The 57,671-nt window shown below is 43.6% G+C and carries 54 protein-coding genes and 1 other RNA gene (1 of these 55 only partly in view); 15 read left to right on the top strand and 40 right to left on the bottom strand.

All coding sequences use genetic code 11. The features are described 5' to 3' along the window. Positions 1-28 precede the first annotated feature (28 nt). Genes METVE_RS0106800 through METVE_RS0106790 form a run of 3 tightly spaced genes read right to left on the bottom strand, consistent with a single transcriptional unit; the run spans position 29 to position 2,230 of the window. Positions 29-568: a superoxide dismutase family protein gene (locus METVE_RS0106800; protein WP_020167709.1), complete on the bottom strand. Its 540-nt coding sequence runs from the start codon at positions 566-568 to the stop codon at positions 29-31. Between the two features lie 41 nt (positions 569-609). Then, on the bottom strand, positions 610-1,647 hold the full coding sequence (locus METVE_RS0106795; RefSeq protein ID WP_232415553.1) for a Gfo/Idh/MocA family protein: 1,038 nt from the start codon (positions 1,645-1,647) through the stop codon (positions 610-612). A gap of 10 nt (positions 1,648-1,657) precedes the next feature. After that, positions 1,658-2,230, bottom strand: a complete 573-nt coding sequence (locus METVE_RS0106790) for a thioredoxin family protein (RefSeq protein ID WP_020167707.1) — start codon at positions 2,228-2,230, stop codon at positions 1,658-1,660. Positions 2,231-2,285: 55 nt separating this feature from the next. Between METVE_RS0106790 and METVE_RS0106785 the strand changes: the two genes are divergently transcribed. From METVE_RS0106785 to slmA, 5 genes are all read left to right on the top strand, one after another. Next, the gene (locus METVE_RS0106785; RefSeq protein WP_020167706.1) at positions 2,286-3,020 is read left to right on the top strand and encodes a 16S rRNA (uracil(1498)-N(3))-methyltransferase; all 735 of its coding nucleotides are present in this window, start codon (positions 2,286-2,288) and stop codon (positions 3,018-3,020) included. A gap of 72 nt (positions 3,021-3,092) precedes the next feature. Beyond that, positions 3,093-4,730: an amino-acid N-acetyltransferase gene (gene argA / locus METVE_RS0106780; protein WP_020167705.1), complete on the top strand. Its 1,638-nt coding sequence runs from the start codon at positions 3,093-3,095 to the stop codon at positions 4,728-4,730. A 143-nt stretch (positions 4,731-4,873) separates the two neighbouring features. Further along, complete coding sequence (argB, locus tag METVE_RS0106775) at positions 4,874-5,773, top strand: acetylglutamate kinase (RefSeq protein ID WP_020167704.1); 900 nt, start codon at positions 4,874-4,876, stop codon at positions 5,771-5,773. Between the two features lie 164 nt (positions 5,774-5,937). After that, the gene (locus tag METVE_RS0106770) at positions 5,938-6,567 is read left to right on the top strand and encodes a pyrimidine 5'-nucleotidase (protein WP_020167703.1); all 630 of its coding nucleotides are present in this window, start codon (positions 5,938-5,940) and stop codon (positions 6,565-6,567) included. 37 nt (positions 6,568-6,604) lie between these two features. Then, positions 6,605-7,171: a nucleoid occlusion factor SlmA gene (slmA, locus tag METVE_RS0106765; RefSeq protein WP_020167702.1), complete on the top strand. Its 567-nt coding sequence runs from the start codon at positions 6,605-6,607 to the stop codon at positions 7,169-7,171. Between the two features lie 146 nt (positions 7,172-7,317). Here slmA and METVE_RS0106760 read toward each other — a convergent pair whose 3' ends face one another. The 24 genes from METVE_RS0106760 to rsmI form a co-directional block, all read right to left on the bottom strand. Beyond that, the gene (locus METVE_RS0106760; protein WP_020167701.1) at positions 7,318-7,881 is read right to left on the bottom strand and encodes a hypothetical protein; all 564 of its coding nucleotides are present in this window, start codon (positions 7,879-7,881) and stop codon (positions 7,318-7,320) included. A gap of 187 nt (positions 7,882-8,068) precedes the next feature. Further along, a complete protein-coding gene (locus METVE_RS0106755; protein ID WP_026362047.1) occupies positions 8,069-9,292 on the bottom strand; it encodes a multifunctional CCA addition/repair protein in 1,224 nt (407 codons plus the stop codon). A 64-nt stretch (positions 9,293-9,356) separates the two neighbouring features. Then, positions 9,357-10,322 (bottom strand): complex I NDUFA9 subunit family protein, encoded by a 966-nt coding sequence (locus METVE_RS0106750; RefSeq protein WP_020167699.1) that lies wholly within the window; start codon positions 10,320-10,322, stop codon positions 9,357-9,359. A gap of 38 nt (positions 10,323-10,360) precedes the next feature. After that, positions 10,361-12,439 carry a lytic transglycosylase domain-containing protein gene (locus METVE_RS0106745; protein ID WP_020167698.1) on the bottom strand — a complete coding sequence of 693 codons (2,079 nt, stop codon included), beginning with the start codon at positions 12,437-12,439 and terminating at the stop codon, positions 10,361-10,363. A 272-nt stretch (positions 12,440-12,711) separates the two neighbouring features. Then, a complete protein-coding gene (lpxC, locus tag METVE_RS0106740) occupies positions 12,712-13,650 on the bottom strand; it encodes a UDP-3-O-acyl-N-acetylglucosamine deacetylase (RefSeq protein WP_020167697.1) in 939 nt (312 codons plus the stop codon). 118 nt (positions 13,651-13,768) lie between these two features. After that, positions 13,769-14,932: a cell division protein FtsZ gene (gene ftsZ / locus METVE_RS0106735; RefSeq protein ID WP_020167696.1), complete on the bottom strand. Its 1,164-nt coding sequence runs from the start codon at positions 14,930-14,932 to the stop codon at positions 13,769-13,771. A 132-nt stretch (positions 14,933-15,064) separates the two neighbouring features. Then, on the bottom strand, positions 15,065-16,303 hold the full coding sequence (gene ftsA, locus METVE_RS0106730) for a cell division protein FtsA (RefSeq protein ID WP_020167695.1): 1,239 nt from the start codon (positions 16,301-16,303) through the stop codon (positions 15,065-15,067). 59 nt (positions 16,304-16,362) lie between these two features. Then, positions 16,363-17,184 (bottom strand): cell division protein FtsQ/DivIB, encoded by an 822-nt coding sequence (locus METVE_RS0106725; protein ID WP_020167694.1) that lies wholly within the window; start codon positions 17,182-17,184, stop codon positions 16,363-16,365. Continuing rightward, positions 17,174-18,103: a D-alanine--D-alanine ligase gene (locus METVE_RS0106720; protein ID WP_020167693.1), complete on the bottom strand. Its 930-nt coding sequence runs from the start codon at positions 18,101-18,103 to the stop codon at positions 17,174-17,176. The genes METVE_RS0106725 and METVE_RS0106720 overlap by 11 nt, the downstream gene beginning before the upstream one ends. Next, positions 18,096-18,989, bottom strand: coding sequence for a UDP-N-acetylmuramate dehydrogenase (gene murB, locus METVE_RS0106715; protein ID WP_020167692.1), 894 nt, complete (start codon positions 18,987-18,989; stop codon positions 18,096-18,098). The genes METVE_RS0106720 and murB overlap by 8 nt, the downstream gene beginning before the upstream one ends. Then, positions 18,989-20,422, bottom strand: coding sequence for a UDP-N-acetylmuramate--L-alanine ligase (murC, locus tag METVE_RS0106710; RefSeq protein WP_020167691.1), 1,434 nt, complete (start codon positions 20,420-20,422; stop codon positions 18,989-18,991). The genes murB and murC overlap by 1 nt, the downstream gene beginning before the upstream one ends. Further along, the gene (murG, locus tag METVE_RS0106705; RefSeq protein WP_020167690.1) at positions 20,419-21,513 is read right to left on the bottom strand and encodes an undecaprenyldiphospho-muramoylpentapeptide beta-N-acetylglucosaminyltransferase; all 1,095 of its coding nucleotides are present in this window, start codon (positions 21,511-21,513) and stop codon (positions 20,419-20,421) included. The genes murC and murG overlap by 4 nt, the downstream gene beginning before the upstream one ends. After that, positions 21,510-22,676 carry a putative lipid II flippase FtsW gene (gene ftsW / locus METVE_RS0106700; protein WP_232415421.1) on the bottom strand — a complete coding sequence of 389 codons (1,167 nt, stop codon included), beginning with the start codon at positions 22,674-22,676 and terminating at the stop codon, positions 21,510-21,512. Before ftsW ends, murG begins: the two co-directional genes overlap by 4 nt. After that, positions 22,670-24,070, bottom strand: a complete 1,401-nt coding sequence (murD, locus tag METVE_RS0106695; RefSeq protein WP_020167688.1) for a UDP-N-acetylmuramoyl-L-alanine--D-glutamate ligase — start codon at positions 24,068-24,070, stop codon at positions 22,670-22,672. Before murD ends, ftsW begins: the two co-directional genes overlap by 7 nt. Then, positions 24,067-25,170, bottom strand: coding sequence for a phospho-N-acetylmuramoyl-pentapeptide-transferase (gene mraY, locus METVE_RS0106690; RefSeq protein ID WP_020167687.1), 1,104 nt, complete (start codon positions 25,168-25,170; stop codon positions 24,067-24,069). The genes murD and mraY overlap by 4 nt, the downstream gene beginning before the upstream one ends. Then, positions 25,161-26,597, bottom strand: coding sequence for a UDP-N-acetylmuramoyl-tripeptide--D-alanyl-D-alanine ligase (locus METVE_RS0106685; protein WP_020167686.1), 1,437 nt, complete (start codon positions 26,595-26,597; stop codon positions 25,161-25,163). The genes mraY and METVE_RS0106685 overlap by 10 nt, the downstream gene beginning before the upstream one ends. Continuing rightward, positions 26,594-28,045: a UDP-N-acetylmuramoyl-L-alanyl-D-glutamate--2,6-diaminopimelate ligase gene (locus METVE_RS0106680; protein ID WP_020167685.1), complete on the bottom strand. Its 1,452-nt coding sequence runs from the start codon at positions 28,043-28,045 to the stop codon at positions 26,594-26,596. The genes METVE_RS0106685 and METVE_RS0106680 overlap by 4 nt, the downstream gene beginning before the upstream one ends. Continuing rightward, positions 28,042-29,769: a peptidoglycan D,D-transpeptidase FtsI family protein gene (locus METVE_RS0106675; RefSeq protein ID WP_020167684.1), complete on the bottom strand. Its 1,728-nt coding sequence runs from the start codon at positions 29,767-29,769 to the stop codon at positions 28,042-28,044. Before METVE_RS0106675 ends, METVE_RS0106680 begins: the two co-directional genes overlap by 4 nt. Positions 29,770-29,811: 42 nt before the next feature. Further along, positions 29,812-30,099: a cell division protein FtsL gene (gene ftsL / locus METVE_RS0106670; protein ID WP_020167683.1), complete on the bottom strand. Its 288-nt coding sequence runs from the start codon at positions 30,097-30,099 to the stop codon at positions 29,812-29,814. A gap of 18 nt (positions 30,100-30,117) precedes the next feature. Continuing rightward, positions 30,118-31,149, bottom strand: a complete 1,032-nt coding sequence (rsmH, locus tag METVE_RS0106665) for a 16S rRNA (cytosine(1402)-N(4))-methyltransferase RsmH (RefSeq protein WP_020167682.1) — start codon at positions 31,147-31,149, stop codon at positions 30,118-30,120. Next, entirely contained in the window at positions 31,146-31,592 is a 447-nt protein-coding gene (gene mraZ, locus METVE_RS0106660; protein ID WP_020167681.1) for a division/cell wall cluster transcriptional repressor MraZ, read from the bottom strand. The genes rsmH and mraZ overlap by 4 nt, the downstream gene beginning before the upstream one ends. 327 nt (positions 31,593-31,919) lie before the next feature. Further along, positions 31,920-32,286, bottom strand: an RNA gene (gene rnpB, locus METVE_RS12650) — RNase P RNA component class A. Positions 32,287-32,331: 45 nt separating this feature from the next. Then, positions 32,332-33,390, bottom strand: a complete 1,059-nt coding sequence (pyrC, locus tag METVE_RS0106655; RefSeq protein ID WP_020167680.1) for a dihydroorotase — start codon at positions 33,388-33,390, stop codon at positions 32,332-32,334. A gap of 49 nt (positions 33,391-33,439) precedes the next feature. After that, positions 33,440-34,297 (bottom strand): 16S rRNA (cytidine(1402)-2'-O)-methyltransferase, encoded by an 858-nt coding sequence (gene rsmI, locus METVE_RS0106650; RefSeq protein WP_020167679.1) that lies wholly within the window; start codon positions 34,295-34,297, stop codon positions 33,440-33,442. Positions 34,298-34,415: 118 nt separating this feature from the next. On the opposite strand from rsmI, the gene METVE_RS0106645 reads away from it, so the two are divergent. The 3 genes from METVE_RS0106645 to METVE_RS0106630 all read left to right on the top strand — a co-directional run bounded on the left by METVE_RS0106645 (position 34,416) and on the right by METVE_RS0106630 (position 35,733). Further along, positions 34,416-34,769: a YraN family protein gene (locus METVE_RS0106645; protein ID WP_020167678.1), complete on the top strand. Its 354-nt coding sequence runs from the start codon at positions 34,416-34,418 to the stop codon at positions 34,767-34,769. A 63-nt stretch (positions 34,770-34,832) separates the two neighbouring features. Next, a complete protein-coding gene (locus METVE_RS0106635) occupies positions 34,833-35,417 on the top strand; it encodes a BON domain-containing protein (protein ID WP_020167677.1) in 585 nt (194 codons plus the stop codon). A gap of 16 nt (positions 35,418-35,433) precedes the next feature. Beyond that, positions 35,434-35,733, top strand: coding sequence for a DUF3579 domain-containing protein (locus tag METVE_RS0106630; RefSeq protein WP_020167676.1), 300 nt, complete (start codon positions 35,434-35,436; stop codon positions 35,731-35,733). A gap of 66 nt (positions 35,734-35,799) precedes the next feature. Here METVE_RS0106630 and METVE_RS0106625 read toward each other — a convergent pair whose 3' ends face one another. Continuing rightward, positions 35,800-36,321 carry a TlpA disulfide reductase family protein gene (locus METVE_RS0106625; RefSeq protein ID WP_020167675.1) on the bottom strand — a complete coding sequence of 174 codons (522 nt, stop codon included), beginning with the start codon at positions 36,319-36,321 and terminating at the stop codon, positions 35,800-35,802. A gap of 229 nt (positions 36,322-36,550) precedes the next feature. Here METVE_RS0106625 and METVE_RS0106620 point away from each other — a divergent pair, with 229 nt between their 5' ends. The 5 genes from METVE_RS0106620 (at position 36,551) to METVE_RS0106595 (ending at position 42,219) form a co-directional block, all read left to right on the top strand. Beyond that, a complete protein-coding gene (locus METVE_RS0106620) occupies positions 36,551-38,107 on the top strand; it encodes a hypothetical protein (RefSeq protein WP_020167674.1) in 1,557 nt (518 codons plus the stop codon). 218 nt (positions 38,108-38,325) lie between these two features. Continuing rightward, positions 38,326-38,652 (top strand): thioredoxin TrxA, encoded by a 327-nt coding sequence (gene trxA, locus METVE_RS0106615; protein WP_020167673.1) that lies wholly within the window; start codon positions 38,326-38,328, stop codon positions 38,650-38,652. A 118-nt stretch (positions 38,653-38,770) separates the two neighbouring features. Then, on the top strand, positions 38,771-40,030 hold the full coding sequence (rho, locus tag METVE_RS0106610) for a transcription termination factor Rho (RefSeq protein WP_020167672.1): 1,260 nt from the start codon (positions 38,771-38,773) through the stop codon (positions 40,028-40,030). A gap of 136 nt (positions 40,031-40,166) precedes the next feature. Then, complete coding sequence (locus METVE_RS0106605; protein WP_020167671.1) at positions 40,167-40,409, top strand: type B 50S ribosomal protein L31; 243 nt, start codon at positions 40,167-40,169, stop codon at positions 40,407-40,409. Between the two features lie 157 nt (positions 40,410-40,566). Further along, positions 40,567-42,219: an ArnT family glycosyltransferase gene (locus METVE_RS0106595; protein WP_020167670.1), complete on the top strand. Its 1,653-nt coding sequence runs from the start codon at positions 40,567-40,569 to the stop codon at positions 42,217-42,219. Between the two features lie 81 nt (positions 42,220-42,300). Here METVE_RS0106595 and modC read toward each other — a convergent pair whose 3' ends face one another. The 12 genes from modC to METVE_RS0106535 all read right to left on the bottom strand — a co-directional run bounded on the left by modC (position 42,301) and on the right by METVE_RS0106535 (position 55,640). Then, positions 42,301-43,374: a molybdenum ABC transporter ATP-binding protein gene (modC, locus tag METVE_RS0106590; protein WP_020167669.1), complete on the bottom strand. Its 1,074-nt coding sequence runs from the start codon at positions 43,372-43,374 to the stop codon at positions 42,301-42,303. Beyond that, positions 43,367-44,095, bottom strand: a complete 729-nt coding sequence (gene modB / locus METVE_RS0106585; RefSeq protein WP_020167668.1) for a molybdate ABC transporter permease subunit — start codon at positions 44,093-44,095, stop codon at positions 43,367-43,369. The genes modC and modB overlap by 8 nt, the downstream gene beginning before the upstream one ends. Positions 44,096-44,187: 92 nt before the next feature. After that, entirely contained in the window at positions 44,188-44,409 is a 222-nt protein-coding gene (locus METVE_RS0106580; protein ID WP_020167667.1) for a formate dehydrogenase subunit delta, read from the bottom strand. Positions 44,410-44,434: 25 nt separating this feature from the next. Continuing rightward, a complete protein-coding gene (gene fdhD, locus METVE_RS0106575; protein ID WP_020167666.1) occupies positions 44,435-45,313 on the bottom strand; it encodes a formate dehydrogenase accessory sulfurtransferase FdhD in 879 nt (292 codons plus the stop codon). A 24-nt stretch (positions 45,314-45,337) separates the two neighbouring features. After that, positions 45,338-48,256 carry a formate dehydrogenase subunit alpha gene (fdhF, locus tag METVE_RS0106570; RefSeq protein ID WP_026362043.1) on the bottom strand — a complete coding sequence of 973 codons (2,919 nt, stop codon included), beginning with the start codon at positions 48,254-48,256 and terminating at the stop codon, positions 45,338-45,340. A gap of 21 nt (positions 48,257-48,277) precedes the next feature. After that, positions 48,278-49,912 carry a formate dehydrogenase beta subunit gene (locus METVE_RS0106565; RefSeq protein ID WP_020167664.1) on the bottom strand — a complete coding sequence of 545 codons (1,635 nt, stop codon included), beginning with the start codon at positions 49,910-49,912 and terminating at the stop codon, positions 48,278-48,280. Further along, complete coding sequence (locus METVE_RS0106560) at positions 49,912-50,427, bottom strand: formate dehydrogenase subunit gamma (protein WP_020167663.1); 516 nt, start codon at positions 50,425-50,427, stop codon at positions 49,912-49,914. The genes METVE_RS0106565 and METVE_RS0106560 overlap by 1 nt, the downstream gene beginning before the upstream one ends. A gap of 197 nt (positions 50,428-50,624) precedes the next feature. After that, a complete protein-coding gene (locus METVE_RS0106555) occupies positions 50,625-51,686 on the bottom strand; it encodes a sulfate/molybdate ABC transporter ATP-binding protein (protein WP_020167662.1) in 1,062 nt (353 codons plus the stop codon). Positions 51,687-51,777: 91 nt separating this feature from the next. After that, positions 51,778-52,686, bottom strand: coding sequence for a sulfate ABC transporter permease subunit CysW (gene cysW, locus METVE_RS0106550; RefSeq protein ID WP_020167661.1), 909 nt, complete (start codon positions 52,684-52,686; stop codon positions 51,778-51,780). A gap of 57 nt (positions 52,687-52,743) precedes the next feature. Further along, positions 52,744-53,571 (bottom strand): sulfate ABC transporter permease subunit CysT, encoded by an 828-nt coding sequence (gene cysT / locus METVE_RS0106545; protein ID WP_020167660.1) that lies wholly within the window; start codon positions 53,569-53,571, stop codon positions 52,744-52,746. Between the two features lie 112 nt (positions 53,572-53,683). Then, a complete protein-coding gene (locus METVE_RS0106540) occupies positions 53,684-54,559 on the bottom strand; it encodes an EAL domain-containing protein (protein ID WP_020167659.1) in 876 nt (291 codons plus the stop codon). An 85-nt stretch (positions 54,560-54,644) separates the two neighbouring features. Next, positions 54,645-55,640 carry a sulfate ABC transporter substrate-binding protein gene (locus METVE_RS0106535; RefSeq protein WP_020167658.1) on the bottom strand — a complete coding sequence of 332 codons (996 nt, stop codon included), beginning with the start codon at positions 55,638-55,640 and terminating at the stop codon, positions 54,645-54,647. 435 nt (positions 55,641-56,075) lie between these two features. Between METVE_RS0106535 and epsC the strand changes: the two genes are divergently transcribed. Together epsC and METVE_RS0106525 are read left to right on the top strand one after the other, a co-directional pair. Further along, a complete protein-coding gene (epsC, locus tag METVE_RS0106530; RefSeq protein WP_020167657.1) occupies positions 56,076-57,113 on the top strand; it encodes a serine O-acetyltransferase EpsC in 1,038 nt (345 codons plus the stop codon). Positions 57,114-57,135: 22 nt separating this feature from the next. Continuing rightward, positions 57,136-57,671, top strand: partial view of a family 2A encapsulin nanocompartment shell protein gene (locus METVE_RS0106525; RefSeq protein ID WP_020167656.1) — the 5' portion only. 382 nt of this gene lie beyond the right edge of the window; only the first 536 of its 918 coding nucleotides appear in the window; it begins with the start codon at positions 57,136-57,138; its stop codon lies off the right edge, out of view.

Here is a 57,671-nt window from a genome sequence, read left to right as displayed (position 1 = left end):
TATATATTCATCAACATTTCAACTGGATTTACTTGATAATACCGCAACCAATACGCGGTCCAGCATTGCCAACCGGTTGCGATTTATAATCATCCGCATCACGATGAATTATCAATGGTAAACCAACAATATCGTATTTACCTTCCGTTAAAGTCACTGTATCCAATGTTTGCTGTAATTTAGCTACGCCATTTGCGTTGGCTTTAAGGTTAAACATCGCACCTGCATGACGTTGATCTTGGCCAGGATAACCATGCGCGTGATTATCAGGATTAAAATGTCCGCCCGCTTTGGTGCCGTCACCTGAGCAATCAGCCACTGCATGCACATGAAAACCGTGCTCAGAATTCGGTTCAAGGCCACTGATATTGGCATTCACCAACACCTTGTCCCCAATTTGCGTAAAGTTAACTGTGCCATGTGGCTTAAAATCGCCTGCGGCAGAAGTTGGCTCAATGGTTGCACTAGCCGTGTGCTTATTTGTTGGCAGGTTCTGACAAGCAGACAATAACAGCAATAAAGTAGCTGAAACTGCAATGGATGATGCGTTGCGCAAAGATTTATTCATGCAAAATATTCCAATCTAAATAGTGGGGAAAGTTAAAACGCCTACTTTTCACATTGCTTAATGACCATCTCAATCGCTCGACAGTTAGCTTTTGCATCGTCAAACGTCAAGTGCGGCACTTTGTCATTCAATACACAATCACTGAAATGCTCGATTTCCAGATTAAAGTGATTGCTTGGCGCAAAGCGTTCTTCTGCGTATTTTCCATCTTCCAGCGCCCAACTAATAACTGGCACATCACTTTGAAACACCCAAGCAGCGTGGCATTTTACCCAACCCTTGGTGCCGATGATTTCATATTCTGATTTTCTACTGCGCTCAAAACTCACATCAAAATGACCAAAGCGCGCCCGGCCTTCGCCGTCTGGTCCAAAATCTAATATGCCACTGGTCACAATATCTGCGCTATGTTCATTCAACTTGGCATGCGCGGTGATAGAAACTGGTTCTGTGGGCTTACCATCTTTCTGAAAGCACCAACGCAAACTATGAATCGCATAAGGGCCGATATCCCACATCGCACCGCCGCCATTCCCCATACTGCGGTCAATGCGATACATGCGTGCTTGTTTCATCAAAAATGAAAAACTGGCACGTGCGGATAATACATCGCCAATCAAACCAGAATCGATAATCTCTTGCACGCGTTTGTGTTGTGGATGAAAGCGATACATAAAGCCTTCCATCACTTTGACATTATTTTTAATCGCCGCCGCTTCAATTGCCTCTACATCTTTTAAAGTGGTTGCCATCGGCTTTTCAATCAAGATATGTTTGCCCGCATTAATGGCCTTAATCGCCCATTTTGCGTGCTCTTCATTCGCCATCGGGCAGTAAATCGCTTCCACATTTTGGTCATTAATTAATGCATCCATATCGTCATAACACAGCACATTTGAATGCGTTTCCATAAAACCTGACGGCGCATATTTTTCTAAAACCGCTTTAGCAGCGCCTGCACGGCGACTGGCGATTGCGACTAATTCTGAATTCTGCGCTTCAATAATCGCCGGTAATAAACGCTCATTAACCCGCGCCGCGCCAAGAATTCCCCATTTTAATTTTCTAACTTCACTCACAATAATTCCTCTATTCAAACCATTTAATACTGCAACCAATACTTGCGATCTGCTCAATAGGACCTTTACCTGTTTCCGCAATCAGCTTCATGGCATCAAATAAATCACGCGTGTTATCTGCTGGCGGCTCTGGGTTGCGGGCTGCGGCATCAAAACGGCCGCGATACTGCAATTCGCCCTTGGCATTAAAACCAAAAAAGTCTGGTGTACATACAGCGCCATAGGCTTTTGCGACGTCTTGCGTTTCATCTAACACGTATGGAAAACTAAAACGGTTTTGCGTTGCTTCTTCTTCCATACGCTCAAAATTATCATCTGGATATTTCACTGTGTCATTACTTTGAATCGCGATGCTATTAATGCCATATTGTTCAAGCTCAAGACAAGTGACAACCAGCCGAGTTTTAATGGCTTTAACATAAGGGCAATGGTTGCAAATAAACATGACCAACAAGCCATTTTTGCCCATAATCATATCGCGTGAGACCAAGTTACCCTCAGTACCCCTGAAATTCACAGCAGGCAAACTAAAATCAGGGGCTTTCCAACCAAAATCGCAAATAGGTGGATTTAAACTTGCCATGCTTTACTCCTTAATTAACTTATAATTTAATCTTAACACTTTCATCTAACGAATCATGTCTAATACCCGCTTTTACAGTGCAGAAAAACTCATTTTAGGCGCATTAGCTCCACTATCTGCCAGCGCGGCCACTCATGCCACGCGCGCCTTACGACTGAATATTGGCGATAAACTCAAATTATTCAATGGCGATGGATTCGACTACAGTTGTGAGTTAATCGGCATCAAAAAAAATGAGGTGATTGCCAAAGTATTGGCTGGCGAAATGATTGAAAATGAATCACCACTTAACATCACTTTGCTACAAGGTATTTCCAGCGGGGACCGCATGGATTACACCATTCAAAAAGCCGTAGAGTTAGGCGTTAAGGCGATTCAGCCAATTTCCACCGAACGCAGCGTGGTAAAACTCAATCAAGAACGCGCACAAAAGCGGCTTGAGCATTGGCAAAACATTGTCACCTCTGCCTGCGAACAATCTGGGCGCGCATTTGTGCCGCAAGTATTGTCGCCAATCAGTTTATCGAATTGGCTAGCATATAACCCACAAGGAAATGCCACGCGCATTTTACTTAACCCTGTCGGTGCATTAAAAATCGCCGCATTAACCAAACCTGTCAGCCAAATTCAATTATTAATAGGCGCAGAAGGCGGTTTAAGCCAAAGCGAAATCGATGCTGCCACATCGCAAGGTTTTCAATCCATTATTTTAGGTCCACGTATTTTACGCACCGAAACGGCAGCACTAACCGCCATCGCCAGCATGCAAACTTTGTGGGGCGATTACTAAATCTATACAATTAAAATTGTATTTTTTACAAAAATATTTATAATATTGTAAATATTACAAATAAATGGATTTATGATGACATCTCTTGGCAGATTTATTCGGCAAAAACGTCAATTTAATAACTTAACTTTACAACAACTCGCCAGCGAAGTAGGGGCAGATGCTGGTAACTTGTCACGTATAGAACGTGGCGAATTAGGCGTTTCTGAAACTTTATTGCGAAAAATCGCTGCAGCGTTAGACACAACACCCGCAAGCCTTTATGCTTTGAGCGAGGAGGAAAGCGATTTTCCAACGCGAGTAGAAGAGCAGCGTCAGTCGTACTCATCAGACCTGAATCAATCGACTTTTAGCCCATCTGCAGAAGATTTCGTGCACCAAAATTTTGTTAACTGGTTTCGCTCTGTCACACCTTACATCCATGCGTTTGGCGGACGGACATTTGTAATCGCATTTGGTGGTGAAGTGGTCAGCGAAGCACAATTTATTGCGTTATCGCACGATCTCAACTTGCTTGCCAGCTTAGAAGTGAGGCTGGTATTGGTGCATGGCGCACGCCCGCAAATTGAGCAGCGTTTAAAACGCGATAAACTCACGCCTGCTTTTAATAATGGTTTGCGCGTAACCGATGATGCGGCGATGGAAGCGGTAAAAGAAGCCAATGGCGCAGTGCGGGTGGAAATTGAAGCCTTGCTTTCGATGGGCATTGCTAATTCACCGATGGCTGGCGCTGATATTCGGGTAGCGAGCGGCAATTTTGTGACGGCAAAACCGCTTGGTGTGCGCGACGGCGTTGATTTGCAGCACACAGGCGAAGTGCGCAAAGTAGATGCGATTGGTATACAAAAACGCTTGGATGACAACGAATTGGTATTGTTATCGCCACTTGGCTATTCGCCAACTGGGGAAGCTTTTAATTTGAGTTTAGAAGATGTCGCAGTGAGCGCAGCGATTGCACTGGACGCAGACAAACTGATTTTCTTGATGGATAGCGATGGCGTACGTAATTTGCGCGGCGATCTACTGCGCGAAATGACCGCAGAAAAAGCCAAAAACTTGCTGCGTAACGTGCAAAATAATGCGCAAAATAACGAGGCACCTATTCACTTTTCTGAAGATGTGGATTATTACCTGCCAGCAGCAGTACGCGCTTGCGAACACGGCGTGGCACGCACACATTTGATCTCTCGGCATATCGATGGCGCGATCATTCAAGAGCTATTCACGCATAGCGGTATTGGCACGATGGTCACAGAGGAAGGTTTAGAAACTATGCGCCAAGCTAATATCGACGATGTTGGCGGCATATTGAAATTGATTGAACCGCTGGAAAATGACGGTATTTTAGTACGCCGTGGACGCGAACGTATCGAAATGGAAATTGAGCATTTTTATGTGATGGAACACGATAATCGCACTATCGGTTGCGCGGCGCTTTACCCGTTTGCAGATGAACGCATGGCAGAATTCGCCTGCTTGGCGATTGACAATGCTTACCGTGGCAATGGCCGTGGCGATAGGCTTTTTAATTATTGCCAAGCGCAGGCGAAAGAAAATGGTTTCAAACAACTATTCTGCTTAACTACGCGCACAGAACATTGGTTTTTAGAGCGCGGTTTTATTGAAAAAAGTATCGAAAAATTACCGCAACAAAAACAGCAACTTTACAATTTTCAGCGTAAATCTAAAGTGTTTGTTAAGTCGCTTTAATTCAGCCAAAGCGGAATCGATTAAGCCACCTACATAAAAGTTAACCATTTTTTTGGTTAACTTTTATTATTTGTTTTGGGTAATCTTTATATTTAAAACGCATTTTTTAGATACAATGAAGCAAAATTTAATCACAGAGAAATATGATGCTAGATAACATCGCAAATACCACTGCGCCCGCTTTAAAAGCCACAATTCTGGCTGAGGCGCTGCCTTACATTAAGCGTTTTTTTGATAAAACCATTGTCATCAAATACGGCGGAAACGCGATGACAGATGAGCATCTAAAAGAGTGTTTCGCGCAAGATGTCGTGCTACTGAAATTGGTTGGCATGAACCCAGTTGTTGTACATGGCGGCGGCCCGCAAATCAATGAAATGTTGGATAAACTGGGCAAAAAAGGCGAGTTTATTCAAGGCATGCGCGTGACGGATGCAGAAACCATGGATGTAGTAGAAATGGTTTTGGGCGGTCAAGTGAACAAAGAAATCGTCAATCTGATTAATCGTCACGGCGGCAAAGCGGTTGGTTTGACTGGGCAAGATGGTAATTTTATCCATGCGCAAAAATTGTTGATGGCAGATAAAGATGATGCCAGCAAAATGATCGATATCGGCCAGGTTGGCGAAATCACCGCGATTGATCCCAGCATCATTAACTTTTTAGATTCTGGCGACTTCATTCCAGTAGTTGCGCCAATTGGCGTAGGTGAAAATGGCGATACATTCAATATTAATGCCGACGTAGTTGCAGGCAAATTGGCCGAAATCTTGGGCGCAGAAAAACTTATTTTGCTGACGAACACGCCTGGTGTATTGGATAAATCTGGCACATTGTTAACTGGTTTAACCCCAAAACAGATTGATGATTTAGTCGCAGACGGCACATTATCTGGCGGCATGTTGCCTAAAATCAGTTCAGCCTTAGATGCAGCCAGAAGCGGCGTAAAAGCCGTGCATATTATTGATGGCCGCGTAGAGCATGCGCTTTTATTGGAAGTATTGACCGATGAAGGCGTGGGTACGCTGATTAAAGCAAAGTAATTCCAACCTCAATTTCATCGATGAAACTGCGTTGACTGCCTCGCTTCTGCATAGCCGCGCCATCTACACTATCTTCGTCGGTCGCTCGTTGCCGCCTTGTCTCATCATCGAATTGGAGCTGGAATGAGCCTTGATAAAGAAACTCGGCATCAGAAAATAATGCTATGAGCCGAGTTTGGATTTTTGATTTAGACGATACTTTACACAACGCTTCTGCGCATATTTTCCCTGTGATGAATCGCGCCATGACGCAGTACATCATGGACGAACTGGATTTAGATGAAATCGCCGCGCATCAATTACGCCAGCATTATTGGCAGGTTTATGGCGCGACACTCAAAGGTTTAATGCGCCATCATTGTGTGAATGCGCACCACTTTTTAAAAGCCACGCATGCGTTTATGGATTTGCCGAATATGGTGATTCAAGTGAAGCAGTTGCGCCATTTATTGCAAAACCTACAAGGGCGCAAATGTGTGTTCACTAATGCGCCGCGCGAATATGCGATGCGTGTGCTCACATTGATGGGAATTGCCGATTGTTTCGAATTAGTCTTTAGTGTGGAGTCGACAAAATTTCATGCCAAACCATCCCTACGTGGTTTTCAGTTGTTGCTTAAAACCTTAAAAACGCATCCTAAAAACTGCATTATGCTAGAGGACAATCTACCGGCTTTAATGACAGCTAAGCGATTAGGCATGAAAACGATTTGGGTGACAGCAAAATTAAAAAAACCAAATTTTGTAGATTACAGAATCAACTCAGTGTTAGCACTCACTCACATTAAGATATAATCAGCGCCTAATATAAAATAATAATCAGGGGAACAATATGGCATTAGACCGTACGACAAATCGCAAGCAGCAAATACTAGAAACACTCGCCAAAATACTAGAAAATCCTAAGCGCGAGAAAATCACCACCGCTAGTTTAGCGGCAAAACTCGACGTAAGCGAAGCAGCGCTTTATCGCCATTTTGCTAACAAAGCACAAATGTTTGAAGGCTTGATTGAGTTTATCGAAGCGTCCATTTTTGGCGTGATCAATAAGATCACAACCGATGAAACCGATGGCGCAAAACAGGTACAGTTAATCATCACCATGTTATTAAAATTCGCCGAAAAAAATCCAGGCATGACTCGCGTGTTAACTGGCGATGCACTAGTGAACGAAGAAGAATGGCTGCAAACGCGTATTAACCAACTTTACGACAGAATAGAAGCCAGCTTAAAACAAAGTATTCGTATCGCAGAAACCGCCACAGGCGTTAAAGGTGATGCTGAAGCTCAAGCTAATTTGATAGTGTGTTATGTGATTGGTCGTTGGCATCAATATGCTAAGAGTGGGTTTAAGCGTAAGCCAACGGAATTTGTGCAACAACATCTAGGTATGCTGTAATCGTAGATTTAGATTGCAAATACATGACAGATCTATTAACTCTCACATAAATAAAAAAAGAAAGGCCAAAACAGCCTTTCTTTTTTCTTACTCATTTCAATAAAAACAATCGCCTTCAAAGTATTTCAAAGCAATATTATATCGGCTTAGTTACGGTCATTACCTCTACCGTTTCCGCCTTTGTTGTTTTTGCCTTTGTTTTTACCTTGATGCTTATCTGGCCCATTGCCTTGATGGTTTCCATTCCCTGCCCCATCGTTTGAACGACCATCATTTCCATCATAACGCCCCTGTCTATTATCATTTCTACTCCAATAGTCCTGATCATAGCGCCTGCCATCATCGCCGCGTTGACGATACTCTTGATATCTAGGTGCGTAAACGTTCTGATACCATGTGCCTTGCACAAAGTAAACTGGTCTGCCACATGCGTTATATCTATCGCAGTAATTTGCCCAGCGTTTTGCCTGACCAGGCGGCACTCTTAAATAAATAGGTTGCGCATTCTGATAAAAAGGCTCGACATAAACCACTCTAGGTTCCGCATAGACTAGTTGTGGTCTCGGGTAATAATCACCAATATTAAGTTGCCCATAAAAGCCAGGCTGCCCAATGCTAACTGACACCCCTACATCTGCTTGAGCTGTAGATATCCCTATCGTAGATAGGGCAACAAATGCGCTAAATGCAACAAATTGTTTTTTCATCATAAAACCTCGTTATCTTTAAAATTTGTATGCTACAAAATCAATGTAATTGAGCTTCTAGTCAAGTAGCTAACTCATTGTGTAAGTATAACGGCTGAAGTTTTATCCGGATGACGCTGACAAGCTTGTAAGACCTATCTGACTAGGTAAATATATGTAAAGAATAGAAGAAATACGATTGATGAATCTTTCAAATAATTTGCTGAATGGTTTTCAGTCTTGCCTGAAACAATGCAGCCTTAATCTTTTCAGGCTCATTAAAACCTTGCGCAATCGCACCAGCATTCACACTTAAAACTGCTTGTAGTACTTTCTTAAGCAGTTCAGCTTCGAGTAAATCACAATTTTCTAATCCAGTCCTGCCACGTGAATCAGCTTCGCAGGCTTTTAAAAAATCGTTAAACCTTTCAGGCTGACGAATCACATCCAACTCCATCAAAAACTCAAGCAAAGTATCTGCACGCATTTTGCTGGCTTGGTGTAATTTGCCGTGAAACTTTGCGACAATATGCGCCAACTCTTTGCAATCATTTGGCACACGTAGACGTTTACTCACGTCTTTCAACAAATCTACACTGCGAATCTCATGGCCGATATGGCGTGGCAAAACATCGATTGGCGTAGTACCTTTGCCAAGGTCGTGCGTTAGTGCGGCAAAGCGAATCGGCAGGTTGAAATTTTGTTTGGCGGCGTAATCAATCACCATCATCACATGCACGCCGGTATCAATTTCAGGATGATGTTGCGGCGGTTGCGGCACGCCCCACAATCTATCCAACTCCGGCAGAATTTTTTGTAGCGCACCACAGGCACGTAGCACTTCAAACATGCGGCTAGGTTTTTGCTCCATCAAACCTTTTGCTAACTCTTGCCAAACACGTTCAGGCACCAGCGCATCCACTTCGCCAGCGGCTACCATTTCTTGCATTAGCTTATTGGTTTCTGGCGCAACTGTGAAATCCGCAAAGCGTGCGGCAAAACGCGCAGCACGCAAAACTCGTACAGGGTCTTCTGCAAAAGCATCGCTTACATGACGCAGAGTTTTGGATTTGATGTCCGCTAATCCGTTAAATGGATCGATTAACTCTTGACGCCCATCTTTGGTATTCACATTTTTTGCGATGGCATTAATGGTTAAGTCGCGACGAGCTAAATCTTCTTCTAACGTCACTTCTGGCGAAGCATGTACGGCAAAGCCTTTGTAGCCCACAGCTGTTTTGCGTTCTGTGCGCGCCAACGCATATTCCTCATGCGTGCTGGGATGTAAAAAAACGGGGAAATCTTTGCCGACTGGTTTGTAACCTGCGGCTATCATTTGCTCGGCGGTACTGCCGACAACGACATAATCTTTATCTTTTACTGGCAAGCCCAATAGTTTATCACGCACCGCACCACCAACAATGTAGACTTGCATTTCAGACATTATTTAGGTTTCTGTGCACTTATTTTTGCACACTAATTTTCTGAACATTAACAGCTTATCTTCTAGCATTAATGGCACGGCCTGCAGCACTGCGGAAACCATCATAAGCGCCGCGTGGCGTATCGTTGATTAAATACTCTGGCAAAACCGCATCAATCGGCGTTGGAATAACAGCTAGCTCTGACGCAATCGGCTGATGTGTCACATTGTCTAGCGACATCGACTTCACATTGTCACGTGTCATTAACTTAATCGGCAGCAACTCTAGCGCAAATGCTTGCGCCATTGATAAGCGATCATTCAAACCAATAATCGGGCGTTGCTTGCCCAAAATATCCATTACTTTTTGCACTAATTCGCGCATGGTATAAACGTTAGGCCCGCCAAGTTCATAGGTTTTATCGTAAGTATCGGTATTTTCTAAAGCGTTCACAAAACAACTAGCTGCATCTTCCACCCAAATCGGCTGAAATTTTGCATCAGGCTTTGCCAAAGCAATCACTGGCAAATATTTAACCAAAGTGGCGAATAGGTTTAAAAATCTATCATTGCGCCCAAAAATAACCGAAGGCCTAAAAATCGTTACATCTAATTTTTTGCTGAAATCCTTTAATGCAGCTTCACCTTTGGCTTTGCTGATTAAATACTGACTAGGTGCGTGGGTGCTGGCTTGCAACGCGCTCATGTGTATGAAGCGTTGAATATCTAAGTTTTCGCATAATTGCGCAACGCGGCGCGGCAGTTGGTGATGATTGGCTTCAAAGGTATTTAAGCGATTTTCATGCAAAATACCGATTAAGTTAATCACCGCATCTGCGCCAGTGAGCGCTTGCTTCAGCGATTGATTATTCATGACATCGCATTCCACCACTTGCACATTTGGCAGCAAAATCAAATGCTTACTGGATTCTCGGCGGCGCGATAATACTTTCACCTGATAACCTGCGGCATCTAATTTTCCGACTATACTGCTACCGACAAAACCTGCTCCGCCCAAAACACATACTGATTTGATTGTCATACTTGCCTTTAAATTACTCAATCTTTTAATTACTTAAACTACTCATCCGCCGCTGGCGTAGATTCAATATTACTCTGAGTTGCATTATTTTGATTCACATTTTCAGCGTCCACATTCGTCACTGCGGCACTGTTAACACCAGCATTATCGCTGATTAACCCTGTATTACTGGGAATAATACCTAATCTTTGTTTTAATGTTATCGGCTTTAACCCGAGTTGATGCGCGTATAAATGCGCGTTTGCCATCACTCTTTGTACATAAGTGCGCGTTTCGCTAAATGGAATCGTTTCCGCATAAATCGCACCTTCTAGCGGCACATCTGCCTGCCATTTTCTTGCGCGACTGGGGCCAGCATTATAAGCCGCGGTTGCCATCACAGGCTGGCCATTCATTAAATCTAAGGTGTAACGCAAGTAATAAGTGCCCAATGCAATATTCGTATCCATTTCATGAATCATGCCATTGTGATAATTTTCAACACCGGCTTTGCTGGCAATCCATTTGGCCGTTGCTGGCATTAGTTGCATTAAACCTGCAGCGCCCACGCCTGATTTTGCCGCAACCATAAAACGGCTTTCTTGGCGCGTAATGCCATAAACCCAAGCTTCATCGATTGCTTGGTCGTTTGCAGCAGATTTCATCAAGTTGCGATATGGCGTTGGGTAGCGCAGTGCAAAATCATGTAGCTCCGTGGTTTTATCAGCCGTGATAATGGCTAGATCATGCCATTTTTGACGTGATGCGAACTCTGCTGCGGCAATCAATTGGCTATCATCAAATGCCTGAATCGCCATTACCCATTCTGCTTTTGCTTCCCACAAAAAGTCTAAACCTTGTAATGCCTGCGCACGCTGAATCGCTGGTATTGCAGCAATCGCTTTTACATCGGCCTCTGAAGTTTTATAAGTATTTAATGGCGCAGTAACAAAACCTTCCAGCTCATCTTGCGCCAACCAGCCGTAAAAGTGGCGCTCTACTGACAGCTTGGCAAACAAGGTATTAGCCTCTAAAGTTTGATTTTGCGTTTTTAACGCACGTGCTTTCCAATAACGCCAAGCGGCTTCTTCAGACTGGGTTGCATCCATTTTTTCGATAACTGCGAGTAGGTTTTTCCAATTTTTATCTCGCAACGCAGCGCGCGCATACCAAGCCATTTGGTCATTATTTAAGCCATTCGTTTTACCATCATTGCTGGCTAATTTAAACCAATCTTGCGCTTGCGGCTCATGCCTTTGCGCGGCATATAAAGCTAATCGCCCATAAAAGAATTTTTTATCGTCCGTTTGAATGGAATCTGCTAGTTTATTAAACAGACTTAACGCTTGTAACGAGTTAGTTTTTGCGACTCGATTCAGCGCTGTCAAATTAAGCTCGCGGCCTAATCGCGTGTTAAAACCAATCGTTCTTTTGGTTAATGCCGCGCTAGGGTTTGCCATGACTTTATCGATTAACTTGTTTTGGCTAGCTTCAAACGTTTTACTGCGTTGCAGAATACCTTTAGCAAGACTGATACGATTATCCGTTAACGCCAAACGGAAGCGCCCCCAAATATCTTCCTCAGTCAATACATTGGCCACTTGCATACGATCAAACAAACTATTGCAATTACTCGGCTGCTCTTTCGCTTGCATCCATAAAGCTTTTGCATTTTGTAGCGATTTCACATCGTCTAAAACTGCATTCGCCTCTGCCGCATAACACGCAACTGCCGCATCTTCTTGTTTATAACGCGCGTATTCAGTGGCGAAACTTGACCAGTCTTGCTCTTTACCGAGTTTTTTTAAATACTCGGCGCGTAGTTTTGCTGAAAAAGGATAATCACTATAAGTATTAATAAAATCGACGATGGTTTTGTTATCTGCTTCATTTAGGCTCAATAACATCAGCCAATATTCAGCATAAGGTGCAAGAATATAGTGCTCATCTTGTAGCTGCTGGGTAAATTCAGATAATGCGATAGCATTTTTTTTACTGTAAGCGTCACGTGCAAGTAAAAACTCATCATCGCCGCTGGCAGCAAAACCAGTGCTGGCAGATAGCGTTAGCAATGCAACGATGCATTTAAAATAGCTGCTTTTAAAGTAATTGAATTTGAAATAATTTAAAGCGCGCATATTAACCGAACCTCTTTTTAGACGTCTTCTAAAGTCGGATAACCCTAGCTATTAAGTAAAGCAGTGTAACTACAACCAACATCCAGCCTGTGTAGGTGAGGATTTGTTTTATGATGGTTAAATACCTTTTATTGCGTGTGACTAGATATAGCGCCAACAATACTAAGCTTGTGAGAAAAACTAAAACAATAGTTAAGCGGATAATTGCCATGATTTGAATGATTGGAATCTAAACGCTATCGTTTAAAAACTGATCGTTATCTGTTTAATCGTTAAATAAAATGCGGCATCAGTTTAGGCGTAAAAAATGCGATTTGATCTTGAAAGCCTTTTGGCGCTTCGTCAATGTTATCAAAAGTCGCAAATTCCCAAGCGTCGGCATCTGCCAACAATGCAATCAGTAAGGCATTATTTAACGCATGGCCAGATTTAAACGCGGTAAATGCACCTAATAATGGATGGCCAAGCATATATAAATCGCCGATTGCATCCAACACTTTATGTTTGGCAAATTCATCGTCATAACGTAGGCCATCGGTATTTAAAATGCGATATTCATCTAACACAATGGCATTATCTAAACTGCCGCCACGCGCTAATCCATTGGCGCGTAGGTATTCCACTTCATGCATAAAACCAAATGTTCTGGCTCGGCTGATTTCTTTAATATAAGTATTATCTTTAAAATCTATTTTGACGTTGCTGCCCGAATTCTCAAAAACAGGATGTGCAAAATCAATGGTGAAATCCATTTTAAAACCGTGATAAGGCTCGAATTTCACCCATTTATCACCTTCTTTTACTTCAACTAGTTTTTTGATTTTAATGAATTTTTTTGCGGCAGACTGCTCCACGATGCCAGCCGATTGCAGCAAATAAATAAAGGGCCCAGCACTGCCATCCATGATCGGAATCTCAGAGGCAGTGACTTCTATCAGAATATTATCTACGCCCAAACCAGCCAGCGCAGACATTAAGTGCTCAACAGTGGCGACACGCGCACCATTATGTTCTAGGGCAGAACACATGCGCGTATCACGCACTGCGTCAGGTTGTGCTTGTATCGTCGGCGCTCCGGGCAAATCGGCGCGCTTAAATATAATGCCAGTATCGATTGCCGCCGGTTTCAAAGTCAGCGTGACTTTTTCACCATTATGCAAACCAACGCCAGTAGCACTAATCTGTTTTTTTAATGTTCTCTGCTTTAGCACTTAATATTTCCAAATATAAACTAACTATTTCTAGCTAGAATCAACTAGTTTGTTCCCTTTATTATGACAAAACATATCAATCAGTTCTTACTTTGCATTTTAACAAATGTTGCCACTATTAATCTGCTTGTTTGCGTAAAAATGCAGGGATGTCATATTCTTCAACACCTGACATTTTCATCGCTTCTACTTGCGCGCGACGATTATTTTGACTAAACACTGCCGGTGCTTCGTCTTCAACTTCGCCTACAAATACTGGCTGACTATTCGTACCTGTCATCAAAGTCGTCATTACACGCAATTCTGGTTTTTGTTGGCGACGTGCAACAGCACCGTTTAAACCAGTTGCCACCATGGTTACGCGCAATTTATCGCCCATGCTTTCGTCAACCACATTACCGACAATCACGGTCGCATCATCTGCAGTGAACGCTTTAATGGTGTTCATCACATCATAATACTCTTTCATTTTAAAGCTGGCACTTGCGGTGATATTCACTAAAACGCCACGCGCATTGGCTAAGTTGACGTCTTCTAATAATGGGCTTGCAACGGCTTGTTCTGCTGCAATCATCGCGCGGTTTACGCCACTGGCTTCTGCAGAACCCATCATCGCCATACCCATCTCAGACATTACTGTGCGTACATCGGCAAAGTCAACGTTTACCAAACCTGGGCAATTAATGATCTCCGCAATACCTGAGACAGCATTATGTAGTACGTCGTTCGCGGCACTGAATGCTTCTGTGAAAGGCACGTCTTCACCCAACACTTCCATCAATTTTTCGTTAGGAATCACAATCAATGAATCCACGTGTTGTGACAACTCTTCTAGACCTTCTGTCGCCACTTTAGTGCGTTTGCCTTCAAAAGCGAATGGTTTAGTCACAACAGCTACGGTTAAAATGCCCATTTCTTTGGCTACTTCAGCAATAATTGGCGCCGCGCCAGTACCTGTACCGCCACCCATACCAGCAGTGATGAACAACATATCCGCGCCATCGATCATTTCCGCGATACGATCACGATCTTCTAATGCCGCTTCACGACCTACTTCTGGTTTTGCGCCTGCGCCCAAGCCTTTGGTAATTTCTGAACCGATTTGAATCGTTTTGGTTGCAGAGCTTTTCTTCAGAGCTTGTGCATCGGTATTCGCGCTAATAAATTCTACGCCCAATACATTTTTGCTAATCATGTGATTAATCGCGTTGCCGCCGCAACCACCTACACCAATCACCTTGATGACTGCTTCTTGTGAATCTTTTTCCATAATTTCAAACATTTTTATCTCCTTTTTGCCTTTAATATTTGCGTTTAACTCGCATTAAACGCTGCCCTATTACCCATACTTAACACTTAAAAAACACTAAAAAACAACTACTTAAATTACTTTCTAACCCAAAAATACTGTTAACTAAAAATTACCCTGAAACCACGACTTCATTTTTTCAAACAAACGACTGATTGAATTCGATTCCATTTGCCCACTAATTTGACGCTCTAATTGCTGCTTGCCCATCAAAATCAAACCAACACCTGTTGCATAACGCGGATTACTGATGACTTCAGATAATCCACCCACATAACGTGGCATACCCAAACGTACTGGCATGTGGAAAATCTCTTCGCCCAGCTCGATCATGCCGCGCATCATCGCAGACCCACCAGTAATCACGATGCCAGAAGCAATCATTTCCTCCATGCCGCTGCGGCGTAGCTCTTGCAACACAAACTCATATAGCTCTACCACGCGTGGTTCAATAACTTCCGCAAGTGTTTGTACCGATAATTGACGTGCTTCGCGGCCATCTACACCGGGCACTTCAACGATTTCGCGTGCATCGGCTAATTGGCGCAAAGCGCAACCATATTTCACTTTAATATCTTCTGCCGATTGAGTTGGCGTGCGGAAAGCCACGGCAACGTCATTGGTAATCTGGTCGCCAGCAATTGGTACTACCGCTGTGTGACGGATAGAGCCGTTTTTAAATACCGCGATATCAGTCGTGCCGCCGCCAATATCTACCAGGCAAACGCCTAGATCTTTTTCATCATCTGTCAGCACAGCGACACTTGAAGCCAATGGTTGTAGAATCAAATCACTGACTTCTAAACCGCAACGCTTGATGCACTTAACGATATTTTGCGCAGCCGCTACCGCGCCAGTGACGATGTGCACTTTCGCTTCCAGTTTCATGCCGCTCATACCGAGTGGATCGCGCACATCATCTTGGCCATCGATAATGAATTCTTGCGTCAGAATATGCAGAATTTGCTGATCAGCTGGCAACGCAATCGCGCGCGCGGTTTCTACCACGCGGTCAATATCCATTTGCGATACTTCTGCATCTTTAATCTTCACCATGCCGTGCGAGTTAAGGCTTTTAATATGGCTACCAGCAATACCGGTAAACACCGCATTGATTTTGCAATCCGCCATCAACTCCGCTTCTTCGATTGAGCGTTGAATCGCCTGCATAGTGGAATCAATATTGATTACCACGCCTTTTTTAAGGCCGCGCGACACATGCTGACCAAGACCAATCACCTTTAAAGTGCCTTCTGGCAACAGCTCGGCGACGATAGTCACGATCTTTGATGTGCCGATATCTAACCCGACAATTAGGTTTTTATCTTCACGAACCTTACTCATTATTTACTCCCTTTTTTCATTTTGTTTGCCAAACATATCACTAGGCCAAATTGTTTCAGTTATGTCGCCTTTGCCCCAGGCTCCAGTGCAGGTTTATGTACAGGATTAGGTGCAATAAGCGATTTTTTTTCAGTTGCCATTAACGCTTTTTTTGCTGCCAACTCTCTACTTAACAAAGCACTTAATCCCTCTGGTTTACGCACGGCAAACCCATTCGGATAGCGCAAATCGGCATAAACTACTTTTAGCCCTAATCGGCTTAATGTCGATTGGTAAGCGCCGGTGAATTTATTCAAACGCTCATCCATTTCTGTACGACCTAATGCAATAGTTAACCCTTTATTTGTCTTAATTTCCCAAGAGCGGCGTGGCGATAACGTCACTTGCGCTATTTTGATGTCGGCTTTATTTAAAATCTGGCTATAGTTTCCGTAACTTTTAGTGACTTCCATCACGCCATCTCCCGGCCCATAAAACACAGGTAATTCCGCATCTGTCGCCGCTTGGAATAATTCGCCATGCGTATTCACCAGCGCAATATTGCCCCAACGCGCCAGTGCCTGATGCTCTTCAATCGACACTTCCAACTGGTCTGGCCAGCGACGGCGCACGCTTACATCGCGCGCCCAAGGCAGTTTTTGAAACGCATCGCGTGTCTTGACTAAATCCAAGGTAAAAAAATTACCTTTTAAATGTTTGGCTACAATCAACTTAATCTGCTCACGATTCACATGTGCTAATTCGCCATTCACTTTCACTTCGCGTAGCGGAAAAATAGGCAAATGCACCACGACGAATATCAAGGCGTACAGCATTAACACTACCGACATGGCATATAGTAAATTGGCTAACCAATTTAATAGGCGGGGTTTATCCCACATTCTTAACACCCAATGTCATCGTTAAAATCTTCACCACTAATTCGTCAAAAGAAAGTCCTGCTGCTTTGGCAGCCATTGGCACCAAACTATGATCTGTCATGCCTGGGCTGGTGTTAACCTCTAAAAAATAGTGATTGCCTTGCTCATCCATCAGAAAATCTACCCTGCCCCAACCGCTACAACCAATGGCACGAAATGCTTGCAAGGCTTCACGTTGTATCAATGCTTCTTTTTCTGCACTTAATCCGCATGGGCACAAATACTCGGTGTCATCGCGCAGGTATTTCGCATCAAAATCATAAAATTCAGTTTTGGGGACTATTTTGATAATCGGTAAAACCTGATCACCCAAAATACCGACGGTATATTCACCGCCACCGACAAACTGCTCTGCAATCACCAACGGATCTGCCTCAGCAGCTAATGCATAAGCCGCTTTTAAACCACCCGCTTGCTTCACTTTACTGATGCCAATACTGGAACCTTCATTGGCCGGCTTTACAAATAGTGGCAAACCTAATTTCTGCTCAATTGCAGCAAAGTCACTGTCAGCATTCACCAACTCAAAATCTGGTGTCGCAACGCCAACAGCACGCCACATCAGCTTGGTGCGCCATTTATCCATACCTAAGCTAGACGCCATCACACCACTGCCTGTGAACGGAATGTCCATTAATTCCAACGCGCCTTGAATCGTGCCATCCTCGCCAAAACGACCATGCAAGGAAATAAATACACGGTCAAATTTGCTTACCTCACTTAAGGCTTCATTGACAGGATCAAACGCTACGGCATCTACACCTTGGCGCTTTAATGCCGCCAATACAGCAGAGCCGCTTTTAAGCGACACTTCACGCTCGCCCGATTTACCACCAAGCAACACAGCCACTTTTCCAAATTTTTTCATCTCATCACGCATATTCGCCAATCACTCTCACCTCTTGTTGTAGTGCCACGCCTTGCTTTTCTAAAACCACATCTTTAATGTGTCTAATCAATAATTCGATATCCAACGCCGTGCATTCGCCCACATTCACAATAAAGTTGGCATGCTTTGGCGAAACTTGAGCGCCACCAATTTGAAAGCCTTTTAAGCCGCTGGCTTCAATTAATCTTGCTGCAAAATCACCTTGCGGATTTCTAAACGTAGAACCAGCGCTAGGCAAATTAAGCGGTTGGCTTGCCAAACGTGCCGCCAATAGATTCTTAATCTTTTTCAACGATTGCTCTGGTTGGCCAAGTTCCAACTTAAACCACGCACCTAAAAACCATTCATCCAATACTGGCATTTCAATATGCCGATAGCTAGCTGTAAATTCCGAACCATTACGCACATGCGTGATGCCAGCTCTATCAATGGTTAATACTTGATGCACGATATTCCAAGTCTCACTGCCGTAACAACCTGCGTTCATTGCTAATGCGCCGCCCACTGTTCCAGGAATTCCGGCCATAAATTCCGCACCGTCTTTTGCATGATTAGCACTGAACCTAGCCAATTTTCCGCAAGTCACACCTGCTTCTGCATAGATATATTGCCCATCCATTCTCAAATCGCTTAAGGCTTGATGCATGACAATAACCGTGCCGCGCACGCCACCATCGCGTACCAGTAAATTGCTGCCAAGTCCCATAAATACAATCAGTTCTGCATCATCTAAACTTTGTAAAAATGCTTGTAACTCACTCAAACTTTCCGCAATGAATACGCTGTCTGCATTTCCACCAACGCGCCAACTGGTATAGCGCGCCAGTGGCTCGTTTTTGAGCAATTGCGATTGCATTTTTGCCTCAGTTTGCACCATTAACTTTTTGCGCTTTCTATGGTGTTAAGTGCTAAATCCTTAGTCTTACTTGCCACTTGGCCGATTGAGCCGGCGCCCATCACAATCACCACATCACCTGATTGCACGACATTTAAAATGGCTGATGGCAACTCTTCTGTTGTTTCGACAAATTGCGGCTCTACTTTGCCTGCCACGCGAATGGAACGAATCAAACTGCGAGTATCCGCCGCTACAATCGCGGCTTCGCCTGCGGAATAGACTTCTGTCAGCAATACCGCATCGGCAGTCGAAAGTACGCGCACAAAATCCTCAAAACAATCGCGGGTTCGCGTGTAACGATGTGGCTGAAATGCCATTACTAAACGTCTGTCAGGGAAAGCACCGCGCGCCGCCGCAATCACCGCTTGCATTTCCACTGGATGATGTCCGTAATCATCAATTAATGTAAATGTGCCAGCTGTTTTGCCGTCGACTGCATGAATAGCCACTTCGCCATAACGCTCAAAACGTCTGCCTACACCTTTAAATTCAGCCAAAGCCTTGATCATTGCGGCGTCACTTATATTTAACTCACTGGCAATCGCAATCGCTGCCAATGCGTTCAACACATAATGATTGCCTGGCAAATTAAGCGTCACGTCAAACGTTGTCGTTACGCCATTGATACGCTCAACCGTAAAATGCATTTGGCCATTATCTGCGCGCACGTTTGTCGCGCGGATGCGTGCATCATCAGAAAAACCATAGGTCATCACTGGCTTAGTCACGCGCGGTAAGATTTCGCGAATATTTGCGTCATCGATACACACAACCGCCATGCCCCAAAACGGCAACTGCTGTAAGAATTCCACAAACGCGCTTTTTAACTTTTCAAAGCTATGTTCATAAGTGTCCATGTGGTCTTGGTCGATATTGGTCACAACCGCCATCACTGGTGTCAGATGCAGGAAGGAAGCATCTGACTCATCTGCTTCAGCCACGATATATTCACCCGTGCCCAAACGTGCATTGGCACTAGCAGCTTCTAACTTGCCACCAATCACAAAAGTGGGATCCATTCCTGCTTCGTTCAAAATACTGGCAATCAAGCTAGTCGTCGTTGTCTTACCATGAGTTCCGGCTACAGCGATTCCCTGTCTAAAACGCATCAACTCTGCGAGCATTAGTGCGCGCGGCACCACAGGAATATTTTTGGTGCGCGCCGCAATCACTTCAGGATTTGCTTCATTCACCGCAGATGACACCACAACCACATCTGCATTTTTTAAATTTTCTGTAGCGTGCCCTTGATAAACCGTTGCGCCAAAACCATGTAAACGCTGTGTAGTAGCGTTGTTTGCCAAATCAGAGCCAGACACACTGAATCCCAAGTTGATTAACACTTCCGCAATGCCGCTCATACCTGCACCGCCGATGCCGATGAAGTGGATGTTTTTAACTTTATGCTTCATATCGCCAACTCCATGCAAATTCTTGCAACGGCCGCGGTTGCTTCTGGCTTAGCTAATTTTTTCGCATTAACAGCCATTTTTTGGCACATTTCACGTGTTAAGTCGCTTATTATTTCACTGGCTTTTTGCGTATTAAATGCTGTTTGCTGAATCAATTGCGCCGCACCTGCATCACTCAAATATTTAGCGTTATGCGTTTGATGGTCATCCACCGCATGCGGAAACGGTACCAAAATACTGGCAACGCCCACGCAAGCTAATTCAGCCACAGTGAGCGCACCTGAACGACAAACGACTACATCTGCCCAAGCATATAATTCGGCCATATTATGTATAAATGCTTTTGTATCGGCGCTCACGCCAGCTGCTTTGTAGTTGGCTTGCAAAGCAGCGATGTGCTTTTCACCCGCCTGATGAATCACTTCTGGGCGATCACTTTCAGCTAATGTCGCAATGGCTTTTGGTAACACTTCATTTAGTGCTGTCGCGCCCAAACTACCGCCCACTATCAGCAATTTCAGTTTGCCTTGGTGATTCGCATAACGCTGTGCCGGAAATGGCAATTGCGTAATATCTTGCCGCACAGGATTACCGACTAATTCAGCTTTATCGCCAAACGCGGATGGAAAAGCCGCTAATGTTTTATCCGCAATTAAGCTCAATACTTTATTGGTTAAGCCTGCAATTGAGTTTTGCTCATGAATCACCAGTGGTTTACCTAATAATTTTGCCATTACGCCACCTGGGAATGCAGCAAAACCACCCATCCCCAATACAACATCTGGCTGATATTTGCGGATAGCAGTGAAGCTTTGTTTAAACGCCGTGGCTAATTTAAGCGGCAATAATAGCCAGCCCAAAATACCTTTACCGCGCACACCGCGCATAGTAATCATCGCTTTGCGGTAATCTTTGCCTGCAATCAAGCGATTTTCCATGCCGCCTTCGGTGCACAACCAAACCACATTCCAGCCATGCTCTTTTAAGTGATCTGCCACCGCCATTGCAGGGTAGACGTGACCGCCCGTGCCGCCCGCCATAATCATGATGGTGAATTTTCCGTACTCAGTAACGGGGGAAGCGAGCATCATGCTGGCAGCCCTTTCTGCAACCTTCTGTTCTCAAAATCGATTCTTAATAGCACTGCCATTGCGATGCAATTCGCTAAGATGCCGCTTCCGCCAAATGACAGCAATGGCAGCGTTAAGCCTTTGGTTGGTAGTACGCCCATATTCACGCCAATATTAATAATGCCTTGCACGCCCATCCACACACCCAAACCTTGTGCCAACAAAGCTGCGAAATAGCGTTCGTTCGCCACCGCTTCTTTGCCAATACCAAAAGCGCGAATGATGATCCAGCAAAAGAGTCCCAACACTGTTAACACACCTACAAAGCCCAATTCTTCTGCAATCACCGCTAATAAAAAGTCGGTATGTGCTTCTGGCAAATACAATAACTTTTCCACACTAGCGCCCAAACCTACGCCAAACCACTCACCGCGACCAAATGCGATTAACGCGTGAGAAAGCTGATAGCCTTTACCATACGGATCTGCCCACGGATCCATAAAACCAATCACGCGCTGCATGCGGTAAGGTGAGCTGACAATCAGTACATAAATTGCAACCGGCAACAATGCCAATAGCGCGATGAAGATTTTGACGTTAATGCCGCCCAGCCAAAGTATAGAAATTGAAACGGCGGCAATCACTGCAAATGCGCCGAAATCTGGTTCGCGTAATAATAAGAACCCAACCAACACCATCACCGCAACCATCGGCAAAAATCCTTTTACGATGCTGTCCATTTGCGGCGCTTTGCGCACGGCATAATCGGCTACATACATGGCGGCGAATAGCTTCATCAACTCTGATGGCTGTAAATTGATGACAAACAAAGACAACCAGCGCTGGCTGCCATTGACGTTGCGCCCAACACCCGGAATGAGCACCAATACCAATAAAAATAAACCGAGTAAAAATAAGTACGGCGCCATTTTTTGCCAACCAGCTATAGGCACTTGAAACGTGACTAAAGCGGCAGCCAAGCCTATGACGATAAAAATCGCCTGACGAATCAGGTAATAAGTGCTTTGATGACCAACGGCTTTATCCGCTTCGGCAATCGCAATGGAGGCTGAATACACCATCACCAGCCCTAAGCCGAGCAATATCAAAGTCACCCATAACAACATTTGGTCGTAACTGGATGCGTTAATACGCTCACGGCTGTGCATCACCGGTGCTAACATGCTGCCACCTTTTGCATTGCTGTTTGTTGCAAGCGTTTTACTGCGGCTACAAATACTTCTGCACGATGCACATAATTTTTAAACATATCAAAGCTGGCGCAAGCCGGCGACAACAACACCGCATCGCCACTTAACGCTATTTTTTGTGCAATATTCACCGCTTCTGGCAAATCGGCAGCATGATAAAGCGCTATTTCAGAGGGCAATAGAACCGCTTCAATCAGTGCAGCATCGCGTCCAATTAAAACGACTGCACGCGCATTGGCTTTGACAGCGGGCAATAACGGCGCAAAATCTTGACCTTTACCATCACCGCCAGCAATCAACACCACTTTTTGTGGCTCACCTTGTTTAACCATACCGGCAATAGCCGCACAAGTTGCGCCCACATTGGTACCTTTTGAATCATCATAAAAATCGACTTCGTTAACAGTTGCCACCCATTCCACGCGGTGCGGCAAACCTTTGAAATTGCGTAATGCGCTGGCGATTGCGGCTTTTTCAATATCAATAGCGTTGCATAAAGCTGCTGCGGCAAGCGCATTCGCCACATTATGTAAGCCACTGATTTTTAATTGATTGGTTGGCATTAACTTTCGCTGGCCGCTGGTTAAGCACTGCTCACCATCGCAGGTCACCAAACCAAAATCTTCATAAGTTGGCGCGGCATTTAGGCCAAATGTTACTGTATTGGTATTTTGCTCTTTGGCCTGAAGGCCTAAACTCACTGCGTCATCCCGGTTCAGCACTGCTGTTTTTGCATGTGCAAGAATCCGTGCTTTGGCAGCAATGTAAGCGTCGATATCCGCGTATCTGTCCATGTGATCTTCACTGACATTCAATACTGTCGCGCTATCGCAGCTTAAGTGATGTGTCGTTTCTAACTGAAAACTGGATAGCTCTAACACATACACATCTGGCGTTTGCATCATCAATGCTTCTAACACTGGCAAGCCGATATTGCCGGCAACGATGGTTTTTAAACCTGCTTCTTTGCAGATTTCGCCGACCAAAGTCGTCACTGTGGTTTTACCATTTGAGCCAGTGATTGCAATCACTTTTGCATCTTTTGGACGATACTGCGCAAACAACTCCACATCGCCGATCACTGGCACGCCATGTGCAATTGCCGCTTGTACCGCTGATTCGCTAAGAGCTACACCAGGACTAATCACGATTAAATCGGCTTGCTTGAATACAGCTGAATCAAACGGCCCAGTATGAATAATTACTTGCGGCATACGTTTAGTCACATCTTCCACACTCGGCGGATTAACGCGCGAATCAGCGGCAGACAAAATCGCGCCTTGGCTTTCCAGCCAATGCAAGGCAGATAGACCCGTATCACCGAGACCTAACACCAATACTTTTTTGTCTTTTAAGGTTATTTTCATCTGAGTTTTAAAGTAGATAAGCCGACTAAAACTAACATCATGGTAATAATCCAGAATCGCACGACTACTTGCGTTTCTTTCCAGCCTTTTTGTTCGTAATGATGATGTAGCGGCGCCATCAAAAAGATGCGCCGACCAACGCCAGTGCGGAATTTGGTATATTTGAAATACATGACTTGCAGCGCCACCGAAAACGTCTCCACCACAAATACGCCACCCATAATAAACAGCACGATTTCTTGGCGCACAATCACCGCTACAACGCCAAGTGCCGCACCCAAAGCCAACGCACCAACATCGCCCATAAATACTTCTGCCGGATAGGCGTTAAACCATAAAAATCCTAAACCAGCGCCAGCCATGGCCGCGCAGAACACCATTAACTCGCCTGCGCCAGCCACATAAGGAATACCCAAATATTTTGAGAAATACAAATGCCCTGCCAAGTAAGCGAATATCGCCAATGCGCTGCCGACCATCACAGTTGGCATAATTGCCAAGCCGTCTAAGCCGTCTGTCAGATTCACGGCATTGCTGGAGCCAACAATAACCAAATAAGTCAGCACAATAAAACCAACTGCGCCCAGCGGCAGCACTAGCGTTTTGAAAAACGGTACGATTAAAGTCGTTTCCGCTGGATGTGTGGATGTATGGAATAAGAATATCGCTACGCCAAGGCCAATCACGCTTTGCCAAAAGTATTTGGCTTTTGCCGATAAGCCTTTAGGGTTTTTGTACACAACTTTGCGGTAATCATCTACCCAGCCAATCGCACCAAAACCTAGCGTTGTCACTAGCACCACCCAAATATATTTATTGTGCAAATCGCCCCACAAGATGGTTGCAATGCCAATCGCCACTAGAATCAGTGCGCCGCCCATGGTTGGCGTACCGGCTTTGACCAAATGCGTTTGCGGTCCATCATCGCGCACGGCTTGTCCCACTTTGTATTCGGTCAACTTACGAATCATGGTTGGGCCGACCACAAATGAGATGATTAATGCTGTTAAGGTAGCCATCACCGCGCGCAATGTAATGTAATTAAACACATTAAAACCACGAACATCGTGCGCTAGCCAGCGTGTAAGTTCTAATAACATGATGCATCCTCCGTTAAACTTTTTTGTTGGTTTTCTAGTGTTAAGTCATCAGTTTCAGTTAAACCACTTGTTTCTGCTAACCCATTAACCACACGCTCCATTTTCATAAAACGTGAACCTTTAACCAATACCGTTACATTTTTTTGCATCAGGCTTTTTACTTTTGCAATTACATCTTCTAATACTGAAAAATGTTGCGCGCCTTCACCAAAACTCGTGGTGGCGTTTGCACTTAACACACCAAATGTCAGCAAATTTTTAATGCCTTTTTGTTTGGCATACAAACCGATTTCCGTATGCATGCTGGCCTCATCCGCACCTAATTCAGCCATATCGCCCATCACAAAAACACTGTGCGAATCCATTGTCACCAATACATCAATCGCGGCTTTCATGGAATCAGGATTCGCGTTATAAGTATCGTCAATTAGCGCAGCACCGTTAAAACCCAGTTTGCGTTGTAAGCGACTATGCACGGCTTGCATGTTTTGCAAGCCATTTGCAATATCTTGATTACTCACACCTAGCGCAACCGCAGCAGCACTGGCAGCAAGCGCGTTGCTAATATTATGTTTACCCAACACGTTCAATTTAAAACTGACTTTTCCTGCTGGCGTGGCCAATTGCAAATGATTGACTCCATCAATCTCTGCATATTCAGCTGTCACATCAGCCGCATGACTCAACCCGAAAGTAATGGTTTTTTTGCCTAAAGTTAACGATTGCCAAAGTGCAAAAAACGCATCATCTGCATTTAGCACCGCAACGCCATTTGCGCTTAAGCCGTTAAAAATCTCACCTTTGGCTTTGGCGATATTGTCACGCGAACCCAATTCGCCGATATGCGCCGTGCCTGCATTGTTAATCAGGGCAACCGTTGGCTGCGCGATACGGCTTAAATAATCAATCTCGCCCAAATGGTTCATGCCCATTTCAATCACTGCATAAGCATGTTGTTGGCGTAATTTCAGCAAAGTTAACGGCATGCCAATGTCATTATTTAAATTGCCAACTGTCGAAAGCACCTTTTGCGCATCTTTTGTTGCGGCGCTTAAAATAGCCGTCAACATTTCTTTGGTCGTGGTTTTGCCATTACTGCCGGTAATCGCAATTACTGGCATATCAAACTGATTGCGCCAATAATGTGCTAATTGGCCCAATGCTAAACGCGTGTCATCCACCAGAATTGCTGGTCTTGCTGTTGTGTTTGCATCTGAAACCAATACTGCCGCAGCACCTTGTTTGATTGCTGCTTCAGCATATTGATTACCATCAAAATATTCACCTTTAATCGCTACGAAAAGCTGGCCATTCACAATCGCGCGGCTATCTGTTCCCACGCTCTCAATTTTCAAGTGTTGAATGTCAGCGTCAGTAGCCAATAATTGGCCATTCACTGCTGTTGCTATTGTCGCTAATGTCATCATGAAAGCGACTCCGCATAGGCTTTTAAGGCTTTTTCTGCCTGCTCAACGTCATTAAAATAATTTTTAACGCCTTTAATCTCCTGATATTTCTCATGACCTTTGCCAGCAATTAACACAATATCGCCTGGCTTGGCAGCTAAAATTCCCACTGAGATCGCTTTGGCGCGATTTTGCTCAATCAAATAATTGCCCTGCGTGCCTTGCAAGATTTCGTTGATGATTTTGCGTTTATTTTCATGCCTTGGATTGTCCGAAGTCACCACAATGGCATCTGCTAAATCACTGGCAATTTTGCCCATTAATTCACGCTTGCCTGCGTCGCGATTACCACCGCAACCAAACACACACACCAATTTTGCACCAATTGGTTTTTGCTCATTTAATGTGGTTAACACTTTTTCCAGTGCATCGGGCGAATGCGCATAATCGACGATGACCAATGGCAACGCGCCGCCGCCTAACGATTGCATACGGCCAGCAACTGATTTAATCTGCGCAATCGCATCGACCGCATCTTTTAAACTCACCTTTGAAACCAATAAAGTCGCCAATACAGCTAACACGTTATACACATTAAAACGGCCGATTAAATTAGCTTTAACTGTCGCCTCGCCTTGTGGCGTAAGCGCAACAAAGCTGAAATGGGTATTTTCAAAATGTAATTGCGTCGCCTGCACATCGCCGTGCTCAATACCGTAAGTAATCACTGGCGCAACGGCATGTTTTAAATCTTCTTCAATCTCACGGCCAAACTCATCATCGCAATTTAATACTGACATTTTCAAATCAGAAAAATCGAATAAACGGCGTTTTGCGGCGGCATATTCTGCAAACGTGCTGTGATAATCCAAATGATCGCGCGACAGATTACTTAATACTGCGATATCGAAATGCACGCCATTGACGCGACCTTGATGTAAGCCATGTGAGGAGACCTCTAGCGCTACTACTTCTGCGCCCTGTTTTAGATAATCTGCCAACATACTTTGTAATAAGATCGCATCTGGCGTGGTATTTTGCGTCTCGCTTAATGCATTGGCAAAACCGTTACCAAGCGTACCGACGACTGCAGTCTTTTTACCTAAATAATCAAAACACTGACTTAACCACTGCGTGATAGACGTTTTGCCATTAGTGCCCGTTACGCCAATCGTCCATAATTTTTCAGAAGGCTTTTTATAATACTGATTGGCAATATTACCCGCCTGTAAACGTAGATGTTTGATGCCTATATTCTCAACAGCCCATTCGGCATTCCATTCAAAATCTGTAGAATCCCATAACACCGCGCTGGCACCATTTTTAATGGCGTCAGCAATATAGTTGCGCCCATCGCTTTTATCACCCGGATACGCCAAAAACAGACTGCCAGCCGTCACTTGCCGACTATCTGCAGTCAAACTTTTAATAGGCGTTTTGATTCGATAATTTTGAACAGGCTTTGTCATATCACCTCTTTCACGTCTTCCACACCTGGTGGAATGACGACGTTATCGTTAGGTGCGTCTTGCGGCACAGCCAGCATGCGTAACGCATCTGACATTACCGCGCTAAATACTGGTGCAGCAACCGTGCCGCCGTAATATTGACCAGCTGTTGGTTCATCGATCATCACTGCCATAATCAAACGCGGATTAGATGCTGGCGCTAGCCCAACAAAAGAACCGACATATTTATCTTTTTCGTAACCATTTGGACCCAGCTTATGCGCCGTGCCTGTTTTACCACCCACGCGATAACCAGCCACTTGCGCTTTTAAAGCGGTGCCACCAGGCAATACAACCTGTTCCATCATGGTTTTCATATCATTGGCGACTTGCGCCGAAAATACTTGATGTCCCACAGGAGACTCTTTGATTTTTAACAGTGAAACAGGCTTTAATTCGCCTTCATTTGCAAACACTGTATAGGCACGTGCAAGCTGCAATAAAGTCACGCTGATGCCGTGCCCATAAGACATTGTGGCTTGTTCAATCGGACGCCATGTTTTATAAGGACGCAGGCGGCCAGATGCTTCACCGGGGAAACCAATATTCATGCGCGAACCAAAACCCAACTGATTGAACGCGCTCCAAAGCTCTTCGCGCTTTAAGCTCAACACCATTTTTGATGCGCCAACGTTGGATGATTTCTGTATCACGCCAGCCACTGTCAACATGCCATAGTCATGTGTGTCATGCACGGTCGCAGAACCGATTTTCATATAGCCAGGCCCAGTTTGCACCAATGTATCTGGTTTGAAATCGCCGAATTCCATTGCTGCTGAAACCGCAATCGATTTCAATGTAGATCCAGGCTCGAACACATCGGTAACCACACGGTTACGCGTTTTACCGCTGATATTCACGGGATTATTCGGGTTGTAGGTCGGCAAATTCACCATCGCCAATACTTCACCCGTTTTTGCGTCTAATATCACCGCCGCACCAGCTTTGGCTTTTTGCAATTCCACTGCACGCGACAACTCTCTAAAAGTTAAATATTGAAGACGTCTATCAATACTTAACACTAAATCATGCCCATCTTGCGGCACTTTAACGTCTTCCAAATCTTCTACAATGCGGCCCTGCCTGTCTTTGATGACTTTGCGACTGCCAGCTTTGCCTGATAAAAGCGCATTTTGTGCCAGCTCAAAACCTTCCTGACCTTTGTCGTTAATATCAGTAAATCCAACGATATGCGCAGTCACATCGCCAGCAGGATAAAAACGTTTGTACTCACGCTGTAAAAAAATACCCGGAATCCGCAAGCTCATGACTTTTGCTGCGAGATCGGGCGCTACACGGCGTTTTAAATACACAAAACCACGCTGTAGATTGGCTAATTTTTTATCAACTTCTTTATTCTTAATACCCAACAATTGAGCAAGCTTTACTTTTTGCTCTGTAGTGATTTTCACATCTGGCGGACTTGCCCAAACGGATTCCACTGGACTACTAATTGCCAGCAACTCGCCGTTTCTGTCAGTGATTTTTCCGCGATGCGCTTGTAGCTCTAATGTGCGGCTGTAACGTGCGTCACCCTTTTGCTGCAAAAATTCTTTGTGCAAACTTTGCAAATAAATACCACGTGCGAACAATCCCGCAAAACCCAGTAATAAGCCAATCAACAATAGCCTACGCCGCCATGCTGGCAGCTTTACTATATGATGTTGTACTGAGTTGTAGGCCATTTTTTCTAAATTTCTTTACGGTTCACTTTTAACTAATTGCTGCTATCGAATCACTTCTGAGGTCACTTCTTCTTTTGTAATCACTTGAATACGTTTTGCATCAGGCACTTGCATCTTTAATTTTTTAGCAGCCAATTCTTCGATGCGTGAATGCATGGCCCAAGTGCTTTGTTCTAACTGCAATTGCCCAAATTCTGTTTCATATTTCTGTTTTAAATTTTGCTGTTTCTCAAGCTCAAAATACAATTTTCGCGCTTTATGTTGCGATGTAATCACACCTAAACTCACGGCAATTAACACAAAAAAAAGAATAAAATTTAAACGCGTCATGTTTTTATAAATAGCTTATTAAGCCGTTGCCGTTCTCATCGCCACACGCATCACCGCACTTCTACTACGCGGGTTTGCCTTCACTTCAGCTGCGCTTGGTTTAATCGCTTTGCCCACAGCCAATAATCTTGGTTGCGGCAGATCTTTGGCTTTCACTGGGAAATTAGCTGGCAAATCATCGCGGTTTTGTTCATTCTGAATAAACTGTTTCACGATTCTGTCCTCCAGCGAATGAAAACTAATCACTACCAAGCGCCCACCTTCTGCCAATAAATCCAAGCATTTCGGCAAAATTAGCGATAACTCCTCAAGCTCCGAATTGACGAAAATCCGTAAAGCTTGAAAGGTGCGCGTTGCAGGGTTCTGCCCCGGTTCGATCTTGGGGATTGCACTTGCCACGATCTTGGCAAGCTGTCCTGTAGTGGTGATGGCGCGCCCGTCTGTGCGCTCCTTAATAATCGCCCTTGCAACCTGCTTAGCAAACCGTTCTTCACCATAATCTTTTATCACTTTCCCTAATTGTTGCTCTGAAATTGTGGTTAACAGCTCTGCCACTGTTTTGCCACGCGTTTGGTCCATGCGCATATCCAGCGGCGCATCAAATCTAAAACTAAAACCGCGCTCGCCTTCGTCGATTTGGGGCGAAGAAATACCTAAATCCAGTAAAATACCATCTACTTTTTGGAGATTGTTACTGATTGCTAATTGATTGATTTCTGAAAAATGTCGATGCTCAATAGTGAATCGCGCATCTTTAATTAACTGACCTTCTGCTAATGCCGCTAAATCTCGGTCTATTGCAAACACCCTGCCATTAACACCTAACTTGGACAAAATAAGACGGCTATGACCGCCGCGCCCAAAAGTACCATCAATGTAAATACCATCCGATTGGATATTTAGCGCATTGACTGCCTCACTCAACAGCACGGTGATATGTGCGGTTGATGGTGGTTGAGAGTTGGGATTTGTTGCGGAAGTCATAACTGATGCTGACACTAAGGCTGAATTTTCATTTATTGGCGGCGCAGATTTTGCGCCCAGCATCATAGCGAAAAGCCCTCTAATTCTGCTGGCATCTCAAATCCATCGCCAGTCATTAATGTTTCCAACTGCTTGTTCCAGGCATCCATATTCCACAACTCAAAATGGCTACCTTGGCCTACAAACATCACATCTTTATCTAAATTCGCGAAACCACGCAAAACCGGCGAAACCAGTAAACGACCTGTCACATCTAAAGTGATATCTTCCGCCTGACCCACCATCATGCGTTGGTAAACGCTGGTTTGTGGGTTAAAACTGGATAGGCTATTAATTTTTGCCTCAATAGGCGCCCAAGCAGGCTGCGGATAAAGCAATAAACAACGGTGCGGATGCGCAGTTAATATCAAATTGCCCGCACTTTGCGTCAACAAAGCATCACGATGCTTGGCAGGCACTACAAGCCTGTATTTAGCATCCATACTTAAATGTGTTGCGCCGCGAAACATGATTTGAATGAACAAAGCCTTAAAAACTTAACCACTAAAAACGGTTAAAAAGTGAAACATCCCACTAAACTCCACTTTTCCCCACTAAATTGCACTATAGATAAAAAAAAAGTACTTTGCAAGCACTTTTTCACTATTTTTTCTTTATAAGACAAAGACTTAGCGTATTTTAATCAACTAAATAATAACCATATTAATCAATAAGATACTAAATTAAGTGAATGTAAAATATAAGAGTTAGGGATTATGTGTTTGAATTGAATCAAGAGGACGATAAAAGCGCTGCGAATAGCGAATGAGAAAGCTAAATAAGATAGTTTAATTAAAAAGTGAAGCTGGCCGATAAGCCGGGTTTTGTAGACTTTATTACTAAAGTTGACAGTCATTCATCTAGGCGCACAATTACTTGTACGCTCAAGCTATCTACCCGCTGGCAGCGCGAGCAACGCCCTATTTACTTGTGTAACGTTCTACGCAAATAAAAACGCCAGCCTATTTGATATTGCTGCAGATGGAGGTTACCGCGTTTCACCGTAACTAAATACGCTCGTCTCTGTGGCCCTATTCCTCACCTTATAGATTGTGGCTTTCGCCACAAAAATTTCAGCGTACGGCCGTTAGCCGTCATCTTGCTCTATGCAGCCCGGACTTTCCTCCCCTCACTTACGTGAGCGGCGACTGTCTAGCCAGCTTCGTCGCTATTTTAACATGCCGAGCGTTTGACATGCTGAGCGGCTAATTATTTCTGTAATTTCCATTGTAAAATTTGCCCAGCTCTGAGAGGCACTAAAGTGTCGCCATCAAACGGCAAATTCTCAGGCACTTTCCAACTTTCTTTCACTAATGTAACTCTCTCTTTATTACGAGGCAAACCATAAAAATCCGCCCCATAAAAGCTCGCAAAACCTTCTAACTTATCTAAGGCATTTGCATTTTCAAACGCTTCTGCATACAACTCAATCGCCGTATGCGCGGTGTATATTCCGGCACAACCGCAAGCTGCTTCTTTAGTATGCTTGGCGTGCGGTGCGCTATCTGTGCCTAGAAAAAATTTAGGATTACCAGAAGTCGCTGCTTTAACCAAAGCCACGCGGTGTTCTTCACGTTTCAAGATTGGCAAACAGTAATGATGCGGCTGAATGCCGCCTTTAAACATATCGTTGCGATTCATTAGTAAATGATGCGCAGTCACTGTTGCAGCAATATTATTAGGGGATTCAATCACAAAGTCTGCCGCATCTTTAGTGGTTATATGCTCAAAAACCACTTTTAATGCGGGGAATTTTTTTAACAACGGAATCATATTGCGCTCAATAAATACACGTTCGCGATCAAACACATCGACATCGTTATCGGTCACTTCAGCGTGCGCCAGCAAAGGCACGCCTAACTTTTCCATCGCCTCAAGCGCACTCACGCAATGACCTAGGTTTGTGACACCGGAATCTGAATTGGTAGTGGCGCCCGCTGGGTAAAGCTTTGCACCATGCACAATACCACTGGCTTTGGCCAAAGCTATTTCCTCTGCCGAAGTTTTATCAGTCAGATACAAAGTCATTAGCGGCTCGAAACGCATGCCAGTTGGCAAGGCGTTTATAATACGTTGGCGATAAGCAACGGCTAATTCAGTCGTTGTCACAGGCGGACGCAAATTTGGCATCACAATCGCACGCGCGAATTGCCTTGCGCTGTCTGGCAAAACCGCTTGTAGCGCGGCACCATCTCTTAAGTGCAAATGCCAGTCATCTGGTCGTGTAATAGTTAAAGTAGTCGGAGTTAACGTATTGGAAGGAATCATTTTATGGCTATCTTTTTGAGTCTTTTATTCAAAATAATCTATCAGCATTTTAATTAGCTTGCTTTAATCTCAGTGCGAATTCGTACAAATCATTTTTCTTTTCATTGGCAATCTCAGCGGTTAACTTAACCGCTTGCTTAAGCGGTAAATCTGCGAGCAATAATTTCAATATACGCACCACCTCCTCAGAAAACCCTTCAGCTACTTTTATTACGGCAGCTTCAACTAAAAGTACAAATTCGCCGCGCTGTTGATTAGTATCGGCTTGCAACCAATTTGCTGCATCAGCCAGATTGCAACTATAGATGGTTTCAAATGTTTTGGTGATTTCTCGGGCAAAAGTAACACGGCGTTCTGCGCCTAATACATTCGCCATATCTACAATGCTTTCTATGATTCTGTGTGGCGCTTCATAAAAAACTAACGTTACCGTTTGTGTTTTTAGCGCTTCCAATGCCTTGCGTCTGGCTGCACCGCTGGCGGGCAAAAAACCATGAAACAAAAAACCATTTTGCGTAATGCCAGAAACGGATAATGCCGCGATCACCGCACTCACACCTGGAATCGGCACAACCTTAACACCCGCTTTGCGCACAAAATCTACTACCACTGCGCCTGGATCGCTAATGCCTGGTGTGCCGGCATCGGTTACCAATGCAATATTTTCACCTGATTTTAATTGAGTCAGCAGCTTTTCTGCCGATTGATGTTCATTGTGTTCATGCACGGCGATTAATTTTTTGCTGATGCCAAAATGCGATAATAAACCCGATGTATGGCGCGTATCTTCCGCCGCAATCGCATCAACCACTTTTAGCGTTTCTAACGCACGCAGCGTAATATCAGTCAGATTGCCGATTGGTGTTGCCACCACATATAATATGCCTGTTGCTTTTAAATCATTCATTGTGTAATTTTAAGCCAAAGCCATGCTTAAAATATTAAAAATTTAACTTCTATTAAATAATCCTTAATAATGAATAATCCGTCATAAACCGTTTTGATTTATAGGCAACACTTAACCGATGAAAATGAATCAAAATAATGCAGGGTTTGAGGCTGAAAAATTAGCTGCAACTTTTTTGCAGAATCACGGACTTAAAATGGTGACGCAAAATTATCACTGCCGTTTTGGCGAGATTGATTTGATTATGATGGACGCCAAAACACTGGTATTTATTGAAGTAAGATTGAGGAGCAACCAGCAGTTTGGCAATGCTGGCGCTAGTATTACGACACACAAAAAGCAGAAATTAATCTTAACCGCGCAACATTATTTACAAACACATGGCGAAAGCCAATGTCGTTTTGATGCAGTGTTAATGTCTAAATTAGACACAGAAAATATTGAATGGGTGCGTAATGCATTTGATGCATGATGATGCACTCAATGGTCAAAGCGCGTATCATTCGCAAAAATTAACCGTTATTTGGAGTATGCAATGAATTCAACCATTAAACTTACAACTATTAAGCTTTTTTTGGCTGCCGCAATAGTCAGTCAACTGGCTGCTTGTGTGCCGGTTGCTGTGGGCGGCGCTGTCGCTGGTGGCGCCATTGCATCGGATAGACGCACTTCTGGTTTTTATGTAGAAGATCAAGGCATTCAGATTAAAGCCAATAGAAAGATGGAAACAAATTTAGGTGAAGAAGCGCACGTTAACGTGACAAGTTATAACCGTAACGTGTTATTAACTGGCGAAGTGCCAGATGCAGAACGCTTGGCTAAAGCAGAGTCTTTAATGAAAGAAGTCGAAAATATTCGCACTGTGACCAATGAACTTGTTGTAGCGCCGAAAAGCTCAATTGGCTCTCGCAGCAACGATACTTACATCACCTCTAAGATTAAAGGTAAATTCGTTACTGAAAATAAATTCCCAGCTAATTACGTTAAAGTGGTTACAGAAAATGGTGTCGTTTACTTACTTGGTTTAGTTAATCAGGCAGAAGCAGATGCTGCCGTAGAGATTGCACGCAACACCGATGGTGTGAGCAAAGTAGTTAAATTATTTGAATTCATTCAATAAAGTTAAGTAGCTAAAAATGACTCTAAAAGCGGTAGAAATTATTATTGAAGGCCTGACGCGTGCTGGTAAACCTTTTCGTCCGAGCGATTGGGTCGATAGAACTTGTAGCACTTACGCCAGCTTTGGTCCAAACAAAAAACTGGTGTATTCGCCCTATTTAAAACCAAAAGTAATGAATGGTGTGCGATGTCTGGCTGTGGACATGCGTTTAAAAGATAGCAACCCAGCAGGTTTTGCCCAGTTAATGCAGTTTGCCGATGAAAACCAGCTCAATATTTTAGATGCAGATGGTAAAAGTATAGAAGCGCCTGTTTAAGTAAATTTAGTGCTTAAGAATTAAGTCTTAAAAAATACTTAACACTTTTTTATGAGCAGTTTTTAATTAATGCGTTTTTGAACTTCCTTTCGCAATAATATCTTCAAGATAAACTTTAGTCACCAGCCCGCGCTTGGTTTTAACCAATTCCCCGCGCGGGTTGTAAATATAAGTGGTTGGCATTACTTCTGCAGTACCAATCTGCTTAATCACTTCATCGTCACCCAGCACTATCGGGTAAGACATCAGCATATCGTCTACATAATCGGCGACCTCTTTTGCATCTTGGTAATCAAACGCAACGCCCAGCAACATCACATCTTTATTTTTGCGGCTATCGTACAGTGCCACCAAATCAGGCACTTCCTCTAAGCATGGCGGACACCATGTTGCCCAGTAATTCACGATCACCCATTTGCCTTTGTATTGAGATAACGCATGCTTTTTGCCAGTCGTATCACTTAAAACGAAGCCCTTATTTTGCAGACGTTCTGCGCCGTTAGCCGCAAAACTCATGCTAAAAATAACACTTATTAACACCAATATTAAGAACGGTTCTTTAACAAAAATCATATTTTTCAATCGCATCTATTCTCTCAATATACAGTTCAGATTATTGTACAAAATTTAGGCTTAATGTGAAGCTTATTCGTTCACCAAAATGGTTTATTCAACAAACCTGTTGAATTCTTTTAAATGAATGATTTTTTTAAATTAATTCTTTAAAATTAGCGTGATAAATTGATAAAGCGACAAACTTTAAAGTGACAAACTTTAAATTAGCTCTTAATATATTAAGACATTGTGTGGAGTTTATATGCCGATTAGTCTTAAGCTACCAAATCTAGATAACAATCCAATTTTGTTGGCTGAAACTCGCGCGCACAAAATCAACGAATTCATACAAAACCTACCTTTTGGCGATCCAATTCGAGCGGCAACCGACTTAATTGAAGAACTGCAAATCATCAACAGTCAAAAAGTCGCATTTACCAATCGTCTGAATGCGTTAGAGCTTTATCGCCCAGCAGCAATTCAAATTTATCAAGACTTAATCCCACATTTCAGCAATGCCAGCTTGCCTATTTCTAAAAATGAGCAAGCTTTTGCCAGTGCTGCAGAACAGTTATGGCAAGAATTTGCGTTTGGCTATAAATTTGCGCTGGTGGATTTACAAAATAAAATCCTCAACTTAAATAGCAGCAAAACGACTGCATTAGTGATCCAACGTGCGATTCATGCCTGCAAAGAAATCGCGCTGATTCACCATCTTACTTACGCCAGCACACCAATTATATTGTGGGGTGAATTACATCAGCTTTATTACTGTGCGTTGCAACAATCTGCCGAAAAACTGCCTGTCGCGGAGCATTACACCAGCGCGAATGCCAGTTCTGTCAATTTGATTTACACGCAGATATTGCTACTTAACCTTGCTAATCCGCAACATTTTGCCAACCAAGATATTGTCAAAATCGATAGCTACTTAGGTAATGTCGCCCATCAAGCAGAGTTAAGACCGCTCGGTTTTGTTGAAAATCCTACTGGTGTATTTTTAGTTGCACTAAATGGCAATCAGCCGCCGACTGCCTTTGTTAAAAATAAGACTATTCCCGATGGAAGCACCGATATTCTGCTGGTCACTGTCAATTTAGCAAGACAAATACATCAGCACATTAAATTACTACGTGAAGGCATTGTGCCGAACGATGGCAGTATGCCTAAAAATGCCATAGAGACGCATTTTGCAGATTTACTCGCGCATTTAATTAAACAATATGGTAAAACACCGCAACGTGTATTCTCTAGAAGCAAAAAAAGCGATGGAGTAGAATTAGGTATTGGCATCAACTCCACGCATCATTTGATTCGTGAAGTCGCATCACATTTCAGCCCACATCAAAGTATTAGCGGCTTGGGTACAAACGGTATCTATCGACCATCGCGCTGGCAAATCTTAAATGTCAGTGCGGGCGGCTATGCGCTACGTAAATTCAATTCATCTCAAGCCACCGCACAAATTGGCGATGTTGTCGCGATGAAAGACAATAGTACAAAAATGTGGGAGCTGGCTGTGTTACGCTGGGCCAAAGTGAACGAATTAAAACAATTAGATGTGGGCTTGCAGCTTATTTCACCCAGTGCTTCTGCTGTCAGTGTGAGAGCCGACAATAATGCGCTAGAAAATGAAGCCTTGTTATTGCCTGAATTAGCGGCATTAAAACAACCTGCAAGCATTATTACGGCTGTTGGCTTATGCAAAATCGGTAGTACTTTGGAGCTTCATCACAATAATGCGGTGAGCAACGTGCAAATCACGCAATTGGTAGAGCGCACCGCGAGTTTTGAGCGCTTTCAATACAGCTTGATATAAATCAATTACTATTGTTATACTAGCAAAACTAGTTATTTAGTTAAAAGTTAGTCTGTACTGAATAAATTATTATCGTTACAACCTATTAAGTTAATTATATTTTTGTTAATTACTTGAAAATACGTTAATCGACGCTATTTAATTATCAAAGATAGCCATCATATTTAAGTTATCGTACACTATTCAGTCAATCGTAAAATTTCTACACCGAGGTCACCATGAGCGAAAACATTACCCATTTAAGCGATGCTGCTTTTGAGCAGGAAGTATTGCAATCTTCCCTTCCAGTTTTAGTGGATTATTGGGCAGAATGGTGTGGGCCTTGCAAAATGATTGCGCCAATCTTGGATGACATTAGCAAAGAATATGCTGGCCGTTTAAAAGTAGCCAAACTGAATATTGATGATAATCAACAAACACCGCCAAAATATGGCATTCGCGGCATTCCAACCTTAATGTTATTTAAAAACGGTAGTGTTGAAGCCACCAAAGTCGGTGCATTATCAAAATCTCAATTAACAGCATTTATTGATAGCAACATCTAAATATATAAGCCTTTTTTCGAATACGTCTAGTTTCTACCATCCAATCAGAAACTAGACATTTTTTATCACTTCATCATACAAACTATCCCTTAGTTAGTCACTTCTAGAGAGTTCTCTCATGCATTTATCTGATCTAAAACACCTACCTGTCACCGAACTCGTTGAAATGGCAATTACCAACGAAATCGACAACGCAAGCCGTATGCGTAAGCAAGATTTGATTTTTGCCATATTAAAAAATAAAGCAAAAAAAGGTGACAGTATTTTTGGTGACGGTACATTAGAAGTGCTACAAGATGGATTTGGATTTTTACGCTCACCCGATACGTCTTATCTTGCTGGGCCTGATGATATTTACGTTTCACCTTCGCAAATTCGCCGTTTTAATCTGCACACAGGTGATAGCATTCAAGGTGAAATTCGCACACCGAAAGATGGCGAACGTTACTTTGCTTTAGTAAAAGTTGACCAAGTGAATGGTGAAGCACCAGAAAACACCAAGCATAAAATTCTGTTTGAAAATTTAACACCACTTTTCCCAACAATCCCCCTCACTTTAGAACGCGATATTCGCGGTGAAGAAAATATCACTAGTCGCGTGATTGATATGATTGCACCAATTGGCCGCGGTCAACGCGGATTATTAGTCGCCAGCCCGAAAAGCGGTAAAACGGTGATGATGCAAAATATTGCACATGCCATTACCGCCAACCATCCCGATGTGATTCTGATTGTTTTGCTGATTGATGAACGCCCTGAAGAAGTGACTGAAATGACGCGTTCTGTAAAAGGTGAGGTAGTTGCTTCAACCTTTGATGAACCTGCAACCCGCCATGTGCAAGTGGCTGAAATGGTGCTAGAAAAAGCCAAACGCTTAGTTGAGCATAAAAAAGATGTGGTGATTTTACTAGATTCAATCACCCGCTTAGCACGCGCTTACAACACAGTCATTCCTTCATCCGGCAAAGTATTAACTGGTGGTGTGGATGCAAATGCGTTGCAACGTCCTAAACGTTTCTTTGGTGCAGCACGAAATATTGAAGAAGGCGGTTCATTAACGATTATCGCCACAGCACTGGTCGATACAGGCTCGCGCATGGATGATGTGATTTACGAAGAGTTTAAAGGTACGGGCAATATGGAAATCCATCTTGACCGTAAAATGGCTGAAAAACGCCTCTATCCAGCCATTAACGTTAATAAATCGGGCACGCGTAAAGAAGAGTTGCTCATCGAAAAAGATGTATTACAGAAAATTTGGGTGTTGCGTAAACTGCTTTATCCAATGGACGATTTAGAAGCGATGGAATTCTTGTTAGATAAAATCAAAGCCACTAAAAACAATGCGGATTTTTTTGACAGCATGCGCCGCGGTTAATACTTAACACTCAAAATGACCCAAATATTCAGCCTTGCGCATCAACGCAAAACTCAATATAATGCGCGTCTATTGCAATTTTAGTGCAAATTAATTACTGCCGTATCTTTCGGCAAATAAACAGCGAGGCTATATCATGAAAGACGGAATTCATCCAGAATACAGAGAAGTAGTGTTCCAAGACATTGGTGCAGACTTCAGTTTTGTTACACGCTCAACCATTTCTGCCCGTGACACTATCAAATGGACAGATGGTAAAGAATATCCACTGGTTAAAATTGAAGTTTCTTCAAAATCACACCCGTTCTACACTGGCAAACAAATGATTTTAGACACTGCTGGTCGTGTTGAGAAATTCAAACAAAAATACGGCATGTAATTCAATGCTTGTGTTTGGCAAAAAAGGCAGCTTAGCTGCCTTTTTTATTTTCGTGCTATTTGCGTTTTATTTAATCAGTATTTGTTAAATGATTAATTTAAGCAGTTGCAAAATAAGCAGTGCTAAAATAGACAAATAAATTCAACAACGGCAATCAATGCGCTTCGATCTAGAACATGACTGGCAAGGAAATATGTCTACCCCGCGCGCGCGCGTGGGTGAGCGTGCAAAAACGCACTTATTATTAGTGCTATGTGCGGTTTGGTTGTTTATGGGTTTAATTGGTCACGCACCTTGGAAACCATTTGAGTCGCACAGTATTAGCATCATCAAAAACATGCTGGACTCTAGCCAGTATTTAGCGCCTAATTCTGCTGGCAATCCCAACATTGTTGACCCGCCCTTATTTTATTTAAGCGCCACCTTGCTGGCCAAAGTGTTGCAACCCATATTACCCTTGCATGATGCAGCACGTATCGCTTCTGGCTTATGGATGTTAATCACCCTGCTTATGATTGGCATGGCTGGGCGTGAGTTGTGGGATAAAGGCATCGGTCGGCAAACCACATTCGTGTTCATGGGCTCGCTCGGCCTAATTGTCAGCGCCCATACGTTAACACCTGCAGTCGCAAGTTTAACTGGTTTAGCGGCTGGATTTTATGCGTTGGCTTTAAGCAAAAGACGGCCCTATCGAGCAAGCGTTTTGTTGGCTTTTGGACTGACTGTTAGTTTTTTATCAACAGGTTTGTTGCCTTTATCTATTCTCTTGGCCACATGCTTAATATTGCCGTGCCTGTTTAGTTTTTGGCGTAGCAAAAGTTTTCTGTATGTTGTCGCAATTGCCATTGCAATTGCCAGTCCATTTTTAGCGATATGGCCAGCTTTATGCCTGATTTTCCATCCAGAACTTTTCAATGCTTGGTGGTTACAATCGTTTGCGCAATTCAATGATTCTTATCATGTGTATTTCCTGAAAACATTATTATGGTATGCATGGCCAGCTTTACCGCTAGCCATTTGGGGCGCTTGGCGTTATCGGGCGCAATTGCTCAGCAAACCAAGATTCCAACTGATTCTTACCTTTACGCTGGTCGCTTGGGTATTAATCGGCTTTGGTGCTGATCGCAAAGATATCTTTGCGCTGCCATTGTTAATTCCTTTAACCGCCATGGCGGGTGGCAGTATTGAAACCCTAAAGCGCGGCACCGCTGGCGCATTGAATTGGTTTGGCCTGATTTTGTTTGGCTTAATGAGCAGCTTGATTTGGCTGGGCTGGATTGCGATGATGACTGGTAGTCCAGCTAAAATCAAAGAACGACTCGCTTTTTTATCTGGCGTGACACAACTTGATTTCAACTTTATAGCGGTGATATTCGCCATCGCTGTCAGCTTGATATGGTTATTCGCGATATTTCGCGCGCAACATTCTAACCGTTCAGGTGCAACTAACTGGGCCATTGGTATGACCTGTGTATGGACATTATTGATGACATTGTGGCTACCAATGATTGATTCTGCGCGCAGTTATAGCACGGTGTTTACGCAATTAAAAGATGCGTTGCCTAAAGAATTCGCCTGTATTACCAGTAATCGTTTGGGCGAAAGTCAGCGCGATTTATTGCATTATTATGCCAATGTAAAAACCCAAGCGTTTGAAAAAGAACAAAATCTTAATTGCGATTTGTACTTAATTCAAGAAGATAAAGGTCGTGAAAAAATTGACCCTGGCGCTGACTGGAAACTGATCTGGAACGGAAAGCGCATCAGCGATCGCCACGAATATTTTCGACTGTTTCAACATGTTAACTAAGTTGCACTGAACGTTTTATTTGGAACGTTTTGCTTGGATATTTTTAATGTGGCAATCACGTTATTTGCCATAAGTTAGTTGTTAAATAAAACCATGCGCACGTATTGCCTGCGCCTTTATCAAACAATACACACTATTGCCAACAACAATATTCAGCGTTTCTAATGCCTTTGTTGTCACTTCAGCCACAATTTGGCTCTCGCCAATATCTACTGTGACTAATACACGATAACCAATCTGTTTAATCTCTGTGACCTGTCCCTGTAATTGATTTTGTATCGTGACACTTTCTAACCGAGATATTGACAGCGCAATACTTGAAGCAGGAATAGAAATCGTGATTTGCGCGCCCGTATCTGCGGTTATTATTGGCGCCACAATAGTTTGACTGCCATGTTTTAACGTGGTCGAGCCATACCTATTATCGTGACTGGCAATCACTGCGCCAATCACATTTTCCAAACCCAACGATTGCGCAATACGCTGCAAATTATCTTGGTGAATAATCTCGTGAAAACGCCCCTGCGCCAGCAACTTTCCCTGCTCAATGATCACGATTTCAGATGTGACATATAAAATCTCATCAATCGCATGACTGACATAAATCATCGGGATATTGATTTCATCTTTTACACGTCGTAAAAACGGCAATATTTGATGCTTTAATCGCACATCTAATGCAGCCAGCGGTTCATCTAATAAAAGCAAACGTGGCGAAGTGAGTAAGGCACGCCCAAGTGATACACGTTGTTTTTCTCCACCAGAGATTTGATGCGGTTTTTGCGACAGCAAATGTCCGATTTCTAACAAATCCACAATTTGCTTAAAACTAAAACGCTTATCTTTTAATGTAAGAAAGCCGTAATTTAAATTATCGCGAATATTCAGATGTGGGAATAATCGACTATCCTGAAACACCACGCCTATGCGACGCTGATGTATGGGAACATCAATCGCATGCTGACTATCAAATAAGCATTCGCCATCTAAAATCAGTTGGCCTGAGTGCGGTTTCACCAATCCTGCAATCATACCCAACAATGTGCTTTTACCTGCACCAGATGCGCCAAACAAACCAACAACTGGTGCGTTTAAACGACATTTTACGTCTAGATCAAAATCGCCCTGATTGCGCTGAAAGTCAAACTCAATCATTATCTTTCTCCCGCAAGCCACGTCCAATATGCTTTGTAGCTTTGCGTTCGAGTAGATCGCTAATCATTAACGCACCTAACGCGATAATCATGCTTAAAATCACTAACCGCATGGCGGCGACATCGCCACCTGGTATCTGGGTATAAGTATAAATGGCTAATGGCAGTGTACGCGTTTCACCTTCGATATTGCCTACAAAGGTAATAGTTGCGCCAAACTCGCCTAAGCTGCGACTGAATGCCAGAATCAAACCGGTGACAATTCCCGGCAAGGCGAGTGGTAAAGTGATTGTGAAAAAAACTCTAAATGGATGTGCGCCCAGCGATTGCGCGGCAGCTTCTAATCCAGCATCTACTTGGCTGATTGCCAACCGCGCTGAACGAACCATTAACGGGAATGCCATTACGGCTGAAGCGATAACAGCGCCTATCCACGTGAATGCGATGCTAATACCGAAAGTTGCTTGTAACCATTTACCGATTATCCCTTGACCGCCCAGCAGGATGAGCAAAAGGAAACCGGGTACAACCGGTGGCAAAACCAGTGGCAAATGCACAATGCTGTCTAATAGCGATTTACCAATAAACGATTTTTTCGCCAATAACCAAGCGACTGCAACGCCTGGAATACAAATAATTAACGTACAAAACACCGCCACTTTTGCCGAAAGTACCAACGCTTCAATTTCTGCTGGGCTTAATATAAAAAAAGAGAGGTTCACGGCTTTATTATAAGTGAATCAAATTGAATGATTTAAAGTGGTTAACTTTAGTAAGAATTACAGAGTAATTCGATTTGATTCAATCAACCTAATTATTCGACATCAAGATAAGTGGAAATAGCCGAGATAACCTTTGCATGCAAACCAGCACCGCCGTCCTCTTTAACATGCGAAGCAATCTGCTGACGCATGGTTAATGCCCAAAAACGATTCAAATGTTGGGCAATATCTTGCTGTGCTTGTACTTGGTCTGGATATGATTCAAAAAAATCGCCTACTTGATTTGCCATTTTGATTAATTGTTCTGTTTGCATAAGTCTGGGTATAAATTTAGGTTTATTAAAATTGTATTCGATGCTTGTGGGTATAAATCACAAATTGATTATCGCGCAAAAAACCGATTAATGTCACGCCATAGGTTTCTGCTACACGTATCGCAAGGCCAGTTGGTGCAGAAATCGCGGCTAGAATACTAATACCAGCAGTTGCTACTTTTTGTACCATTTCAACACTAGCACGGCTTGATGTCAGCACGAAACCATCGGCCTGCATTGGCGACTTGGCCAAGGCACCAATCAACTTATCCATGGCATTATGCCGCCCGACATCTTCACGCACCAATTGTATTTCACCCTGCGCACTCACCCAGACGCAGGCATGCGTTGCGCCAGTAACTTGCTGTAGCGGTTGATGTGATTGCATCATTTTAAAGGCTAACTCGATACTTTTGACAGGCAGTTTTGAAGCTGTAAGACTGATTGATTGCGCGGGCAAACGCAAGGCTTGATCTAAACTTTCTGCGCCACACAAGCCACAACCTGTGCGGCCAGTTAAATTTCGGCGGCGTTGCTTTAATTGGACAAAGCACTCTGTCGCCACATCCATTTGCAACTCAATTCCTTGCGCTTGTGGAACAATATCCACATCGTACAAATCACTTTTATCGCGAAAAATACCCTCACTTAACGAGAAACCGAGTGCAAAATCAGTTAAATCTGCAGGTGTCGCCAGCATCACTACATGCGAAATTCCATTGTAAATCAACGCGATTGGTACTTCTTCCGCCACTTTATCGGTAGCATCCGTTAAAACACCGCCACGCCAGCGCGCCACGTTTACTTGCGTTGAAGTCGCGTTTACAGAAATCAATGTTGGTGAATCAGTTTCTGTTAGTGCAGCCTCAATAGGCGATACATTTTTGATGGTTTCAGTCGCCAATTCAGCTCAAATACTCATCAACTATTAAGCGGGCTGCTTAATTACTTTATTAGATTTTTTGCCCGTAAATGCAATCTGCGCTTCGCTAAAAGATTGATAATCTTTTTGCCAATCTGATAACTGATGCACCCGATTGACTTGCACCGCCGTCACTTTAAACTCAGGGCAATTGGTCGCCCAATCGCTATTGTCAGTGGTAATCACGTTTGCGCCAGACTCTGGATGATGGAAGGTGGTGTAAATCACGCCTGGCTGTACACGCTCAGTTAATGTTGCCCGCAATACGGTTTCGCCGGCACGGCTGGCAATACCCACCCAATCACCTTCTTTAATACCGCGATCTTCGGCATCGTGCGGATGAATTTCAACAATATCTTCTGCGTGCCAAGCATTGTTTTTGGTGCGGCGTGTTTGTGCACCTACATTGTATTGCGACAAAATTCGACCCGTGGTCAGGATTAACGGATATTTTGCATTCACTTTTTCAGTTGTTGGCACATATTGCGTGATAAAGAATTTGCCTTTTCCACGCACGAATTCGTCAATATGCATGGTTGGCGTGCCTGTAGGATTTGCATCATCGCAAGGCCATTGAATACTGCCTAACTCATCCAGTTTTTTAAAACTCACGCCTTTAAATGTTGGAGTTAATGCCGCAATTTCATCCATAATTTCGCTGGCATGGTTGTAATTCATTTCATAACCCAAAGCCTTGGATAACTTGGCGGTAATTTCCCAATCCTCTAGTCCGCGTTCACCATGCCCATTTTTAGGTGTCATCACACGGCGCACGGGTGAAATACGACGTTCTGCATTGGTAAAAGTACCATTTTTTTCCAAGAATGATGCACCCGGGAAAAACACATGCGCGTACATCGCGGTCTCATTCAAAAACAAGTCTTGCACGATGACGCATTCCATACTTTCCAGCGCATGTGTGACATGCTGCGTATTTGGGTCAGATTGAGCGATATCTTCACCTACGCAATATAAGGCCTTGAATTTACCTTCACCCGCTAAATCCAACATGTTGGGGATGCGCAAACCAGGGTCATTACTTAGTGGTCGACCCCAAGCAGATTCAAATAAAGCACGTGTTGCCTCATCAGATACATGACGATAACCAGGATATTCATGCGGCATGCTGCCCATATCGCAAGATCCTTGTACGTTATTTTGACCGCGTAACGGGTTAACTCCTACGCCCTCTCGACCTACATTGCCTGTAGCCATTGCTAAGTTAGCAATACCCATCACCATGGTTGAGCCTTGACTGTGCTCAGTTACACCTAGCCCGTAATAAATCGCGCCATTACCGCCTGTTGCAAATAAACGTGCAGCTTGACGCACTAATTCAGCCTTAACACCCAATGTTTCTTCTAAAGCTTCGGGTGAGTTCTCAGGTTTGGCAACAAAATCACGCCACGTCACAAATGAATCCCACTCACAACGTTCACGTACGAAATCTTCTTTGACCAAGCCTTCTGTGACGACCACATGCGCAAGAGCCGAAATTAATGCCACGTTTGTACCAGGACGTAAGTTAAGATGATAATCGGCACGAATATGCGGTGAATTCTCAACCAGATCGATTGCGCGCGGGTCGGCGATAATTAATTTAGCGCCTTCACGCAAGCGGCGTTTCATCAGCGACGCAAATACAGGATGCCCGTCGGTTGGATTTGCGCCAATGACCATAATCACATCCGATTGCATCACGGAATCGAATGTTTGCGTACCTGCCGATTCACCCAATGTTTGTTTAAGCCCATAACCAGTTGGGCTATGGCAAACGCGTGCGCAAGTATCCACATTATTAGTGCCAAACACTGCGCGCACCAATTTTTGTGTGACATATACTTCTTCATTGGTACAGCGACTGGATGTAATGCCACCCATGGCTTCTTTGCCATATTTGGCTTCAATACGTTTAATCTCGCTGGCAGCGTAATTAATCGCTTCATCCCAGCTCACAACCTGCCATTCGTCATGAATACTTTTGCGTATCATCGGTGTCGTGATGCGATCCTGATGCGTCGCGTAACCCCAAGCGAAACGCCCTTTAACACAAGAGTGACCATGATTGGCGCCGCCATCTTTATTCGGCGTCATGCGTACCACTTCCTCGCCTTTCATTTCGGCATCAAAGCTGCAGCCCACGCCGCAATAAGCACAAGTCGTGGTGACTTTATGCTCTGGCGTACCTGCTTCGATTACAGTTTTTTCCATCAATGTTGCCGTTGGGCAAGCTTGTACGCAGGCACCGCAAGACACGCATTCTGACTCTAAAAAGTCTTTATTGCCGGCAGAAACTTTGCTGCCAAATCCACGACCTTCAATGGTTAATGCAAATGTACCTTGTGTTTCTTCGCACGCACGCACGCAGCGGCTACAGACAATACATTTGCTCGGGTCAAACGTGAAGTAAGGATTGGATTCGTCTTTGGTTGATTTCAGGTGATTTTCACCTTCATAACCGTAACGCACTTCGCGCAAACCGACTGCACCAGCCATATCTTGCAATTCGCAATCACCATTGGCTGCGCAGGTTAAACAATCTAAAGGATGGTCTGAAATATATAATTCCATCACGCCACGGCGTACGTCTGCCAGTTTACTGGTTTGCGTGCGCACCTGAATGCCTTCGGCTACTGGTGTGGTGCAAGACGCAGGATAACCACGGCGCCCTTCAATCTCGACCAAACATAATCGACATGAACCAAACGGCTCTAGTGAATCCGTTGCACATAATTTTGGCACTGTTACACCTGTTAACTGTGCCGCGTGCATAATCGATGTGCCTTCTGGCACGGTAATTTCTACACCGTCAATGTTCAACTTAACCAGTTTTTGGCTCGATTTTTTTGGCGTGCCGTAATCTTTATCCGAATCGTATCGATTCACTGACGTAGTATGTTGGGTGGTATATTTAATATCGTCCATGATGTTCTCTTCAGCCGCTTATCAAGCCGCCTGCGCCTTCTCTTGATTCTGTACTGTTGACTGATTATTTAGACCAGAATTTCTAGGTAAAAAATCCTCAGCAAAGTGATTTAATGCACTTAATACAGGATACGGCGTCATTCCGCCCAATGCACATAAGGAACCATTTAACATGGTGTCACTTAAATCGCGTACTAATTGCATATTTTTACTGTGATCAGTGCCAGCGATAATCTTATCAATCACTTCTACGCCCCGCACTGAACCGATTCGGCAAGGCGTACATTTGCCACAGCTTTCGATTGCGCAGAACTCAAACGCATAGCGCGCCATTTTTGCCATGTCTACCGTATCATCAAACGCTACAATGCCGCCATGACCTAATACCGCCCATATTTTGCCAAACTCTTCATAATCAAGCGGTGTATCAAACTGACTTTCTGGTAAGAATGCACCCAAAGGGCCGCCCACTTGAACAGCGCGGATTGGTTTTCCAGTCGCTGAACCACCACCAAAATCGTATAGCAAGTCACGCAGAGTCGCGCCAAATGCCAGCTCTACCAAACCGCCATGTTTGATATTACCAGCAAGCTGAATCGGCAAAGTGCCACGCGAACGACCCATGCCGTAGTCGGCATAGAACTGTGCGCCTTTATCTAAAATAATTGGAATAGTCGCCAGTGAAATCACGTTATTCACAACAGTTGGTTTGCCAAACAAACCTTCTATTGCCGGCAATGGCGGTTTAAAGCGCACCAAACCACGTTTACCTTCCAGACTTTCAAGCAAGCTGGTTTCTTCACCACATACGTAAGCGCCTGCTGCGCGACGTACTTCTAAGTTAAAACTGTGCTGTGAACCGCAAATATTCTCACCTAAATAACCAGCATTTTTTGCTTTATCAATCGCTTCATTTAACACTTTAAGTGCATGTGGATATTCGCTGCGAAGATAGATGTAACCTTGAGTTGCGCCTACTGCGACACCCGCAATCGTCATACCTTCAATCAACACAAACGGATCGTCTTCCATAATCATGCGATCAGAATAGGTGCCAGAATCGCCTTCATCTGCATTACAGACGATATATTTCTGCTCTGCGGTTGTGTCTAAAACCGTTTTCCATTTAATGCCTGTAGGAAAAGCCGCGCCGCCACGGCCGCGCAAACCTGAATCAGTAACCGTCTTAACGATATCTGCAGCTGATAATTTCAGTGCGTTTGCTAAACCTTTGTAGCCGTCATGCGCTAAATAATCCTCTAATGAAACAGGGTCGGTAATACCGACTCTAGCAAAAGTCAGGCGCTGCTGGCTTTTGAGCCACGCTAACTCTTCTGTTAATCCTAGATTAAGCGGATGTGCGGCGGCTTTTTCTGAATGCGCATTCAGAAAATCCGCGTCAAATAAACCAGCTACATCTTTAGCTTGCACAGGCGCGAATGCCACGCGGCCTTTTTCGGTTGCTACTTCGACAAATGGTTCTAGCCAGAACAGTCCGCGTGAACCATTACGAATCAGCTCTATTTCAACACCTCGATTTTCGGCTTCGGCAATAATCGCTTTGGCAGTGCGATCTGCACCAAGCGATAACGCGCTAGAATCACGCGGTACATAAACTTTAACTGTCTGAACATTAACTACTACAGTTTTATCCATCATGAAGTAGCCCTCGCGTCACCAATCAACTCAGCCACTTTTTGATTGTCCATGCGACCATACACTTCATCGTCCATCATCACCGCCGGCGAACAGGCGCAATTACCTAAACAGTAAACGGGCTCTAATGTGATGGCGCCATCTGCAGTCGTTTGATGATAGTCAATCCCAAGTGATGATTTGATGTTGGCTTCAAGCTTTTCTGAACCCATTGCCTGACAAGACTCTGCGCGACAAACTTGCAAAATATGTCGGCCAGCGGGATGTCTGCGGAAATGATGGTAAAAAGTGACAACGCCGTGCACTTCTGCAACAGAAAGTGCTAATGCTTTTGAGATAGGCAAATAGCTTGCCTCTGGCACATAGCCGATATTATCCTGAATGCTATGCAGCAAAGGCAATAACGCCCCTGGCAAGTCTTTATGCTGTGCAATCAAGACTTGCAGTTTGCTTAGTGTTTCCGCGTCTAATGGTGTTTCTAGGTCTAATATTTCTGTTGTTAATACGTTGCTCACACGAATCCTAACAATTCAGTAGATTTAGCATAATAATATACCTATTTACAGGCTTATTAAAGACGAAATAGACTGTTCAACGACTCGTGTAAGGCTTTATATTCTTAGCTTAATTTAAATCCCAATCTTAAATTTAGTGTGCATAACTTAACCCATTTAATAGTCCAAAAATTAATGACTAAAATGTTAACCGAAAATTAAGACAGAAATACGCGCACATTACGTGGGTAAACATACACTTTATTGCCCACCGCTATATCCAATTGCAGGAATTTTTCTCTAGTCAATTCTGATTCAATCACTTCAGATTGATCATCCCGTTGTAACTCCAACCGAACCAATGGTCCAATGGCATGAATATAGCTAATTACCGCCTCGAAAGCTGGTGTAGAGCCATTTAACTCTTTACGAATCTCAATATCATGCGGGCGCACATAAGCCAAACCAGCGCTGTGTTTGGTGTCTTGATGTGCATCGATTTTTAAACCGACACCACCAATATTGGCTTCACCTTCATGAATCTGGCTTTTGAACTGGTTAACATTGCCCAAAAATTGATACACAAAAGGCGATACAGGATGATCGTAAACTTCTTGTGGCGAACCGATCTGCTCAATCTGACCTTTATTAATCACCACAACGCGGTCAGAAACTTCCAACGCTTCTTCCTGATCATGCGTGACAAAGATGCTGGTGATGTGCAGTTCGTCATGCAAACGACGCAACCAACGGCGCAATTCTTTACGCACTTTCGCATCCAATGCGCCAAACGGCTCATCCAGCAGCAATACTTTTGGCTCTACTGCTAGCGCACGCGCTAGGGCAATACGTTGGCGCTGTCCACCTGACAATTGCGGTGGATAACGATCGGCTAGCCAATCCAGTTGTACCAACTCTAATAATTCATGTACGCGTCTTTTAATTTCAGCATCGGTTGGGCGCGTTTCTTTTGGGCGCACACGCAAACCAAAGGCGACATTCTCAAATACCGTCATATGGCGGAATAAGGCGTAATGTTGAAACACAAAACCCACTTCACGCTCACGCACTTGGCGCGAAGTCGCATCTGTTCCGTGAAACAGAATACTGCCAGAATCTGGCGTTTCTAGCCCCGCAATAATGCGCAGTAAAGTGGTCTTTCCGCAACCCGATGGTCCAAGCAATGCAACCAACTCGCCACTTGGCACATCTAGGCTCACATCGTTAAGTGCACTAAAGTTGCCAAAATTCTTACGGATGTTTTTAATTTCGATACTCATACTTAAAATTCCAATTTAATAATAATTTGCATGAACAAACTAACTAGCTAACCTTATATTTTTACTAATATTTTTTGACTCAATATTTGCATCAAGACTTCTCATCGATCTCTGCATTACGTGCGACTTTCCACTCAATAAAGCTTTTCAGCACCAGCGTTACTAACGCCAATATCGCCAACAAAGATGCCACTGCAAATGCTGCAGCGTAGTTATATTCGTTATACAAAATCTCAACATGTAGTGGCAAGGTATTAGTTAACCCTCGAATATGCCCAGAAACCACTGACACCGCGCCAAACTCGCCCATCGCACGCGCGTTGGTTAAAATGACACCGTATAACAAACCCCATTTAACATTCGGCAGCGTGATACGCCATAAAATCTGCCAACCAGAAGCGCCCAGTACCAAACCCGCTTCTTCCTCATCTTTACCTTGTGCTTGCATTAAGGGGATTAGCTCACGTGCAATAAAAGGGAAAGTCACGAAAATAGTCGCCAAAACAATACCTGGAATAGCAAAAATCACTTTGATGTCGTGATCCAACAACGTTGAACCCGCCCAACCTTGCAGACCGAAGATCAACACATAAATCAAACCAGCAATCACAGGTGAAACTGCAAACGGCAAATCGATTAACGTGATTAATATGCTCTTGCCACGAAACTCGAATTTAGCGATCGCCCAAGCCGCTGCTACGCCAAACACCAAGTTCAGCGGCACTGCGATTGCCGCTGCGATTAACGTCAGTTTGATAGAGGAAAGCGCATCAGGATCAGTTAACGCTGTAATATAAGTATCAAAACCTTTGCGTAAAGCTTCAGTAAAAACTGCTGCTAATGGCACGATTAAAAACAAACCTAGAAATATCAGCACAATCGCAATCAGCGTCCAGCGTATCCAAGCTGGCTCTGATGTCGCGCGGCTGCGGGCGACTTTATTTTGATAATTACTGTATTGAGATGTTTGTGTCGTCAGCAATGAGGTGGAAGTGGACATAGATTGTTCCTGATACTTTCTAACTATTAATATGATTTCTGTTAACTATGTATTGAATTAATTAGCCGTTGAGCGGCGATTAACCCACCATTGCAAGCCATTAATCGCAAATAACAGTAAAAATGAAATCACTAACATCACCACCGCAATAGCTGTCGCACTCGCGTATTCATATTGTTCTAGTTTGGTAATAATAATTAGCGGCGTGATCTCAGACACAAATGGCACATTACCCGCAATAAAGATCACTGAGCCATATTCACCAATCGCGCGTGCGAAAGCTAAAGCAAAGCCAGTCAATAAAGCTGGCCAGATTGCAGGAAAAATAATTTTGGTGAAAGTTTGCCAGCGATTCGCGCCTAAACTGGCCGCGGCTTCTTCAGTTTCGGATTCTAAATCCTCTAACACCGGCTGTACCGTTCGCACCACAAATGGCAAGCCAATAAACGTTAACGCGACAATCACGCCTATTGGCGTAAATGCGACTTTGATTCCTAACGGCTCTAACCACTGACCAATCCAGCCATTACCTGCATAAACGGCTGTTAGCGCAATACCTGCTACCGCAGTTGGCAAAGCAAAAGGTAAGTCGACCAATGCATCAATAATTTTTTTGCCGGGAAAAGTGTAACGCACGAGTACCCACGCAGTGAGTAAGCCGAATACCGCATTGATTAGCGCCCCTAAAAGTGATGCGCCAAACGTCAGTTTATAAGAAGCAACTACTCTTGGCGCGCTGACTACCGCCCAAAACTCACTTAAACTTAAATCAGTGGTTTTAATAAATGCAGCTGAAAGTGGGATAAGCACAATCAGACTGAGATAAAAGATGGTAAATCCTAGCGATAAATTAAAGCCAGGAAGTACGTTTTTTTGTTTTGCCATATAAAAATCAATCCATCTTTTATGTTAAGTAACTATTTTAACTAGCTCAAGTTTAATCACTTCAAATTTAAACACCTCAAGGCTAGAAACTTGATATCAACCAACTTAAAAGTTATGCAACTGCCAGCTTATTAACCGACGGTTTAAATAAATCTGTTTTCTGTAAGTCTTTAGCTGCTACCGCTTTACCAAGAAAATCACCTTGCAATAAAGTGGCGCCACTTTCAATGGCAATATTCAATTGTGATTGCGTTTCAACACCCGTCACTACGGCGCGCGCATCAATCGCTTTCACGCCAGCAATTAAGCTTGGCAACACCTTGTACAAATTGTCATTGGTTTCTGCTTGCTGAATCAAACTGGCATCAAACTTAACGAAATCTGGTGCCAACTTCCATAAGCGATCAACGTGAGAATTGGTATTGCCAAAATGCTCAATCGCAATGCGATAACCGCGATCACGATAATTGTTAATCGCATCAATCAACTGCTTATCTTGTGCAACTAAACCTTCGTCAATCTGAATCACCACGCGCTCAGTGGGCACAGAATTAGCATGTAGAATACGCTCAAAAACCTTGCCATGCGCATTCACTGAAATCAATAAATTTGGATGCACCGCCAAAAACAACAAGCCATTCTCATCATAAATCTGTTTAAAATTAAGCACATGTAAAGCACGACTCACACGGTCAAATTGCACCAGCTTTCCAGATTGCTCGGCATAACTATAAGCAAATTCAGATGTACTAGGCAATTCGCCGCCCAACGACGGTCTTAGCAACGCTTCATGACCAAATAAATCGCCTGCCACGCTGTCATAAATCGGCTGGAACGCACTATTTAATTGCACACCTAAGAATGTGCTATTGAATTCACCCGTCGATTGTTCTGCCAAACCATATTCGTCTAAATCTAAAAACAATGATTCTTTAAGTTGTAACCTAAGCTGCTCTACATGTGCAGCAGCGATTTTTATCTCTGCCATTTCTTTAATCCTTTTACTTTTTTATTTTTATTAACTCTATTTACTATTGATGCTTTTAAATATTAATTAACACTTTTTGCAGCGATTATTTTGAATAAATAGCATCAAAAGTACCGCCGTCAGCAAAATGCGTTTTCTGTGCTTTTGTCCAGCCGCCAAATACTTCATCCACGCTGAATAAATCAATCGGTTTAAAATCTGCTTTATGTTTTGCCGCGACCGAAGCTAGGCTTGGACGAATAAAATGCTGCGCAGCGATTTCTTGTCCCGCTTCAGAGTAATGAAAATCCGCATAAGCTTGCGCAACTGCGCGAGTTTTATGTTTATCGACATATCTATCCACTACTGCGATTGGGTTTTCCGCCAAAATACTCGAAGTCGGATAAACCACATCGAATTTATTGCCCAATTCTTTATTAATCAAATTCACTTCATTTTCGAACGTTAACAATACATCGCCAATATCGCGCTGCGCAAAAGTAGTAGTCGCACCACGACCGCCTGTATCTAAAACTGGTACATTTTTAAATAATTTGCCGACAAAATCTTTTGCCTGCGCGTCGCTACCGCCTTTTTTAAGCACATAACCCCAAGCGGCCAGATAACTGTATTTGCCGTTACCAGAGGTTTTTGGGTTAGGAATCACCACTGCCGTGCCTGGCTTCACTAAATCGTCCCAATCTTTAATATGTTTTGGGTTGCCTTGACGCACCAAAAAGACAATCGTAGAGGACGTTGGCGAACTGCCATGCGGCAAACGTTTTTGCCAGTCTTGAGGGATTAACTTCGCACGATCATACAAAATATCAATATCTGGCGCCTGATTCATACTGATTAGATCCGCTTCAAGACCATCAGCAACTGAGCGTGCTTGCTTGCTAGAGCCGCCGTGCGATTGGTTAATCGTCACTGTTTCGCCAGTTTTTTGCTTCCAAAATTTAACAAATGCAGGGTTCAGGTCTTTGTAAAATTCGCGCGTCACGTCGTATGAAACGTTCAGCAAAGTGCTATCTGCCAGTACATTTGTCGATAAAACCATTGCCGCGATTAGCGCGCCTAAAAGACTAGTTTTTTTAAACATGTTAATTTTCTTTGCTAAATAAATTCGAATACCCGCACTGTACGCAATCACTTAAATAATGTAAAAGAATAATAAAAGATATATTTATACCTAAAAATTATATATAAACCAATCAAACTAGCACCTTAAAATGCCTTGTGAATTTCACCTAGTTTAGTGTATATTTGCCGATAATTATTGACTGATAAAATATCAAAAATAAAACGTTAATATAAAGTATAAATAAGCATTTAGTTTTAAAAAACCATTGAGTGTGTTTGTGCCCACCGGACAGCCGGAAGCCAGCGAGTTGAATAAACTGCTGGCTTTTTTCGTTTTTTGCTTATGAAGTAGTGTTAAGTATTTTAATTACCCCACTTTACATACTTTATAAACTAGCAGAATATTGAATATCTAACATTTAACTTAGCAATTTAAATACGTATACAAATGTCTATGAAAAAAAGTCAAATCGACAATCCAGCGGATACAACAGAACCAAACGCGTTGGGTAGTAATGACTTGGGCATAAGTGACATTGTGACGGCATTACGTGATTTAAGATTGTCTTCACTAGAACACCGCAAGCGGCGCAATAAACCGCCAAAGTTGCCTTCTCGCAAAGCGTTGCAATCTATTATCGAAGGTTTAGGCGCGGCTTTGTTCCCTAACCGATTAGGTTTGCCTGATTTAAAAGAAGAAAGTTTAGATTATTTTGTAGGGCACACATTAGACGTGGTGTTGCGCGAGTTGGTGACACAAGTGAAGTTAGAGCTTAATTTTGCAGCTGATACGCTGAGCGAATCCAATGCCGATGCGGAAACAATCAAAAAAATCGGCAAAAAAACACCGATCGAAATAGTGCGTGAGTTTGCCAAACAACTACCAGTCGTTCGCGTGTTGTTGGATACAGATATTAAAGCCGCTTTTGAGGGCGACCCAGCTGCCAGGAGCGTGGACGAAGTGCTGGTTTGTTATCCAGGCATATTAGCGATTATTCATTACCGCTTGGCGCATGTGCTGCATAATTTAGATTTACCGTTGATTGCGCGCATGATTTCAGAGATTGCTCATTCTGCGACTGGTATTGATATTCACCCAGGCGCACAGATTGATGAAAGTTTCTTTATTGATCACGGTACAGGCGTGGTGATTGGTGAAACAACCATTATCGGCAAACACGTACGCATTTACCAGGCGGTGACACTTGGCGCAAAACGCTTCCCAACGGATGAAAATGGTAACTTACTAAAAGGTCATGCGCGTCATCCAATTGTAGAAGATGACGTGGTGGTTTATGCGGGCGCTACTGTGTTAGGTCGCATCACCATTGGGCAAGGCTCAGCCATTGGCGGCAATGTATGGCTGACACGTAGCGTGCCAGCGAATAGCAATATCACTCAAGCACAAATGTTGGCAAGCCCACTAGCTACGCCCGCACCCTCCAATAAGAGTAATGCAATAAATCCACAAGACATTTCACAAACACACTAGCCCAATTTATAAGGAGATTTACATGGCAGAAAATAATCACAGTCAAACCGCTTTAAGCGACGTCGCCGCACGGACGCTTGCCAATGCGACCAAAACGGTACCGATGCTGGATATCATTACACCGCGCTGGTTAGTACATTTATTACATTGGGTGCCAGTTGAAGCAGGTATTTATCGTGTAAACAAAGCCAAGAATCCTGGCGCGATTGAAGTAGATTGTTCAGCAAAAGATGAACGTGAATTGCCTAATACTTTTGTGGATTACGAAGAGTGGGGCCGTGAATATGTATTAAATGCGGTGAATACTGTGGTTGATGTGCACACACGTGTTTCTGACCTTTACAGTAGCCCGCACAATCAAATTAAAGAACAATTGCGCTTAACGATTGAAGTGGTGAAAGAGCGCCAAGAAAGCGAATTAATTAATAACGCTGAATATGGCTTGTTGAACAATGTTGCCGCTTCACAACGTGTAAAAACACGCAATGGCGCGCCGACACCAGATGACTTGGATGAGTTATTAGCAAAAGTCTGGAAAGAACCTGCGTTCTTCTTAGC

This window comes from Methylotenera versatilis 79 (genome assembly GCF_000384375.1).
GTDB classification, from domain to species: Bacteria; Pseudomonadota; Gammaproteobacteria; order Burkholderiales; family Methylophilaceae; genus Methylotenera_A; species Methylotenera_A versatilis_B.
This window is presented reverse-complemented; position numbering and strand designations above follow the sequence as displayed.

What these genes read in the sequence shown, in the direction of transcription:
- METVE_RS0106750 (WP_020167699.1), bottom strand. Translation starts at nt 10,322, where the DNA reads ATGACAATCAAATCAGTATGTGTTTTGGGCGGAGCAGGTTTTGTCGGT.
- METVE_RS0106755 (WP_026362047.1), bottom strand. Translation starts at nt 9,292, where the DNA reads ATGCAAGTCTACATTGTTGGTGGTGCGGTGCGTGATAAACTATTGGGC.
- murC (WP_020167691.1), bottom strand. Translation starts at nt 20,422, where the DNA reads ATGAAGCATAAAGTTAAAAACATCCACTTCATCGGCATCGGCGGTGCA.
- METVE_RS0106770 (WP_020167703.1), top strand. Translation starts at nt 5,938, where the DNA reads ATGAGCCGAGTTTGGATTTTTGATTTAGACGATACTTTACACAACGCT.
- METVE_RS0106630 (WP_020167676.1), top strand. Translation starts at nt 35,434, where the DNA reads ATGACTCTAAAAGCGGTAGAAATTATTATTGAAGGCCTGACGCGTGCT.
- METVE_RS0106685 (WP_020167686.1), bottom strand. Translation starts at nt 26,597, where the DNA reads ATGATGACATTAGCGACAATAGCAACAGCAGTGAATGGCCAATTATTG.
- modC (WP_020167669.1), bottom strand. Translation starts at nt 43,374, where the DNA reads ATGATTGAGTTTGACTTTCAGCGCAATCAGGGCGATTTTGATCTAGAC.
- ftsA (WP_020167695.1), bottom strand. Translation starts at nt 16,303, where the DNA reads ATGAGTAAGGTTCGTGAAGATAAAAACCTAATTGTCGGGTTAGATATC.
- ftsW (WP_232415421.1), bottom strand. Translation starts at nt 22,676, where the DNA reads ATGTTAGCACCGGTGATGCACAGCCGTGAGCGTATTAACGCATCCAGT.
- METVE_RS0106565 (WP_020167664.1), bottom strand. Translation starts at nt 49,912, where the DNA reads ATGGATAAAACTGTAGTAGTTAATGTTCAGACAGTTAAAGTTTATGTA.
- METVE_RS0106790 (WP_020167707.1), bottom strand. Translation starts at nt 2,230, where the DNA reads ATGGCAAGTTTAAATCCACCTATTTGCGATTTTGGTTGGAAAGCCCCT.
- rsmH (WP_020167682.1), bottom strand. Translation starts at nt 31,149, where the DNA reads ATGATGCTGGGCGCAAAATCTGCGCCGCCAATAAATGAAAATTCAGCC.
- ftsZ (WP_020167696.1), bottom strand. Translation starts at nt 14,932, where the DNA reads ATGTTTGAAATTATGGAAAAAGATTCACAAGAAGCAGTCATCAAGGTG.
- rho (WP_020167672.1), top strand. Translation starts at nt 38,771, where the DNA reads ATGCATTTATCTGATCTAAAACACCTACCTGTCACCGAACTCGTTGAA.
- METVE_RS0106725 (WP_020167694.1), bottom strand. Translation starts at nt 17,184, where the DNA reads ATGTGGGATAAACCCCGCCTATTAAATTGGTTAGCCAATTTACTATAT.
- METVE_RS0106760 (WP_020167701.1), bottom strand. Translation starts at nt 7,881, where the DNA reads ATGATGAAAAAACAATTTGTTGCATTTAGCGCATTTGTTGCCCTATCT.
- mraZ (WP_020167681.1), bottom strand. Translation starts at nt 31,592, where the DNA reads ATGTTTCGCGGCGCAACACATTTAAGTATGGATGCTAAATACAGGCTT.
- murB (WP_020167692.1), bottom strand. Translation starts at nt 18,989, where the DNA reads ATGGTGCAAACTGAGGCAAAAATGCAATCGCAATTGCTCAAAAACGAG.
- METVE_RS0106720 (WP_020167693.1), bottom strand. Translation starts at nt 18,103, where the DNA reads ATGCGTGATGAGATGAAAAAATTTGGAAAAGTGGCTGTGTTGCTTGGT.
- murG (WP_020167690.1), bottom strand. Translation starts at nt 21,513, where the DNA reads ATGATGCTCGCTTCCCCCGTTACTGAGTACGGAAAATTCACCATCATG.
- pyrC (WP_020167680.1), bottom strand. Translation starts at nt 33,390, where the DNA reads ATGATTCCTTCCAATACGTTAACTCCGACTACTTTAACTATTACACGA.
- METVE_RS0106580 (WP_020167667.1), bottom strand. Translation starts at nt 44,409, where the DNA reads ATGCAAACAGAACAATTAATCAAAATGGCAAATCAAGTAGGCGATTTT.
- trxA (WP_020167673.1), top strand. Translation starts at nt 38,326, where the DNA reads ATGAGCGAAAACATTACCCATTTAAGCGATGCTGCTTTTGAGCAGGAA.
- METVE_RS0106745 (WP_020167698.1), bottom strand. Translation starts at nt 12,439, where the DNA reads ATGCGCGCTTTAAATTATTTCAAATTCAATTACTTTAAAAGCAGCTAT.
- epsC (WP_020167657.1), top strand. Translation starts at nt 56,076, where the DNA reads ATGAAAAAAAGTCAAATCGACAATCCAGCGGATACAACAGAACCAAAC.
- fdhF (WP_026362043.1), bottom strand. Translation starts at nt 48,256, where the DNA reads ATGGACGATATTAAATATACCACCCAACATACTACGTCAGTGAATCGA.
- cysW (WP_020167661.1), bottom strand. Translation starts at nt 52,686, where the DNA reads ATGTCCACTTCCACCTCATTGCTGACGACACAAACATCTCAATACAGT.
- METVE_RS0106605 (WP_020167671.1), top strand. Translation starts at nt 40,167, where the DNA reads ATGAAAGACGGAATTCATCCAGAATACAGAGAAGTAGTGTTCCAAGAC.
- METVE_RS0106620 (WP_020167674.1), top strand. Translation starts at nt 36,551, where the DNA reads ATGCCGATTAGTCTTAAGCTACCAAATCTAGATAACAATCCAATTTTG.
- METVE_RS0106555 (WP_020167662.1), bottom strand. Translation starts at nt 51,686, where the DNA reads ATGAGTATCGAAATTAAAAACATCCGTAAGAATTTTGGCAACTTTAGT.
- METVE_RS0106785 (WP_020167706.1), top strand. Translation starts at nt 2,286, where the DNA reads ATGTCTAATACCCGCTTTTACAGTGCAGAAAAACTCATTTTAGGCGCA.
- argB (WP_020167704.1), top strand. Translation starts at nt 4,874, where the DNA reads ATGATGCTAGATAACATCGCAAATACCACTGCGCCCGCTTTAAAAGCC.
- rsmI (WP_020167679.1), bottom strand. Translation starts at nt 34,297, where the DNA reads ATGAATGATTTAAAAGCAACAGGCATATTATATGTGGTGGCAACACCA.
- METVE_RS0106595 (WP_020167670.1), top strand. Translation starts at nt 40,567, where the DNA reads ATGCGCTTCGATCTAGAACATGACTGGCAAGGAAATATGTCTACCCCG.
- METVE_RS0106535 (WP_020167658.1), bottom strand. Translation starts at nt 55,640, where the DNA reads ATGTTTAAAAAAACTAGTCTTTTAGGCGCGCTAATCGCGGCAATGGTT.
- mraY (WP_020167687.1), bottom strand. Translation starts at nt 25,170, where the DNA reads ATGTTATTAGAACTTACACGCTGGCTAGCGCACGATGTTCGTGGTTTT.
- argA (WP_020167705.1), top strand. Translation starts at nt 3,093, where the DNA reads ATGATGACATCTCTTGGCAGATTTATTCGGCAAAAACGTCAATTTAAT.
- METVE_RS0106800 (WP_020167709.1), bottom strand. Translation starts at nt 568, where the DNA reads ATGAATAAATCTTTGCGCAACGCATCATCCATTGCAGTTTCAGCTACT.
- METVE_RS0106625 (WP_020167675.1), bottom strand. Translation starts at nt 36,321, where the DNA reads ATGCGATTGAAAAATATGATTTTTGTTAAAGAACCGTTCTTAATATTG.
- slmA (WP_020167702.1), top strand. Translation starts at nt 6,605, where the DNA reads ATGGCATTAGACCGTACGACAAATCGCAAGCAGCAAATACTAGAAACA.
- METVE_RS0106645 (WP_020167678.1), top strand. Translation starts at nt 34,416, where the DNA reads ATGAAAATGAATCAAAATAATGCAGGGTTTGAGGCTGAAAAATTAGCT.
- ftsL (WP_020167683.1), bottom strand. Translation starts at nt 30,099, where the DNA reads ATGACGCGTTTAAATTTTATTCTTTTTTTTGTGTTAATTGCCGTGAGT.
- METVE_RS0106635 (WP_020167677.1), top strand. Translation starts at nt 34,833, where the DNA reads ATGAATTCAACCATTAAACTTACAACTATTAAGCTTTTTTTGGCTGCC.
- METVE_RS0106540 (WP_020167659.1), bottom strand. Translation starts at nt 54,559, where the DNA reads ATGGCAGAGATAAAAATCGCTGCTGCACATGTAGAGCAGCTTAGGTTA.
- cysT (WP_020167660.1), bottom strand. Translation starts at nt 53,571, where the DNA reads ATGGCAAAACAAAAAAACGTACTTCCTGGCTTTAATTTATCGCTAGGA.
- METVE_RS0106680 (WP_020167685.1), bottom strand. Translation starts at nt 28,045, where the DNA reads ATGACAAAGCCTGTTCAAAATTATCGAATCAAAACGCCTATTAAAAGT.
- METVE_RS0106675 (WP_020167684.1), bottom strand. Translation starts at nt 29,769, where the DNA reads ATGGCCTACAACTCAGTACAACATCATATAGTAAAGCTGCCAGCATGG.
- murD (WP_020167688.1), bottom strand. Translation starts at nt 24,070, where the DNA reads ATGAAAATAACCTTAAAAGACAAAAAAGTATTGGTGTTAGGTCTCGGT.